Here is a 57,671-nt window from a genome sequence, read left to right on the forward strand (position 1 = left end):
GGTGACCCCGCCCCCCGCCGCGGAGCCCGCCCCGGCGGCCACGCCGGCCCCCGCCACGGAGCCGAGCGCCCCGGCGCCCGCCGCCGACGCCGCGAAGCCCGCCGCCGACGTCCCCACGCCGCTCACCAAGCCGGCCTCGACGCATCAGATCGGCGGCAAGAGCCTGAGCGAGATCGAGCAGCCGGATCTGCGCGAGGCGTTCAAGGCGAGCCCGTGGAAGACGGTCGACGGCACGAACACCTTCTTCGTCGAGGGCGTGTACGAGGCGCACTCGTTCGAGGTCGCGAACGGCAAGAAGAAGGCGCGCGTGCGTCTGGTGCGTCCCACCAAAAAGCCGGAGAAGTCGCCCCTCGCGAACCTCACGCCCCGCTCGCTCATCGACGGCGACGCCGCGAAGGAGCACGGGATGGACGAGTTCAAGGGCGCCGCCATCGGCGTCGTCGTCGACGAGCCGGCCGACGTGATCCTCGCGATCGCGCTGGAGAAGGGGACCGAGGCGGAGGCCAAGGCGGCCCTCGCGACGGTGCTCCCGGCGGCCGGCAAGGCGAAGAAGTAGATCACGACATCCGTGGCGCGGGTGTCACGCTCTGTGCCGCGGCGATACGGTTCCTCGTCCGCGTGTCGCGGACCGCCCACACCCGGTCCGGGTTTGGCGGCGCATTCCTCCCCTTCCTCCTTTCACGAACGTGCCACGGGCGCCACACGACGCGCGCACGGCCGTGTCGCGCCCGACATCACGCGCGGTAGCTCGCTTCGCACCCTCCTCATGGCTCGCCACGCATGCTTCGCAGGCCGAGCAGGCACGTGAATTGCCAGGGCAATCCGAACGAGGAGCTTGCCATGAAAACGCGATTGTCGAAGACGTGCTTTGGGATCAGCGCTGCATTCCTGCTCTGTGCCGCGCCGGCCGCCGCGCAAGACACCGTGGAAGCGGACGCCGCGAAGGCGGGCACCGTGCCGCCCCGCGACGTCGCGGTGGGCGCCTACACGGGCATTTTTGATGCCTACAATCGCGGCGCCCTGGTCGGGATCCAGGCGCGGTATCGGCTGGGGGTGTTCGAGGCCGGTGGCTTCGGCGAAGTCGGCACCGAGGGCTTCACGTATTACACCGGTTTCGGGGCGACGGCGGGGCTCGCGTGGCGCACGTCCTTCGGCCTGCGCCTCGCCGCGAGCGGCGCGCTCGGGATCCACGCCTATGAAAACGTGGGGGCCCGCTTCTTGAGCGCTGATCCGGGGGCCGACGGAACCACGCCTTTCGCGGGCGCGCGTGTCGGCGCGAGCTACATCTTCGGCCGCCGCCAGAATCACGTCGAGCTCGGGATGATGGGGGTGTACGAGGGGGATCTCACGCGCTCGACGGTCACGACGTATTACCTGCAAGACGACTGGTTCGACGACTCGCCTCGGGCCATGACGTCCACCCACACCCTCGGGACCCACCGGTTCGGCGCGCTCGTCACGGTCGGCTGGACGCGCGACTTGCTTTGACCTCGGCGGGGCACTGTGCTGCGAGCGCGCGCGCGGCGTCGCTGCGATCGACCTCGGCCACGCGGGAAAGCGTATGGTCGGGCTCGCGCCAGTACAGGCGCTCGGGCCAATCGCTGGGCGGCGCGAGCTGCGCCACGTCGAAGCAATGGACGTGCACGCCGCCGTCGCCCACGCTCGCGAGGCCGGCGTTCACGACGACGCGGCCCTCGTCGAGCGTGGGCGGGTAGGGGACGAGCACCACGCCCGGCGGGTCGCGGACCGTCATCACGAGGGTATCGCCGACCGCGAAGAAACGCGCTTCGCGGTCGGCGCGGATCGAGGCGTATCCGATCATCGACGACGTCGTCGGGCTGCAGGCGCTGATTCCGAGGACGGCGAGGACGAGCGACGAGCGGAGGGCGCGGGTCATCCCCGGGAGCCTTACCTGCGATGGGCCCCGGACGCGAGGGGTTTGCGACGTCCGGGGCTCCATGCGCACGTCATGCGGCCGCGCGGGGCTTTCGGCGCCTCCTGCCCAGGGCCACGAGCGCGAGGACGATCGAGGCGCCGAGGCGCGACGAGGTCGATTCCCCCGCGGTTCGGCAGCTACAGTTGCCTGGATCGGACGGCGGGGCGCTTGGGCCGCTGCCGGTGCTCGTCGAGCTGCCCGTGCCCGTGTCGGCGCCGCCGTTGCCGCCGCCGCCGCCATTGCCGCCGTTGCCGCCGTTGCCACCACCGCTACCGCCGGCGCCACCGCTACCGCCGGCGCCACCGCTGCCGCCGCTGCCGCCGCTGCCGCCGCTGCCGCCGCTGCTGCCGCTGCTGCCGCCGCTGCCGCCATTGCCGCCGCTCCCGCTGCCCGCGTCGGGCTTGGGCGCGCACGCGCCGAACGTCGTGTCGCAAAAGTACCCGGTCGCGCACGATTCGTCGTCCGTGCAGCCCGTGGCGCATGCTCCTCCGACGCACTTGTATCCCTCGGTGCACGCCTCCGCGCTGCCTGCCACGCACGTCCCCTGACCGTCGCACAACGACGCGCTCGTCTGCGTCACGTCGCTGCACGACGCAGGCGCGCACGTGGTCCCGGCAGGCCACAACGCGCAGGCCCCGTTGCCATCACACGCGCCATTCTGCTTGCACGTGGACGGGACCTGCACCGCGCACTCGTTGTCGGGATCCTGGTTCAGGGACACCGGCCCGCAGCTCCCGTCCTGCCCTTGCCCTTTTTTCGCCGCCGCGCAGGCCTGGCACTTGCCCGTGCACGCAGAATCACAACAAACGCCGTCCACGCAGAAGCCCGACTGGCAATCGAGCGCCGTGGCGCACGCCTGCCCGAGCCCGCCCACGACGGCGCACACCCCGGCGTTGCAGGCGCTCCCCGGCAGGCAATCCGCGCTCGAGGCGCACGAGCTCTTGCAGGCCCCGTTCGCGCAGACATACGGCGCGCAGTCCTTGCCGGCGAGCTCGTTCGTGCACGCCCCTTGACCATTGCAGATCTGGCCCTTCACCACGTTGCCCTGGCACGAGGTCGGGCCACACGCGACGCCCTGGGGCCAGAGCTGGCACGCGCCTCCGCCATTGCAGAAGCCCGTGCTGCCGCAGCTCTCCTGCGTCTGCGTGGGACACTCGTCGTCCGGATCCACGCCCACCGCGACAGCGCCGCAAACGCCGTCCGCGCCGGAGCCCTTCTTCACCGCCGTGCAGGCGACGCAGAGGCCGGCGCACGCCGTATTGCAGCAGACCCCGTCCACGCAGCTCCCCGACTGGCATTCGGCTGCGACCGTGCAGGCCTCGCCGTCCGGCACGAGTAGCTTGCACGTGCCGCCAATGCAGGCCGAGCCCGCCGAGCAATCGAAGTTGGTGGTACAGGCATTCTTGCAAGCGCCGCCCGCGCAGGTGTACGGCGCGCAGCTCTGCGGGGCGCCCGAGAATACGCAGCCGCCGAGCCCGTCGCAGGCGCGGGCCTGCACGGCATCGCCGGAGCAGACCGGATCGCAGGTCGTCCCCGCCGGATGCAGCGCGCAGGCCCCGTTGCCGCTACACACGCCCGTGGTGCCGCAGGTCGACGGCGCCTGCACCGCGCATTCGTTGTCCGGATCGACGTCGACCGCGATGGGCCCGCACGTCCCGTTCGGGCCCGCGCCCTTCTTCGCCGTCGAGCAGGCCATACACGACCCGTCACAGGTGGTATCGCAGCAGACGCCATCCACGCAGAAGCCCGTGAGGCATTGCGAGCTCTTGATGCACGCCGTGCCTGCCAGATCCAGCGTGTCCACGATCCGGGCCCTGGCGCGGAATGCCCATACACCAGGGCTCGTGTCGGCGACGACGTACGTCACGAGGACCTTGCCCATCGGCCCCGCCGCGATGGCGGGCGTCCGCTCCAACAGAATGCCGCCCGTGATGAGCAGCCCAGCGGGATCCACGACGACGCCGTCCGGGGAGATGCGGGCCGCATAGATGTCATCCTGGCCCACGCCGTTGCGCTCGTCCTCCCATACCGCCACGTACTGGCTGCCGTCCCAGGCCACTCTGGCCTTGTCCTGAGCGTTCGTCGCGTTCGAGATAGTAAAGAAGGAGCCGAGGCTGGTGCCATCGGCCGCGACGCGCCTGCCCCTCACCTCACCGTCGCGATCGACCACGAGCCAATCGGTACCATTCGAGGCGATCGTCGGGTTGAAAGCGGACGTCGTCACCGTGCCGAGGACCACGCCCGCGGGGCTCACGCGTCGGGCCCCTCCAGCCACCCAGGTTCCAGGCGGCCAGGCGACGAGATAGTCGGTCCCATTGTACGCGATGGAAGGCACACTGTATTCGGGGTCGATGTCGAAGCCCAGCGGATCGATCACGGCACCGGTCTGCGAGACGCGCGTGCCCCGGATGCCGTCGTTGCTGTCCCTCCAGACCACCATGTAATCCGTACCTGCCGGGGCGATGGCGGGGTACGCTTGCTGATAATTGTGCTTGCCGATGGCCAGGCCGGCAGGATCCAGCACCGTGCCGCTGGCCGAGACGCGGGTGCCGTAGACGTCGAAGGCGAGGGACGAGTTTCTCGCATCGGTCCAGGCCACCAGCCAGTCCGTGCCGTTGGAGGCGACGCTCGGCGCGCTCTGGGCCTGCGCATGGGTCGTGATCGCGATCCCGTTCGGATCGAGGACCGTGCCGCTCGTGTTGATCCGCGCGCCGTAGATGTCGGACTGCGGGCCGGTGCGGTAATCGGTCCAGGTGACGAGCCAGCTCGACCCATTGTAGGCCACCACCGGGTTGGCCTCCGTGTTCTTGCCCAGCGAGAGCGCGATGGGCGCAGCGCCGATCAGCGCGAGCGAGCTGTCGAGCCGGAGGGCGACGATCTCGTTCCCGCGGCTCATGGTCAAGAGGAGGTTCGTGCCGTCGTTGCTCGCGGCCATCGCGTTTTCGTTGTTGTAGTCGAGCGGGCCCGTGTAGACATAGGCGGACGCCTTCACCACGCCCATGGTGTCGATTTTCGTGGCGCCGATGGTGAAAGTCGAACCTTGTACTTCGGCCCAGAAAACGTAGTGGTGGCCATTGAAGGAGGTCGCGGCGAAGTTCTCGAAGGCATAGTTCGCGGCGCTGCCCGTCAACGCCTGCCCGGTGCCGTTGCCCGGGAGCGTCAACCAATAAACCTTGACCTTGTTGAGCGCGCTATCGTCACGCGCCCAGAAAAGGGCCCCTGTCGTCCCATCGGTGGTGACCTCGAGAGAGGTTGGCGTGGAGGCGCTCGGCACGAGGATGGGTTCCGGGTCGAGCTGCGCGCCTGCCGGCGTGAGCCTCACGTAGTGGGGCGACGACCCCTGTTTAAAGAAAACACGCACCTCCCCACCGTACATCACGATCCTCGGTGAGGAATACTCCACGGGGTATGTATTGGCGAGGGTCGTGGTGGCCCCCACCGTGCCATTCGAGCTTACCAGCGTCACCCGGACCCCGTTCACGCGATAGGCCACGATGAACGTCGAGCCGGTCCACACGATGTCCGTCCCCTCAGCGCTAGGAGAAGGGTCGACGACAAATCCATTCGGATCCTGAACCACGCCGGCGGCGCTCACGCGCGTGCCGAAGATGCCTGTGTCGTTCGGGCGGCGGTCGTTCCACACGACCATCCACTGGGTTCCATCCCATGCAAGCGTGGGCTCGATCTGCTCTCCCGCCGCCGCCGAGATCACGATCCCATTCGGATCGAGGACCACGCCCGCGGACGAGACACGCGTCCCGAAGATGTCGCTGGAGCCTACACGCTGGTCCTCCCAGACGACGAGGTAGTTCCCGTTTCCATAAACGACGTCGGGTTGTTCCATGGGCCCATACGCCTGTCCACTCACGGGCACATCGATGGCGATCTCGGGCCCGACCACCGGGTCGAGCACGGCCGGATACGCGCTCGCCTCGACCGCGGCGGCAGGCACGGTGATCACGATCGCGCCGTCCTGATAGGTCACGGACACGTCCGTCTTCGTCCCGCGGGCGTCGATCCACGTGGCCTTGCCATAACGCACGCTCGCGCCGGTCGCCTCGTCCTTGAAATGCAAGCCCCCCTCGGTCGCCCCCGCGTACGCCAGGCCCGAGACATCGAGCCGCGCCACGAGGTCGCCCTTTCCCGCAGGCTTGTCCGCAAAGGAAAAGCTCTGCTCCACGCCCTCTTCGGTATTCTCCAGGTGCTCGATCGCGGCGCCGCGCGTGACCTCGAGCTGCCCCTCCTCGTCAATCCACGCGCGCGGGGCGGGCCCGAGCAACGATGCGCCCCCGCGCGTCATGTCGGCGAGCTTCACGACGAGTGACGTGTCCGAAAGCTCGCCGCCCTTCTCGCCGGAAAGCACGGGCGCGACGCGCAGCTCGCTTGCATTCGCCGTCACCGCGTACGTGGTATGCCCCCCGGAGAAGCGCTCGCCTTCGGGCCGGAAGGCGAAGTGCGCGCGCCGCATGACGCCGTCCAGATCGATGTCGGGAGCTTTCGCGTGGTCGTCCGCGCCGGCCGCAGGTGCGGCGGGCGCCGGATCGCTCGGTGGTTCCCCCTCGGAATGCTCACACCCTGGCACGGAGAGCGCGGCTCCGCCGAGCAAGAGCAAGGCCGTCGTGATGAACTGTCGGAATCCGGTGCGCACCCTCGGGTGGCCCGATGTCCACTTTTGCACTGGGTTCATGGCAACCCTGGCACGTGGCACGGAGGCAGATCCGCCGCAAGAACAATTACACGTCTTGCGAACGAATCAGGAAAACAGAAGACGCCGGCGGGGAGGGGACGAAAGGCTCCGCGGAGCGAGCTACTTGGCCTGATGGAGCCCGAGAAGCTGCCACTCCCAGGCGGTCACGACGCCGGTCGCGCCGCCATGGACGCCCAGCAGATCGGCCATGCCCGCCACCGTCTTCTCGCGGGCCCAGTCGCGCTGCCATTCTCCGCCCACGGCCATCCACGTGATCGGCACGGCCCCCGCCTGGACCATACGCCGCACGGCCATATCGTGCGCCTCGGCGGTCACGCCGCCCGACGCGTCGGTCACGATGTAAACGTCGTAGCCCTCGCCGAGCGCGTGGATGACCGGCATGGCGAGACAAATCTCGGTCCAGAGGGCAGCGATGATGAGCTTCTTTCGGCCCGTCTTCTCCACGGCCTCGACGACGCGGCGGTCTTCCCAGGTGTTGATGAACGTCCGGTTGATCGGCTTTTGCTCCGGGAACACGTCCTGCAGCCCCTTGATCAGGTAGCCGCCCCGCTCTTCGAGCACCGTCGTCAGGATGGTCGGGACGCCGAACGCCTTGGCGGTCTTGGCCAGGCCGATGACGTTGTTCACGATCATCGTCGGCTCGTGGCTGTGCAGATTGGCGAATTGATACGGCTGATGGTCAATCAGGAGGAGCACGGAGCTCTCCGGCGTCAGCAGCGCATCGAGCCCGACCTTGGCGTTCCTTGAACCGCTCATGAAATCTCCTTTTTGGCGCTCGTCTGGCCCCGCGCACGCACGCGGGATGCACGTCACGAGCGCCTCGTCGTCGAAGACGCGTGCGGACCATGCCGGTGTTCATGCCCTTGCACTAGGGGGGGATTCCGGGTAGGACCGTTCCACCTCCGGAACGACATGGACCTGAACCAGATCCTCGTTTTCGTGCGCGTCGTGCAGGCCGGCAGCTTCAGCGCGGCGGCGCGGCACCTGGGCATGCCGAAGTCGACGGTGAGCCGAAAGGTATCCGATCTGGAGGAACGGATGGGCGCGCGGCTCTTGCAACGCACGACCCGCAAGCTCAGCCTCACGGATGCAGGACGTATCTATTACGAGCGCACCGCGTCCCTCCTCGCCGAAATCGAGGAGGCCGAGCAGGCGGTCGGTCGCCTGCAAGCGACCCCCCGCGGCCTCTTGCGCGTGACCGTACCCCTCGGATTCGACATGCTGGGGCCCATCGTCGCCGAATACCTGGAGCGGCATGCGGACGTGCAGATCGAAATGGTCTGCACCGACCGCAAGGTCGACCTCGTCGAAGAGCGCTTCGACATGGCCATCCGGGCCGGACCGCTCCAGGACTCGATGCTGGTCGCGCGCCACCTCGGCACGGCGAAGACCGCTCTCGTGGCGGCGTCGAGTTATTGCAAACGACACGGCACTCCGCAGACCCCGGCCGATCTTCAGAAGCACACCTGCGTCGCCTTTGGTGTCAACGCGACGCCGAACGTCTGGGTCTTCGAATCCGGCGGCAAGCGGAGCGAGGTTCGTATCACGCCGCGGCTGACCGCGAACGACCAGGAGCTCATTCGCGAGGCCGTCCTCGCGGGTGTCGGCATCGCCTGGCTCCCCGAGCACCTCTATATGGACGGCCTTCGCAAAGGCCATTTGCGCCGTCTGCTCCCCGAGTGGGGCACACCCACCCCTGTGCCCGTGCACGCGCTCTACCCGACGACACGCCAGCTCTCGCCGAAGGTGGTCGCCTTCATCGATCTCGTCGCCAAGCGAATCCGAATTCACGGCTGACGGCCACGCTTCGTTCCCTGCTCCGCGCCTCCGCGTCCGCTCCGCCGTCGCTCCCTCGACCCTCCTTCGAGTCTCCTCGGCGCATGCACGCGCCTCCTCTAGGCTGCGCCGCATGAATGCTTGGAAAAACGTGTCCGACGTCGGCATCGACGCGATCGCTTTGAGCGTGCCCCGCGGGTATGTCGACCTCACCGAGCTCGCCGAAGCGCGCGGGGTCCCGCCGTCGAAGTATCTCCATGGGCTCGGCACACGCCAGATGGCGATCGCCGCGCCCGACGAGGACCCCGTCACCCTCGCCGTCAACGCGGCCCGCCGCCTCTTCGAGCGATCCGGCGCGAGCCCTGCGGAGATTGGCCTCTGCATCGTCGGCACCGAGACGGCCGTCGACCACTCGAAGCCCGTCGCCGCGTTCGTCCACGGCCTGCTCGGGCTGCCGAGCGCGTGCCGGATGTTCGAGGCCAAGCATGCTTGTTTTGGCGGCACCGCCGGCCTCCTCAGCGCCGTCGATTGGATCGCCTCCGGCTCGGCCCGCGGGCGCGCCGCGCTCGTCGTCTGCACGGACATTGCACGATATCCCCTTCGATCGGCCGGCGAGCCGACGCAGGGCGCCGGCGCCGTCGCCCTGCTCGTCCGGGAAAAGCCCCGGCTGCTCTCGCTCGAAGTGGGCCAGACCGGCACCTTTGCGCGCGACGTGCACGATTTCTGGCGCCCGCTCCACCACAAGGAGGCCCTCGTCGACGGGCATTATTCGGTGCAATGTTATCTCGACGCCCTGGAAGGCGCCTACGATGCGTGGCGCCGCCTCGACGGCGCCACCGACGAGCCGCTCGTGCGGACCTGTTATCACGTCCCTTATGGGAAAATGGCCCGCAAGGCCCACCGGCACCGCCGCATGCTGGAGGGCGCGACCGAGCAGGCCGCCGACGCGTCCTTCATGGTGGAGGTAGAGCCCTCCCTCGACCTGCCGTCCCGGATCGGCAATGTCTACACGGGCTCGCTCTACCTCGCGCTCGCGTCCCTCCTCCACACGCAAGCGCGGGACATCGCCGGGCAACGGATCGGGCTCTTCAGTTATGGTTCCGGCTGCTGCGCGGAGTTTTTCGCGGGCCGAACGGCGCCGGAGGCCGCCGCGCTCGTGGATCGATTGGACATCGACGGGCCGCTCCGCGACAGCCGGCAGATGACGGTCGCCGACTACGAGCGCCTGCGCGCGGAGGACGCCGACGCCGACCGCCGCACGGCGCCGGAGAGCGCGCGGCCACGAGGCAAGGCAAACGAATTCGATCGCGCGGTGTATCTCGGGGTCGATTCGAACGAACGGCGGGTGTACGCGTACGCGTGACGTGATCTGGTAAGCCCCAAAGGCCCCACGCCGGCCTACCCGCCACCGGGGAGTCCTCCCGTCGTGCACCTCGCCCGGCGAGGACACCCCTCGAAACGTTCCCCCCGTCCTCTCCGCTCGCCTAGGACCCGCCGGGAGCGCCAGGACCCTCCTCCCAGCCCGCCTGGGACGCAGCCCGGAACGTTCCCCCCATCCTCCCAGCTCGCCTAAGACCCCGCCGGCAACGCCAGGATCGTCCTCCCAGCTCGCCTAGGACCCCGCCGGGAGCGCCAGGACCCTCCTCCCAGCTCGCCTAGGACCCCGCCTGGAGCGCCAGGACCCTCCTCCTCGCCACGCTAGGACGTCGGGGGAACGTTCCCCCCTCGCTCCTAGCTTCGCCCGGACGCACCCCGGAACACGTCCCGGCTCCTCCCAGCGCGACGAGGACGCCGCCAGGAACGTTTCCCCCTCGTGCGCGTCGCATCCATGCGCTTCTTGCCTTCGAAAGGGAAGGCCTGCTACGTTCGCCGGCAGACTTGGGGGGGAAACACGAGGACCCATGGGCGCCAGCTTGGAGCAGATCCCGCGCGCGGAGAAGCGCGACATCGTCAGGAAGATCAAGGAAAACCTCGAGGTGCGCGCCGCCAACGGCCCTCCGGAGCCGGGGCTCGACATCTACGTCGGCGAATGCGCGGACGTCACCCACGCGCTCGACGCGCACGTGACGGGGAACGTGCTCGCCCACGCCGAGCGCGCCGCGCGGCTCGCCCAGCTCGAAGCCGCCGACGACGAGGTCGATACCAGCTATCGCCACATCGAGGGGTACATCGGCGTCGAGTCGCGGCGCCGCGTGAGCCCGAACCTCCTCGGCGCCCTCGCCCTGCACCAGGCCGCCTTTCCCAATGGCCTCGCGCACGTCGACGACCCGATCGCCGACGAGAACCGTGTCTGCCGCGAGGCCCTGCTCGTGCTCCGCGCGCCCGAGCACGCGGCCACGCTGGCGGCCATCGAGCTGCCGATCGTTTGGCTGGATCGGTGGGAGGCGGCCATTGCCAAGAGTGATGCCTTGCTCGCCGAGGTCGAGCGGGCGCGCACGGAGAAGCGCGCGCACATCGACGCAGGCCGGGATGCCGAGACGGAATGGGTGGAGCTGATGGTGCGGCTGCGGCGCTACGTGTCGAGCCGGGCCAAGCGATCCGATGCGGCGCGAATCCAGGAAGGGAAGACGCTGCTCGCCCCGCTGCTCGATGCGATGGCGAAGCTGCGCGCAGGGGCAGCCGCGCGCGCGACGCGGAAGGAGAACGGCAAGCAGGAGACGCCGGCGGCGGGGGACACGACGGGCTGAGGAAGGCCGCGTCGGCGCGCGCCGGGCGGAGGCGCGCACCTCCACCCCTGGAGGCTCGGACCTCCATTCTCGATCCCTTCACGGCGACCCTCCCCCAAAACCCCCGCGCTTTGCGCCCCACGCGCGCTGGCGCGGCGCTTGCTGTTCGTCCGGGGACCCGCAAGGAGACCCCGGATGAAGACGCCGCAGACCACCGCCGTCCACGAAGCCATCGATTCCGCCTACGAGCGCCTCGTCGCCACGCTCCCCGAGCACCTCGCGACGGTCGCCCGCGAATTGCCGTATCGATTCGGGCTCACGCCGAACCCGGGGACGCCGTGGAGCCGGGTCTTCAACAATGCGGCGGTGCTCGGGCTGCCCGCGCTGCTCCTCGGCGCGGAGCGGGCCCCGCGGAAGATCCGCGAGCGCGCGGTCGAGGCGCATCTGTTCGCGATCATCGCCGCCTTCGGGATGGATCGAATCGAGGATGGGCAGATCATCGCCGGCGCGGCCGAGCGCGTGCTCATCCACATCGTGCGGCGCGCGCGGGATCAAGCGCTCGCACCGCTCTTCGCGCGCGCGCCGGAGGGGGCGTATTCCTTCGCTTGGGGAGAGCAGGTCACCGCCGATTCCGTGGAGGAGGAGCGGGCCGTCTTCGCGGGGCGCGCGCCGGCGACCCTCGATCGGTATCGAGCGATCTCGCTGAAGAAGCAGGGGTTGGCCTTCCCGGCGAGCATGACCGCGGCGGCGGCGGCCGGGTGGAGCGCGGAGGAGCGAGGGCACGTGGAGGCGCTGATCGCCGGCGCGGCGCTGGGGCTCCAGTACCGGGACGACGTGGTCGATTGGATCGATGATTTCGAGCTCGGCGCTTCGTGGCCGGTCGTTTTGCTGGAGCGCCGGCCGGCGGAGGCGACGGTGGAGGCTTTCGAAGAGAGGCTCCACGCCGAGGGCTGGTTGGTCCGATTTCTCGACATGTCGAGCGAGGCCTTCCACCAGGCCGGGAGGGCTGCCGAGGCCTTGGGCGCGGCAGCCCTCGGCGCCTGGGCCCACGGCCAGGCCGAGCAGACGGCCGTTCTCGCGGAGCGCGAGGCGCAAAACCCAGGCTCCGCCGTGCGCTGGGAGCGCGCGCGCCGCGCGCAGCGCGAGCAGCAGCAGGCCATGCTCGCCGAGACATCCGTCGCACGCGCGGCGGGATGACCCGACACCGCTCCGCAATCCCGCCTTCGCCACGTAGGACCAAAGTCCTATAGCGCGAGGTCCAGGCTCCTCATACCCTGGCGTCACCCAAGCCAAACGCTGGGCATCGATGGGGAGGACGGGGGCGTTTTCTCTCGAAGCAGGCCGTCGTCGCGCCGGCTCGGAGGGGACCCTTCCGCCCGAACCAGGAAACACGTCAACAGAGGAGCAGGATCGTGGCAGCTTATTTCCGGTTTACCGACACCAACGGCCAATCACGCTTCGTGATCGAGCTGAACGACGACGCAAAGATCGCGCACGCGCGTCGGATCCTCAGCGGGGAGGAGACGAGGCAGATTCACGTGCATGGTAGAATCCTCAAGAGGCCGGTGCCGTACAACCCGGGTTGGAATTACCACCTGGATCCGATCACCATCAGCTTCTTCGAGGTGGCGATCGAGGTCTGCGACGCCAGCTTCCAGTACGTCGAAGATCACCTCGACGAGGCCTGTGGGGCCTTCCTCCCTGGCTGCCACTTCTGTCCGTGGTCCTCGCGGCTCGTGGACGAAGTAAAGCCGGGCTGACGCCGACGTCGCCCGCGGACATGCGAGCCGGTCACGCTTCGCGCCCGGCTCGCGCGCCCGGCATCGCCGATCCAAGGCGGCCCGAGGTCTGCTACAAAGCCCCCCGTGGCAAACGAGTATCTGGCCGCGACCGACCTCATCGACGTGCAGCACCCCGAAATCGCTGCCCTGGCGACGACGCTCGCGCGAGGGGCGTCCGGGCCGATCGAGATCGCCCGTCGTTGTTTTGCCTGGGTGCGCGACGAGGTCGGCCATACCCTCGACATGCAGGCCGGACCGCTCACCTGCACCGCCTCCGAGGTGCTGCGCCACCGCACCGGCTTCTGTTATGCGAAGAGCCACCTGCTCGCCGCCTTGTTGCGCGCGAATGGGCTGCCGGCCGGCTTTTGTTATCAGCGGCTCGCGCATGGTTCGGGGTATTGCCTCCACGGATTCAACGCCGTCGAGCTTCCCGGCATCGGCTGGTATCGCATCGACGCGCGTGGCAACAAGCCCGGCATCGACGCCGCCTTCGACCCGCCCAACGAACGGCTGGCGTATGCCACGACCGAGCCCGGCGAGGTCGACGCGAAGACCGTGTACGCCCATCCGCTGCCGATCGTCGTGGCCAAGCTGCGCGCGCACGCCGACTGGCGAAGCTTCGCGGCAGACCTGCCCGACGACGTCTTGGCGCGCGGGTAGGCCACGCGTAAGCACTCGCAGTACGGAGGGAAGGTGCCCCGAACAGCACGGGTGTGTCCGCGCTTGATCTCCCCAAAAGCGCGCCTTTAGACTCCTGGATTCATCTGCAGTCCGTGAAGAGCGGCGCAGGGGGATGCGCAGGGGGCGTGGACGTCGTGGAGACGAATGCGCCGGAGAGGGGAGCGATGTCGCTGTTCTTGGCCACCGAGGAAACGACGGCCGATGTCAAGGGGTTTGAGATCACCTCCAAGATCGGCGAGGGCGTCAGGTATGTGACGTACCGCGGCCGCCGATTGGGCGACGGAGAGGACGTGGCCGTCAAGGTGATGGCAGCCGATTCCAGCCGACTCGCGGACATCGCGCGCCTCAAGCATACCTACGGCATTCTGCAGCGGATCGATTCGGACAAGATCGTCAAGGTCCACGGCGTCGAGGAGCAAAGGGATGGCCTGGCGGTCATCACGGAGTATTTCCCCGGCACCTCGCTCGCCAGCGCCCTCGAACGGAGAGGGCCGCTCGACATCGACGAATTCCTGGGCCTCGGCATTTCCCTGACCGAAGCCCTGGCCGATCTCCATCGCCGTGGCCTCGTCCACGGCGACACGAGGCCCGAAAACATCCTGCTCGGGGAGGGGAACCAAATCAAGCTCACCGGCTTCGGCGTCGATGGTGTCGTGACGCGGGAGAAGGAGGAGATCTACAGCCGCCGTGTCCTCGCGGAGCTGCTCCCCTATAGCTCGCCCGAGCAGACCCACCGCATGAACCGGAGCGTCGACCACCGGACGGACATGTATTCGCTGGGGGTCGTCTTTTACGAGATGCTCGTGGGGCGGAGGCCCTTCGAGGCCGAGGACCCGCTCGAGCTGATCCACGCCCACCTCGCCGCGACGCCCCCATCGCCCTCGGAGGCGAGGCCCGAGGTGCCCGAGGCGCTCTCCGCCGTCGTCCTGAAGCTGCTCAACAAGGGCGCCGAAGATCGCTACAGCAGCGCCGAAGGGCTGCGGGCGGACCTCGTGGCGTGCCAGCGGCAATGGGAAGCGACGGGCAAGATCGAGCCGTTCGCCCTCGGCCAGCACGACAGGAGTGATCTGCTCCAGATTCATCAGGGGCTGTATGGGCGCGAAAAAGACATCCGTAAGCTCATCGAGTCGTTCGACGACGTGCTCCGGGGCCGGCGCGCGATCATCCTGGTGTCGGGTTATTCGGGCATCGGAAAGTCCTCGCTCGTCCAGGAGATCCTGAAGCCGCTGGCGCGGGAGAAAGGGTATTACATCAGCGGCAAGTACGATCAGTACATCCGCGATACCCCCTACAGCGCCGTGATCCAGGCGTTCGAGGCGCTGCTCAAGCAGCTCCTCTGCGAGAGCGAGGAGCGGCTCGCGGCATGGCGGGAGGCGCTCCTCGGCGCCCTCGGCGGCAATGGGCAGGTGCTCTGCGACCTCTTGCCCTCGCTCGAGCACATCCTCGGCAAGCAGCCGCCCGTCCCCGCGCTCGGGCCCGTCGAGGCACAAAACCGCGTCAACCTCTATTTCCGGAAGTTCGTGTCGGTGTTCGCCCGGCCGGCCCACCCGCTGGCGATCTTCCTCGACGACCTGCAATGGGTGGATTCGGCGAGCTTGAGCCTGATCAAGGCCATCCTCGCGGACGAAGACCGATCGGCGCTCTTCTTTTGCGGGGCCTACCGGGACAACGAGGTGAGCCCGACCCACGCGTTCATGGTCGCGCTGGAGGAGCTCGAGCAGGGCGGCGTCGAGGTCGCCGACATCGTCCTCGAGCCCCTCGAAATCGCCCACGTGCGCGCGCTCATCAACGACAGCCTCGGCGTCACCGACGGGGACGCGCTCGCCGCGGTCGTGCTGCGAAAGACCGGCGGCAATCCCTTTTTCGTGAAGCGGTTTTTGCGGCACCTGTACGAGGCGAAGGTGCTCTTCCGGGATCCCACGGCGGGGTGGCGCTGGGATCTGTCGGCCATCGAGCGATTGGACTCTTCCGACAACGTCCTCGGCCTGATGGCGGAGACGCTCCTCGGCCTGCCGCCGCGCACGCAAGACGTCCTCCGCCAGGCCTCGGCAATCGGCAACATCATCGATCTGGAGGTCCTCTACGCCATCAGCCAGGCCCCTCCGGACGAGACGTATGCGAGCCTGGAGGAAGCCATCCGCGAGGGCTTGATCGTGAACGCGGGCGAACAGCTCCGCTTTGCGCACGACAAGATTCAGGAGGCGGCCTATTCCTTGATCCCGGCGGCGGACCGCGCGGCGTACCATTACCGCATCGGACAGATCCTCCTCCTCAAGCTCGATCCCAACAAGGGACAAGACCTGTTCGACATCGTCAATCACCTGAACAACGCGGGGGACTTGATCACGGCGCCGGACGCGCGGCTCGAATCCGCGTGGCTCAATTTGAAGGTCGCGGAGCGCGCCGAGGAGTCGGGGGCCTTCGCCGCGGCCCTCAAGTACATGGAGTATGGCGCGGCCCTGCTGCCCTGCGATGCGTGGAGCGCGGAGTACGATCTTTCGTTTGCGTATCACACGAAAAGGGGCGTGCTGGAATCGCTCTGCGAGCGGCACGACGACGCGCTCACGACGCTCGCCGCTTGCTTCGGGGAAGCCAAGGGGCGCGTGCACCAGACGGCGGTCCGGCGCCTGATCATGAATGTGCAGATCTTGAAGAATGATCTGCTCGCCGCGCTCGACGAGGGGCTCGCCGCGCTGCGCGCGTTCGGCATCGATTTGCCGCCTTTCCCGGACGCGGACGCGCTCGCCGCCGAGCGCGCGCGGACGTTCGCCATGATCGGGGATCGGCCCGTGGCTTCGCTCATCGACCTGCCCCCGCAGAACGACCCGGAGATCGCCGCGCTGCAGGACCTCCTGCAGGAGATGTTCACGCCCTGCTACCAGCTCGGCACGAACAACCTGGCGATCACGATCATGAAGATGCTGCAAAACACGCTGACCTACGGCATCTCCCGAAACTCGATCTTCGCGTACATGAACTTCGGGACCGTGCTCTGCGCGAGCATGGATATCGAAAAAGGGTACGAGTTCGGCCGCGCGGCGGTGCGCCTGAACGAGCTTCACCCGGACAAGAAGTCCGAGGCGATGCTCGCCAACATGTGGGCGGCGTGGGTCCAGCACTGGAAAGAAGGCTATACGACCTACAAGGCGACGCTCCGCCGGGGCATGCACACCGGCGTCGAGACGGGTCAATACATCTGGGCCTTTTACAACACGGCGAACGCGAGCACGAACAGCCTGCTCCAGGGGCGGCACCTCCAGGAGATCCTCGAAGAAGCGCGGCAATACCAGCCGCTCTGCAAGCTCGACAAGTTCAACGCCATGACCTGGATGGTCAGCGCCATCGCCGAGGTGTGCGAGGATCTGAGCAGGCCTGCGGACGCGGACGTGTCGTCGCGCGTGGCCTGGGTCGACATCGACGTCATCAAGGCGGATGCCCGGAAAATCAACAACACGGCCTCGCTTTATTTCGCGAACGTGTACGACGTCATCGGAGGCGTCTTCAAAGGCACCTACGACGAGGTCGCGGCGATGTGGGGCGCGACGGATCCCGCGAGCGACGTCATGCTCCCGGCCTGGCACGCGACCCCCTGCTTCTATTTCTATGGCGGCGTGGCCTTCGCGCGGGCTGTCACGACCGCGCCGCCGGATCTGCGCGAGGTCTACCTCGCGAGGTTTCACGATTGCGCGCGCAAGATGGCCGTCTGGTCCGAGCTCAACCCGGAGAGCCTGCGCCACCGCCACCTCTTGCTCCAGGCCGAGTTCGCGCGTATCGAGCCTTCCGAACGCGCGGGGAACCTCTACGACGAAGCAATCACCGCCGCCCACGAAGGGGGATTCGCCCATGACGAGGCGCTCGCGAACGAGCTATGCGCCCGTCATTACCTCGACCGTGGCAGGTCCTTCCTCGCGCGGGCCTACCTCGCCGAGGCACATCGGGCCTATGCGCGGTGGGGCGCCGTCCGCGTGATGGAGCGCCTCGAAAAAGAGTTTTCGCACCTGCTCCGGCCGGAGGCGGGGCTTGGCCGCGCCTCGCGCGTGGCGGACGGGGATCCCGCCGCGCACAAGCTCGACCTCGGCGCCGTCGTCAAGGCCTCGCAGGCGATCTCGGGCGAGATCCTGATCCCGCGGCTCCTGCAAAAGCTGATGCACGTCCTGCTCGAAAGCGCGGGCGCACGAAAAGGGTTCGTGATCCTCCGGGAGAACGAGCGGCTCATGATCCGGGCCGAGGGCCATATCGATCAGGCCGAGATCCGCGTGCTCCCGTCTTCACCCCTGGAGTCGCGCCGGGACCTCGCCACCAGCGTCGTGAAATACGTGGCGAGGACGGCGGAGAGCGTCGTCCTCCACGAAGGCGCGAAGAACAGCCCCTTCGCAGACGACGCCTACATCGAGCAGAGCCAGCTCCGATCGCTCCTGGTGACGCCCATCCTCCGGCAGGGGCGGCTCGTCGGGGTCCTGTACCTGGAGAACGAGCTCGCCGGCGGGGTGTTCACGCCGGACCGCATGGAGATGCTGCGGCTCCTTTCCGCGCAGGTCGCCATTTCCATCGAAAACGCGGTCCTCTATTCGAGCCTCGAAGAGAACGTGCGCGCGAGGACGCTGGAGATCGAGCAAGCCAACGCGCGGATCCTGTCCCTCAACGCCGAGCAGCAGCGCCGGCAGGAGATGGAGCTCTCGCAAAAGCAGGCCCTCATCGCGCAGCAAAAAGAGCTCATCCGTGTCCTGTCCACGCCGATCCTCGAGGTGTGGGACGGCGTGCTCACCATTCCGATCGTCGGCGTCATCGACGAGGATCGCTCGTCCGTCATCACGCAAAACCTGCTCACGCGTATCGTCGAGACCCAATCGAAGTTCGCCATCGTCGATTTGACGGGCGTCGACGAGATGGATCCCGGGACGGCCGAGCACATCGTGCGCATCATCGGCGCCGTGCGGCTCCTCGGGGCGAAGAGCATCATCACGGGCATCCAGCCCGCCGTGGCCCGCGCGATGATCTCCATCGGCGTCGATCTGAGTAGCATCCAGACGCGCGCCAATCTCCGCGACGGCCTGCGGACGTGCCTGAACCTCGCGCGGGGCAAGGCTTCTTAGCGCACCGGCGCATCACCGCAGCGGTAGCGACACATAGGACGGGTCCACCGGCGGCGAGAGGAACGTCAGCTCGGTGGATCGATTCTCCATATCGACGTAAAGCGGGTCGACGGTGTCGACGACGAGCGTGAGGCGATGGCCCTCCGGCACGTCGTAGGCCGTCACGAAAAAGTCCGTGTCCACCGGATAGGCCTGGCCGGCCACCGCATCGGGGATCGTGAAGGGGATATGCGTCACGAGGCGCCCCATCCCCAGCTTGTCCGTATCGTAGAGGTAGGCGATCACCGTCGTGGACGCGGAGGTCCCCGGCGCGATCGTCACGTGCAGGTGCGCCGCCCCGCGCAGGCGCAGTGCGCCCTCCAGAACGTCCGACTGCCAGACGCCCGCGTTCGTGCGGTTCACGGCGGCGATCGACACCGGCTGCGCCTCGCCCATGAACACCTCGCTCGCGACGGTGTCCACGCCCGTGACGATCGAAAAGCGCCAGTCCGTCCACGCACGCGTGACCAGCGCGCCCTCGTCGCTCGGCCGCTGCACCTCGCCCAGGTAATACTGCGCGGATCCCGTCGCCATTGCGCGCCACGAGGGATACGCCTCATACCCGCGCTGGTTCCGGGGCTGAATCTGGACCGGCTCCTCCGTGGTGATGCCGGTGTTCATGCCCCGCAAGAAATGGTCGAACCAGCGGTGCACATTGCGCCAGAGGTCCTCGGGCTGGCCGAGCAAGCCGGGCGTCTCCGCCGTGCCGTGCCCGCCTGGGCGCAGCTCGAGCCGCTTGGGTCCCCGCAGCTCGGTGAAGAAGTCGGCGATCGGGTTCGGCGCGAACACGCGGTCATCATACGCATTCGCCATGAAAATCGCGGGGCGGTTCGTGTTGATGCGATCGAGGTACCTCGCGGGGCTGCGCGCCTCCGTGAAAGCGATGACCGCGGGGATGTCCGTGTTGTCGAAGAAATGGCGGAGCATTTCCTGCATCTCTGGCGACGGCCGCCCCGTGAGCGCGGCCGTGAGCGCGAGCAGCCCCCCGCGCACGTGGCGGGTCTGGTTTCCGAGCATCGCGGAGGGGAGGTCGGCCCAGCCGCTCATGCTGGCGACCGCGCGAATCCGCGCGTCGAACGCCGCGCCGAGCAGGCTGAGGCCCGCGCCGTACGAGATGCCCCCCACGCCAATCCGCGCCGGGTCGGTGGGGGTGTTCGCGAGCAGCCAGTCGATGACGTCGCTCACGTCGCCGATGTCCTTGGGCCCGCCCATGTCGATCGTGCCCCCCGATCCGTAAAAACCGCGCGGCGTATACAGGAGCACCACGTACCCGGCCTCGGTGAACTCCTTGGCTTGCAGCAAATACTCGATGTTGGGAAATGCCCAGCTCGTGATGAAAATGACCCCCGGCAAGGGTCCCGGCGTATCCGGGACGAAGAGATTCGCGACCAGGGCCGCTCCGTCACGCGCCTTGATGTCGACGCCGCGCAACGTCGTTTCAGCCTGTGCAGCAAAAGCCCCCAAGCCGAGCGAGGAGATCGTGGCAACGACAGCGATTGCACGCAGCCAGGACGACGACATGGGTTCGGGTTGAACATGCGGAGCCTACCCGGCTGCGCCAAGTCACCTTGCGCCGATGCTTCCACCACGTCCCCATCGTCCTGCCCGGCGACATTCCCGTGGAGACACCCCGACTCGATATTTCCTGCGACGACGGCACCATTGCCGCGGGATTCGTGCTCATGGTTCGCTCGCCCTCCTCCATGCCTCGCAAGCGTGGTAGGGGCGGAATAATGAGCCATCTTCATTTTTCCCCGCACCATAGACATTTCTCATACCTCGTGTTGCCCGTCGCCCTCCTTTCGGGTTGTGCCGAGGCTCCCCCGGAAGCCCCCGCCGCGACGCAAACGTCCGCATCCGCCGCGCATGTCTCTGCGCCCTTCGACGTGGAAGGCGCCATGCGCGCGTCCCGGATCGCGCTCCGGCCCGAGGGCGGACGCTGGCTCGGCGCAGGGCGGGCCCATCGGCTCGCGGCCACGGCGGACGGGATCGAAATCGTGCCCCTCGCGAAGGCGACCTCGGCGGCGCCATCGCCCCGCGAGGGCGCGCCCTTCCGGATCAAAGCCGCCCGCCTCGCGCGGGGCGAGCGCGTGATCCACGGCGGGGCGCCCGAGGCGCGCGTCGAGAAGGGGAGCCACCTCGTGATCGAGAAGCGCGATTTTGCGCAGCACATCGACAATCGCGAGGAGGGGGTCGAGATCTCCTATTCCTTCGCGCAACCGCCGGCGGGCGAGGGCGACCTGCGCGTCGTGCTCGACGTGGAAGGGGAGGCCTTCGTCGGCCGCACGGGCGAGGGGCTGCATTTCGCCGACCCCACGACCGGGATCGGCGTCCGCTTCGGGCGAGCCACCTGGATCGACGCCCGCGGCAAGCGCAGCCCGGTCCGCGTGCGTGTCGAGGGCTCGCACATCGAGCTGCGCGTCAAGGAGGCCGTGCTCGCGTCCTCCGCGTATCCGGCCGTGCTCGATCCGCTCATCTCGCCCGAATTCGGCATGGACGAGCCCACGCTCGCCCTCGGGTCGAGGCGACGGCATGAACCGGTCGTGGCGTGGAACGGCAGCTCGTACCTCGTCGCCTGGCGGGACAACGATCAGCGCCTCCACGGAACGCGCTTCGCCTCGAATGGCACCCTGATCGACGCCGTCGACCACGCGCTGACCACGGACACCGTCAGCGATTACGCGCTCGCGAGCGACGGCTCCGGTTTTTTCCTGACCTACAAGAGCTCGACGCCTGGCCTCTACGGCCAGCCCTACGACGGCAATGGTCAGCCCGTCGGGATGCCGATCCCCCTCAGCACGCAGACCGCCTACAACAGCAAGAGCGTGGTCTTCGACGGGACGAACTACGTGGCCGTGTGGCTCGAAGGCGGCTCGGCCCGCCGCGCGCGCATCACGACGGCGGGGCAGGTCCTCGATCCCGGCGGCGCGATCATCGCTTCGGCCTCCAGCGTGGATATCGCCTCGAACGGCGCGGGGTCGTTCGTCACGTGGACCGGGGCGAATGGGCTCGTCGGCTCGAACCTGGATGCGCAGGGCGTTCTCCTCCAGCCCGCGGGGGTCGCCCTGACGGCGCCTGGCCTCGACCTATGGGATTCGGGCGTCACATGGACCGGGCAACATTACTTCGTCGCGTACGGGCGATATGATGCCGAGGACGCTGCCTACATGGCCGGGACGCGTATCGACCCGACGCAAGGCACGCCCCTCGATCTCGCGGGCATCACCGTGGGCGTCGCTCCCAGCTATTACGAGGACATCAAGCGGCCGGACATCGGGAGCGACGGCGTGAATGCCGTGGTGTCATGGTTCACCTTCAAGGATTCCGAGGCAATTCCGCTCCACCGCGCGCGTGTCAGCCCAGAGGGCGTGGCGCTGGAGGCAAACCCGGCCGGCGCTCAGGTGACGGACCGGGGGATCGCCACGAGCTCGGCGACGAACGGCACGGAGACCTTCATGGTCTGGGAGGAGTCGCTCTACAACGGATTCTATTCGGAGGCCTATTCGGTCCGGGTGCAGCGCTTCGGCCAGGACGGGGTGGCCCTCCATGCGAGCCCGCCGATCGTCGCGACGGCCACGAACACCCAGCACACGCCCTCGGCGGCGTTTGATGGGCAAAACTTCCTGGTCGTCTGGGACGACGATCGGAACTACATGAACGTCGCGGGGACCGACGTGTTCGGCGTGCGCGTGAGCCCGGCGGGCGCGGTCCTCGATCCGGACGGGATCCAGATCGCCGGCGGCAGCCCTGCGACCCATGGGGCGCATGTGGTGTTCGACGGAACGAACTACGCCGTCGCCTGGACCGCGTATCAATCCCAGGACGATCCGACGTACAACATGGCCGGCGCCGCGCACGTGAGCCCGGAGGGCGCCGTGCTGAACAACTTCACGCTCGTCCCGGAACTGTATGAATATGGCGGGCAGAGTGTCCTCTCCGCGGGCAATAACGGCAATAAGCTCTTCGCCACCTTCGACTACGAGGGCGTGCTCTCGAGGCCCTTCAATGGATCCGGGCCGACGTCCCAGCCCAAGCTCGTCGACCAGAATCCGGATGGTTTCTCGATGAGCTCCGGATCCTTCGATGGAACGAACCATCTGCTCGCATGGTATTCGTCCGCGAGCGGCCTGGTCGCGGAGCTGGTCGATGAGCAGGGTTATTATTTGGGCGACGTAGGGCTGATCCCGATTGCGAACAGCACCTTCCGGGGCGTCTCCGCCGTCTTCGATGGGACGAACCATGTCGTCTTCTGGGGCGACGCGGACAAGATCCTCGCCGTGCGGGTAAGCCCGGCCGGCGTGGTGCTCGACGCGACGCCCCTGGTCCTCGTGACCTCGCCGATGTGCGACGTGAACCTCACGCCGCGGAGCGCGGTGATCACGGGGAACCGAATCGTGGTGGGGTATCGAGGCTGCGATGCGGCAGGTACGGCCGATCTCCTCGCCACCGTGCTCGACACGAACCTCTCCGTGCTCACGTCGTTCGCCGTCACGGGTGACGCCACCGAGGAGAGCGCGCCGTCGCTCGCCGCGGGGAGCGAAGGGGAAGTCCTGTTCGCTTATTCGCACCACGACCCCAGCTTGCCGTGGGGCGGCGGGGGAAATCGCGTCTTCGCGCGCATCCTCGATCTCGATGAGGGCAATGGTGGTGCCGGTGGCGCAGGTGGCGCGGGCGGCGCAGGTGGTGCCGGCGGCGCAGGTGGTGCCGGCGGCACGGGTGGCAATGGCGGCAATGGTGGAACGGGCGGGCTCGGCGGTGCGGGCGGTGCCGGCCCTGCCAGTGGGTCCGCCGGTCCCACCGGATCGGGCGGGCAGGGTGGGGGAGCGCCCCCCGACGATGGCGGCTGCACGTACAGCGCGCAGAGCGCTCCCCAAAGCCCGCATGCGCCTCTCGTCATGGCCGCGGCAGCCATGCTCTTCGCCTTCCGCCGAGGCAGGAGCGTGGCGCGAGCGCGCCGAGCCGCGCCACGATGAAAGCTCCTCACGCGCCTACAAGAGCTCGGCGCATTCAATCCCGCGGATCGTCAGTCCCCAGTCGTCGCCGATGTTCCAGACGCGCAGCTCGGCGTCGATGATACGAAGCGCCTCGTTGGCATAACGGAAGTCGTGGATGCTGCTCGACATGTTCCACTGGTCGAGCGGCGCTCTCGCGTCAGCGCAGGCCCCGAGCCCCAGGGTATCGGCGTTCATCTCCCCGAGCGCCTTTTTCATCGCCCCGAGCACCGACATCCCGATCGCCATGAAGTGCACCTTCGGGCACGCGACCGGGTCGGCGTCGTGGGTGTCGCATGCATTCGGATCACGATGGCTGTAATCGATCCGGCGCGTCCCGTGGCCGTGCACGCGGATGTAATACTGCGGGGCGTCCGGATACGGACCTCTGCAGGTCTTCGGCGGCTCGAACGAGACCCCTTCGGCGCTCGGGACAAGCGTGATCTGCGAAGGCTGCCCCTTCACGATGGCGACCGGGCAGTCCTCTGCGGCCAAGGCCCGCGGGGGAGGCCCGCAGCCGACGAACGTGGCGCACGCCACGAGGGCGAGGAGGTGAAGCCGCATCGTCATGAGCGCTTCGCGCCCGAGGGCTCGTTGTCTGGGCATTCCGTGTCTTCTCCGGCAGACGTTTCGATGAAACCGTGCACGCGCCGCCCAAGCAGCCCTCGTGCCAGCCGGAGGCTCCCCGATCCACCGCCCTCCAACGCCACCGCCGACCCAGATCTGTCGACGGGGCGTTCACGCCCCGCTTCGGTTGTGGACGCATCGTCGACAGGCCGCCGACGCCCGAGACGGATACGTCATGGGCCCCGGCCGCGAGATCCGTTGGGGATTGCATGGCCGAGCCGCCCCGCGCGGCCATACTGCGAAGGAGAGAGGTACCCGATGCGCATCTCCGCCGCGCAGATCACCGATTTCGATCGGCACGCCCTCCGCGACTATGCGGTCTCCATGGTCGAGCACCTGCGGGAGCAACTCCCGAAAAAGACGGCCCGGTTCACCGACGACGAGCTCGCGGCGCTCGTCCTCTCCGGCGCCGAGCGGGCGCGCGGTTATGGCCTCGTCCTCGGAGCGGAGGTCGCGCAGTTCCTCTACTTGATGCTGGTCCTCGGCCCCGATTTCGACGAAGCCCCGCGGTATGCCGCAATCCGTCGGGCGCTCGTGCGCTCCGACATCAACAATGGGACCAAGCTCAACCACATCTTCACGCTCCTCTTGACGTGATTGGCCCGACGAGACCGCCCGCCGCGGCGAAGGAGGACCGATGCCTGGGTCGCAGAATGAAACCATGGCAGCGCTCGATGCAATGGATCCGGAGCGCCGCCCCCTGCTGCCGCCCGTGGACACCCGCGCTCCGCAAGCCCCGGAGCAGGCGTCCCCGAGCGACGCCACGTCCGGCTGCTGTGGCTGTTTCGTGGGGGTGTGGCGAATCTTCTTCGGCCGGGACCCGGAGCCGCAGAGCGTGCCCTCGCATGCCGAGCCCACCGAAGCCAGCGTCCTCGCCGAGGACGTGGCGACGGCCGCGGAGAGCAGCCCGCGGGCCCGGTCCCCGATCACCGCCGCGACCCCCTGCCTCGCGACGGAGCCCGTGACCGACGCCGTGCAGGCGATCGAGGCGCCGCCGCCACCGCCGCCACCGCAGGACAACGGGGAGGGGAGCCGCAGCTCGGCGCCGAGGGCCGAGCTCACCCCGGCGCAGAAAGAAGCCTTCAAAGCACAGTTCGAGGAGCACGCGGCGCAGCGGAAGACCAACGGCCAAGACCGGATGGGCAGGAGCCAATACATCCTCCTCAGCGATCTCATGAGCGGCGACTCTCGCCTCGTGGGCCTCTACGCGTCGTACTTCAATTATCCCATCCTGTACCTCCAGAGCCGCGAGAATGCCTCGAAGCGCGATTTCACGCACGAGTACCTCCAGGAGCTCGGCGTGACCGTCTTCAAGCACGAGGTGGACGAAGCGCAAAAAGTCTACAACGAGAGCGACCTGGCAAGTTACCCAGGGCTCGGGATCAAGGCGGCCCATATCACGGAGAAGGTGGCAGACATCCTCGGGGACAAAAACAAAAACCCCTTGGTCTCCCGGGACGCGTTCCTCGGGCACGTGAAATCCAAGCTCCATCGCGAGGACACGCCGGCCGGCCTTCACGGGCTCCTTTCGGAGCAACGCCCTGTCCTCGTCCTCTGGACCAAGGCCAAGGTGACGAACCTGTACACCGGCAAGCCGGAGCACCTGCTCGGGAACACCGGCACCCAGCAGATCCTGGAGCTTGCGCGGGCGAACGGGTTCGCCACGGCGATTGCGGGCGATCTCAAGCTCAAGCAGGGTCACCGGGACCTCATGGACCACGACCTGCGCTTCGTCGAGGAGGGGAAGCTCAAGGGCCTCTCCCTCAAGGATCAATACGCGGCCTTGCAGCGGATCAGCAGGTCCACGACGCTCGTCCATCTCGGCATGCGGAGCGGGCAACTCGAGCCGCTGCCGCTTTTGTGCATGCACACCATTTACCTGGAGGAGGTCAACAACGGTCAGGCCGTGCGCATGCAGAAGCTCGCCAGCGTCACCGATCTCTACGAGCGCCGTCAGTTCGCGATCCCGCCGACGGCGAAGGGGCGCTTCAACCAAGCGTTCACCTATTTCTGGGAGAAGCGCTACCAGCGCGACGCACGGGAGAGGGAGACCCCGGAGGGGGACAAGGCCGTGAAGGCCATGCACCAAGCCGTGATGCAGACGCGCAAGGACGCCGGAGAACGGATGCGCGATGTGGGACAGGGCAATGCCGCGCAGGTCTTCGAGGACTTCAAAAAGACCCCTGCGGCATCGGGTGTGATCACGGCGTTTCCGCGGGGTTTCCTCCCGGAGGATCGCGAAAAAATCGACCATTTGCTGAAGGGGGTGAAGCTCAAGATCGCGCTTCACGAGGCGGCGGGGAACGTCCGCGCCCTCAAGGCGGCCCTCCCGAGCGTCTACCCCCCGTAACAGCCCCCGGGCTCCGCTCCCGCGCCCTCACGCTCCCAGAAGGAGCCGCGCGAGCTCCTCCGCCGCGCGTGCGCCCTGGGAAGCAGCGCCCTCCATGTGCCCCTGGAAATCGAGCGACGTGTGCTCGCCGCAGAAGAGCACGCCGCCCTGGCGCGCTGCCTCGTGGCCGCCGAACAGGACCCGCTGCCCCACGCGGTAATACGAATACGACGCCTCATAAAGCGGGTTCAGGTGCGGCATCGATTGCGTCGCGCGCCCGTTCCAGCTCGTGGTGCCTCCGGGCAAGACCTTCTCCAGCCAGCCGAGCCCCGCCCGCGCGTCCGCGAGGACGCCCGCGTCCTTGACCGTGGCAAAAGGCGTTCGTGTCGACATCGCGTCCGTCACGGCCCCGCCGGTGTACAGGACGAGCAGCCCGGGCTCGCCCGCCTGGGCGCGGCTCACCTCCCACGTATTCTGGTAGCCGGTATCGGCATAGGTGGACCCATCACTCCGGCCCGGCCAGGGGCCCTCCTCGCGCCAGTAGCGGCGCGAAAACTGGAGGTGGAGCTTGCCATTGTGCGCCCGGCCGAGCTGCTCGATGGCGAGGCGCTTGCGCGCGTCGAAACTGGCGTCCCTCAGATCCAAGGTGCGGAGCACGGCAAACGGGAGGGCGAGGACGACCCAATCCGCCACGACGTCGATCCCGCCCGGCCCTCGCTCAAAGGTGAGGATCTGCCGCCCCGCCGGGCTCTCGCGCAGCCGGAGGAGCCGGTGCCCGCGCTGGATCACGTCCGGGCCGAGCGCCTTTGCAATGGCGAGGGGGATCTGCTGGTTGCCGCCCTTGAGGTGATGTGCCTCGTCGGATTCGCCGAACATGGAGAAATGGTCGGGATCGGGCTGGCGGCCGAGCAGGTAGACGAGGTTCAGGGCGGACTGATCCCGCGTATCGGCGCCCCATTCGATGACATAGGCCACGTCGAGGAGCTTCCCGAGCGGCGACGCGTGCCCGCCCGGGACCCGGGAGGCGATCCAGTCGAATACGCTCATCTGATCGAGCGCGCGCCCCGCGGGGGTCGCGTGATCGTAGGTCGTGGTCTCGCCCGCGGCGCGCAGATCCGAAAGGAGCGCGGGGTACACCTGCGCGAAATCGCGCTCGGCGTCGGCGGCGGGGTAATAACGACCGTCGAAGAAATACGTATTCTCCAGGCCGGACGGCGTTTCGCCCTCCAGGCTGTCCATCGTCAGGCCGAATCGCGCCGCGAGGGCGAACAGGGTGCGGTGGTTGCTATCGATGAGCTCCCCGCACCACTCGCTGACTTGCCCCGCGTCCCAGGAGGTGGTGTTGGAGAACATGCGCCCGCCGATGCGGCCGGAGGCCTCATACACCGTGGCCGCAAAGCCACGATCGCGCAGCGCGAGGGCGCACGTCAGGCCGGCGATACCGGCGCCGACGATGGCGATGGTCGGCGGGTCTGCGGCGCGGAGCGCGCGCGGCAACACGAGGGTCAAGGCCCCCGCGGCCGTGGCGCCGAGGAAACGGCGGCGATCGAGGGAAATTCCCCGGCGGGCCTCCTTTTCGCGAACAGCCCTGCGCGCCTCGCGCAGCGCGGCGGGGGTGAGCCCTCGCGCGCGCGCCGCGTGGTGCTCCGAGGCCAGCTTCTCCAGCGATCGCAAGAGTGGTGTCCGTGCCATGCGCGCCCTCCCAGCGGCATAGCTGGCGTCCGGGCGGGGCCATGTCACGGGCTTGCGCGCGAGGGCGTGGCGGCTTTAGGCGTCAGGCCCCTCGGAGGACACGCCGGACGAGCCCTCGACGCGCCCCCCGCGCCGCCGGCGCCGCCATTCCCGCCCGCGCCTCCGCTTCCGCCTCCGCTTCCGCTTCCGCTTCCGCTTCCGCTTCCGCTTCCGCTTCCGCTTCCGCTTCCCGGTCGGTTTGCTTTGGGGCCTCCCCAAACTCCCTGCGGGCCGCCGGGTAGTGTCCCAGCAAGGACACTCGCGCCCGATGCTAGGACACTCGGATCCATCCGATCGCGGCGACCGTCTCCCATCCCCTCGCACCTGAACGCGCGCACGCTGACGGCGATTGTCCGATCGTGAAACGCCGCTCTTGACCTTCGTTTTGGCTCGATTCTGCGTCACCACGTACCGCGACGAACCATGGCCGGTAGGACAGAGCGTGTCCTAGCTCCGCGGTAAAACCCGGGAAACCGCGGCGATTCGTGGTAGTTTGGTCTCATCACTTGATGCCCCGATGGGTCGCGCCGACGCGACGCCGGGGCGGGATGAGGGGACCATGGGAGCGCCTCTTGCGCCCGAGAAGCGGCTTGCCGTTCTCGCGGCCCTTTGTGACGGGAACAGCATTCGCGCGGTCGAGCGCATGACGGGCGTGCACCGCGACACGATCATGCGTCTCGGCCTCGCCTGGGGAGAGGGCGCGCAGAATCTCCACAACCGCGTTGCCCGTGACCTTTCGTGCTCCCTGATCCAGGTGGACGAGGTGTGGAGCTTCGTTCAGAAGAAGCAGGCGCGCGTGACCGAGGAGGACGGGCCCGACGTCGGCGAGGCGTACACGTTCACGGCCCTGGACGCGACAAGCCGCTTCGTGATCGGCTGGTACGTGGGGAAGCGCAACGAAGAGAGCGCCCGCGCCTTCATGAACGACGTCCGCGCGCGGCTCGTCGTCATGCCCGCCATGACGTCGGACGGGTTCGCGCCGTACGTGGGTGCGATCGGCTCCGCGTTCGGTCCGGGCATCGACTACGCCATGACGGTGAAGAACTACGGGAACAAGCGCGGGCGGCGCGATGACGACCACCGCTACGAGCCGCCGCGCGACCCGTTCATCACCAAGAAGACCATCTTCGGGGCCCCGAACCTAGAGGCGGCGAGCACGGCCTACATCGAGCGGCAGAACGGGACGATGCGGCATCACGTCGGCCGCATGCGTCGGCTCTGCCAGGCGTTCAGCAAGCGCCTCCAGAGCCATCGTGCTGCCGTCGCCCTGGGGTACGTGCACTACAACTTCTGCCACGTCGTGAAGACGCTCCGCGTGACTCCCGCGATGCAGCTTGGGATCGCGGATTCCGTGTGGAGTCTGGCAGAGCTTGACGCCGTGCTCATGACGTCCGGGCAGTGCGAGGCGCCCGCGAAGCAACCCCTTGCGCCGCGCGTGCCTGAGACCACGGCGCGGGAGTTGCCGAACGGGCGTGGTTTCCTGCGGGTCGTGAGCGGGGGCAAGAGCGCCCCGTCGGCGCCTACGCCCGTGGCTCCCCCGCCCGCTCCGGTTGCGGCGGGCATTGCGGCGGAAACCGCGGAACCTCTATTCGATAAGAACGGGCAGGGAAACCTGCTCGCTTGGCGCCCGAAGGGTCAACCATCGTTCTCAGAGCCGACATCATAGACCGCGCCGCGTGACGACTAGCGCGCGCCCACAAACGCTTGTTCAGGTTGACTTATGATAGGTCGGGTGGTAACAAAAGGGGGCCAGAACTGGCAACTAGGTTTTGGAAGCCTAGTCCCATCTTCTGCTGTGACCTACTCTCGCGTCCCTCTGGTTTGGACCCAGACTTCCGCGGGTGTAGGGTGGCCCTCAGCAGTCGACGGTTGCCAGTCCCGGCCCGGCGCGCCACCCTCGGTTTCCCGATGGGTGGCGCCGTAGTTTTACTCCTCTTCGTCGGTCTCCGGCTCCTCGTCCTCGTCGGCTTCTTCCTCGTCGTCCTGTTGGACGAAGGCCGCGAAACGGTAGGTACGATCACCCCGCGGGCCAGTGGCGACGAATTCACCACCCCTCGTCAGTCGGTAGAGTGTCGGGTGAAGTTCGTTCGCGTCCAACGGCCGACCGAAGCTTGTCGCCTTCTCGTTGATCTGCGCTGCCGTGAGCCCATTGGGATAGCGCCGCAGGATCGTGCGGATCAGCTGCGGCACAGGTTTCTTCACGAGGTCGGCGGCAAAAGAATCGGAATCCGGACCCTCACTCGACGCTGACGCATCCTCGTCTTCGGCGTCATCCGTCCTGGGAAAGCCAAGAGCGGCTAGCGCCTCATCGATCTGCTCCAAACGTTTCTCTACCCGTTCCCGTTCCTCTTGCAGCGCGTCACGGATGTCCTCTCGTTGACGCAGGTAGGCATGGGCTCGGGCAACTACGTCCCCGTCGTCCGCCGTCTGTCCAGCCGAGGTCCTCACAGCCCCGATGTCTAGTCGAGGGCCTGTCGCCACGCAAGAGAAAAAATCACTGCCGAGTGATGTCCAGGGCGTATGTAGTTTTGCCTACTGTGCATCGGACGAGAACGTTTCTAACGTTTGAAACGTTTGCACAGTCTGCTGGATGTTGACTGCGAGGCTCGCGCGGGGGCAGTCGGTCTTGGGCCCGCGGGTGGGACGACGGTTTACTCGGCGGGCGCGGCGGCGTCGATCCTGGCCTCTAGCTCGCGGATCCCCTTCAAGATCTCGCGGCGCAGGAAGGCACGGGCGTGCACGCGCTTGCTGGGCTCCGCGGTCGCATCTTCGACGAGCGTCCGGAGGCTCGTGACGACGGGCCGCAGCGCGCCCGCGTAGGCCGCCAGCGCGGCCGGATCGGTGGTCTGAACGGCGGCGCGGATGCGCTCGCGCCCCCTCACGCGCGACCGGCTCATGCTGCCCTCCCGATGACGGGCGTCGTCACGACGAGCTTACCGCCGAGAAGGACCTCGACCGCGACGCCCGCAACGGCGGCGAGGCGGATGGCGAACGTGCCCGTCGGGGGCGTGCCCTTCGGATTCGCGATCCGCCGAACGGTGTTCGCGGGCATGTCGAGCCGCGCGGCAAGCGCGTTGAAGCTACCGAACGCGCGGCGCAGCTTGCGCACCGCGACGCGCACGTGGCGCGCTTCGTCCTCGGAGAGCATGAGCGCGCCCGACTTGCGGCGGCGCCTCTCCTCGGGCGCGACGGGGGGATCGGGCGGGCAGGGCGGATCGTTCTCTTGGCCGTACGAGCCGGGCCAGTCTAGATCATGCATGGGCGTGTCCTCGTGCAAGCGGGGTTGCGTCAAGTCGCCCCGGGGGTTTGCAGACCTTCCGGGGCGGCGCCTTTTCAGGCCCGACAACCCTAGCCGCGAAATCAACCCGCCGATCGCCGTTAGGACACTTTCGCCCCCATTAGGACACTACCGGCCGCCGACCGTTCCCTTTGGGGCCTCCCCATGACGCATCCCGGCCGCCCGGTAGTGTCCTAATTAGGGGGAAACTGTCCTAATTCGACGCGGAATCGATCGTGATGTCGTAGGTTTGCCGGGCCTGAAAAGGCGCCGCCCCGAAGGGTCTGGAAACCCGGCGGGGCGACTTGACGCAACCACGCTACCGCGAGGTCACGCCCATGCACGATCTAGACTGGCCCGGCTCGTACGGCCAAGAGAACGATCCGCCCTGTCCGCCCGATCCCTCCGAGACGCCGCGCCGTCGTAAGTCGGGCGCGCTCATGCTCTCCGACGATGAAGCCAAGGCCGTGCGCATCGCGGTGCGCAAGCTCCGCCGCGCGTTCGGCAGCTTCAACGCTCTCGCCGCGAGGCTCAACATGCCCGCGAACACCGTCCGCCGCATCGCGAACCCGAAGGGCACCCCGCCCACGGGGACCTTCGCCATCCGCCTCGCCGCCGTTGCGGGCGTCCCCGTCGAGGTCCTTCTCGGCGGCAAGCTCGTCGTGACGACGCCCGTCATCGGGAGGGCGGCGTGAGCCGGTCGCGTGTTCGGGATCGGGCTCGCCTTCAGGCGCCCGTCGAGACCACCGACCCGGCCGCACTGGCGGCCTACGCGGGCGCGCTTCGGCCGCTCGTGACCGCTCTCCGCGCCGGCATCGAGGATGCGACCGCGCGCCCGTCGCAGCGCCAGCGCGCTCGCCTCGCTCTCCGCAAGGACATGCTGCGGCAGATTCGCACGCTGGAAGCTCGACTCGACGTCGCCGACCCGCCCGCCCCGTAGCTCCCCCCATCCCGCCCCACAGGAGCAGGCGACCGCGGCGGTGGAGCATGGACGATTATTGTCCTACCAGCGCCGCTTTCTCGTCCTTTGCCCGGGCGGATGAGCTATTCTTGGAAGCGAGAGCGATGACTTCCCACGAAGGTCACTCTCCTGTAGCCTGCGCCCCTCATTTGTTGGAGGTGGACGCAATGGCAGACGGGAATAAGCTCGCGGAGGTGGTAGCCATGATCGTCGAAAGGGACGCGGATTTCAGACCGCTCCAAGAGGCGTCGACGCCGTACGGTGACGAGCCCGTTTGGCCGCTCTCTCGCCTGAAGGACTGCCTCGGGTACGCCCCCACCGAGAAGATCGACCCAGCCGTCAACCGCGCCAAGATCAGTGCCGAGAAGGCCGGCCTTCCGGTCAAGGAACACTTCGTCGCGGGCGATCTTTTCGACGCGCCTGGCGAGGTCTTCATGACCAAGTACGCATGCCTCCTCGTGACGATCAACGCGGATCCGTCGAAGGTGAAGGTCGCGGTCGCGCAGTCCTACTTCGCGCTCCAGACCGACAAGCAACGGCTCGAGAACGAGAAGCGCCTGCGCACGCGGTTCGACGTCACGAACGAGAACCGCATCCTCAACGGCGTCGCCCAAGACCGCGGTGTGGAGGACTTCGAGAGGTTCAACGGCGTCGGCCTTGCCGCGCTCTACGGCGGCCGGAATCAGGCGACGGTGAAGGCGATGAAGGGCCTCCCGCCGAAGGCAGTGCTCCTCGATCACGCGGGCAGCGAGGAACTCGCCGCGAATCTTTTCCGCATCACGCAGACCGCGGCCGCTCTCAGGCGCCAGATCGGCAAGAGCGAGACGGCCGCGACGGAAACGCACCGGCGCGTTGGCGCAAGCGTTCGAAGCGTGATCAAGGAAGCCGGGAACACACCGCCGGAGCTGCTCCCGGCCGCGCAGATCAAGATCGATCAGGTCGCGACGCAGGTGAAGAAGCAGATCAAGGCGCCAAAGGGCTAGAGCGCGCAGCCGTATCCTCCGCAACATCCGGGAGCTAGAGGCCCGGATCGATGCCGCGCCCGTGCCGTAGTTTCTGCCCGTCCGTTCAGATCCCCCGCCTACGCCGTGAAAACCGGCGCGTCCCGCACCTGTCAGCACGTCACGCGTGAACGCACGCGCCCGGCGCATACGCTCCGGATTGCGCGGTACGGAGAACGCTCTGTAGCTTGCGTCGCATGTCGAGCGACGTGATCACCCCGTACGAAATGACCGCAATCAGGGTAAAGTTAGCAACAGCGTTGAACCTACCGGCGTTCGCTGGCGAATTCGCACTTGAGAAGTGGATCGAGTTGGTCGGTGGGATCGTCGCGCAGTCACGATGGCCGCGTGATCAGTGGGGCATCGTCAAAATAACGCACTCGCCGAGTGCTAGTAATAGCAAGGGCGTTCGTGCAGACGTGCAATTCTCTTGCGAGAATCTCGACGTGGTGACGAGCATCGCCGTGATACCCGAATATCAAGGTGGATTTCGTGCTGTGTTGATGTACAGCAACGATGTCGTCGTGGAGACTTCACATCCGTCGAAGGATACGCCGCTTCTCGATGTCATCGAGAAGATGGGCCATGAAATCCGCAAATGCCTCGTAACCGCGGCGTTGAAGCGCGGCAATTCGTAGAAGCGTGAAACGCTTAACCATTGTACCTCGTTGGTTACGGCAGATTCGTATCGTCGTCAGGATCGTCGAAGAGCGCTAATTGCCGCTCTTTCTTCCGCCAAAGAAGCAGATCCATCTGCTCCCATCGTTCCTCGTAGTTCTCCACGTGCGGCGTAGGATACCGCACGGGAACGGGAGGCGGCGGGGGAGGCTTCGCCGCCTCGCTCGGCTTGGCCTTGCCGCCCTCCACGACCCGCAAAAAGCCCTTCCCGGCGGGAAGTTCGCGGTGCGTCGTCGCAGGCACGCGCGGGGCAAGGTCCTGCTTCGCCGGGGGCTCGCACGGGCCCGCCGTCAGAAGAGCCGCCTCTAGCTCTGCAAGGCTCCACACATGGTCTGCCAACCCAGCGGCCATGGCGGGCGTAACCCGCAGCGTGGAGACCACGTGGCAGAAGTTGTAATGAAAGTATGCCAGGGCGACGGCCGCCCGGTGGTTCGCGAGCTTCTTCGAGAACGCGTAGCAGAGCCGCCGCATGCGCCCGACGTGGTGCCGCATCGTGGCGTTGTTCCGCTCCACGTACGCCGTGCTCGCCTTGTCGAGGTCGGGCGCGCCGTAGACCGCGCGCTTCGTGATGAACGGGTCACGGGGCGGCTCGTAGCGATGATCCGCCGGTCCCTCGCGCCGCCCGCGCTTCGTGTAGTTTTTGACCGTCTGCGCGAAGTCCACGCCCGGACCGAAGGACGCGCCCACCGCGGTGATGTACGGCGCGAACCCGTCCGAGGTCATCGCGGGCATCACGACGAGCCGGGCGCGGAGATCGGCCATGAAGACGTTGGTCGATGCCTGGTCGCGCTTCCCCACATGCCAGGCGATGACGAACCGGCTCGACGCGTCCATGGCCGTGAACGTGTACGCCTCGCCCACGTCAGGAGAATCGTCAACAGTTACGCGGGCTTGCTTTTTCTGTACGAAACTCCACACTTCGTCCATCTGTACGAGAGAACACGAAAGCCCGCGGGCGAGGCGGTTGTGGAGGTTCTGCGCGCCTTCCCCGTAGGACAGGCCGAGACGCATGATCGTGTCGCGGTGGACGTCGGTCATCCGCTCGACCGCGCGGATGCTGTTCCCATCGCAAAGCGCCGCAAGCACGCGAAGACGCTTCTCTTCGGCCAGGAAGTTCGCCACGGTCCCCTCGCTCGCGCTCCGGCGTCGGACCGCTTTCGCGGCGCTCGACCCTTCGGAGCGATCCAAGTGATGGGACCAAACTACCACGAAACGCCGTGGTTTCCTGGGTTTTCCCGCGGAGCTAGGACAGGGAATGACCGTTTGTCGTGGTACGTCGTGTGTCGGGATTGGCTTGAAACGAAGGTCAAGCGCTCCGTTCGGCGGGGGGACGAATCTTGTCCGCGGCGTTCGTTCAGTGGCGCTCGATCGTAGGTTTGTCCCGGGTGCCCTACGAGGGGGATCCGAGTGTCCTAGTTTGGGCGCCGTCTGTCCTAATTAGGACACCACCGGCCGCCCGGACCTCGTGATGGGGCCTCCCCATGACGCATCCCGGCCGCCTGGACCTGGCTTTGGGGCCTCCCCAAAGACCCTCCCGGCCGCCCGGACCTCGTGATGGGGCCTCCCCAAAGACCCTCCCGGCCGCCCGGACCTGGCTTTGGGGCCTCCCCAAAGACCTTCCCGGCCGACCGGACCTCGTGATGGGGCCTCCCCAGGACCGATCCCGACCGACCGGACCTGTCTTTGGGGCCTCCCCAGGACCGATCCCGGCCGACCGGACCTGTCTTTGGGGCGTTCCCGCTCCATTTTGGAGCAGCCAGTGCTCCATTTTGGAGCACCTCGCCGCTTCGTGTCAGCGCACCGGGCTCATTTGGGGGCGCGGAGGAGCTGGTTCTTGTCGTTGTCGAACCAGACGACGTCCTTCTCTCCGACGGCGATGGCTGCCGCGTTGGCGCCGGCGACGACCGTGGCCGGCGTGCCTCCGGAGGTCGCGACCTTGACGATCCCCGCGCCGGTCTTGGCATAGACTTCAGCTCCATTCACGGTGAAGAAGCCGAGCTTGCTGTCATCCAGGACAAGGCTCGTGCTCGAGCCATCGACCTTGGCGGCCAGAAGGTCGCCGGAATTCGTCTGGACATAGAGCTGCTCTCCGTCGGTGCGAATGCGGGAGCCGACGAGGGCCGGATGCTCGTCGGGCCGCGCGTTCAGCGTCAATGGACGAGCAAGAGCCAACGGGATACGCTGGGGAGGGGAGCCCCCTCTTCCCCCGACTCGGCCTGCCGCAGAAACTTCGGCTCCGCCGCCGTCCGCCGCAGCGAACGCAGGAGCTTCTCCACGAATGCATATCCAACGAGCCCCCGCAGCCCCCACGGTAGCGAGCACACCCATTGCCGGATCGGCCGCATGACGAACCGCGGGAACGGGCCGATGGCCTCCACTCGCTCACGAAAGGATGGCCAGTGCTCGGCCACGACGCGGTAGAGGACGGTCTCCTCCGGCCCGTGACGCTCATAACGATGACCTTCGTGAGAGGAGTGCGCGGCGCCGGCGGGTCCCACGCTCCGCACCTTTGCCGGCGCCGTGCCATGCGAAACAGCAGCCCCCCATCGCTCATTGCATCGAGGTACGGCTGCAACGGCCGGGGACTGCCGCGAGCGCGGCTTTCAGCCGCCGCCGGTTCGTGGTAGATCCGCCTCTCATGTACGCCGCCCCCGCACCGATCCTCCCTCGGGCAGCCTACGACGCTCGCGCGGAGAGCCCGGCGTGAACACGCAAGCCCGGCACGCCACGGTCCGCGTGCTCGCGCGGGGCCCCTTCGACGTGGGCTCGCGTCTTTGGCGCGACGAGCGAGGTTCGCTCGTCGTCACCGTCATCGCGAAGGCCACCTACACGTTCGCGCCGGGAGATGCCGCGCCGCTCGATGTCCCCCTGCCGCTCCAGGCAGAAGATGGGCATTGGGACGACGATCCCGCCCGGAGCGTCCACGCGCCGAGCGACTTCGCCCCGTTCAAGCCGAGGGCCGAGGTCCTCCTCGTCGGCTCCGCCTACGCCCCCGAGGGGCGGCCAGCGCGCTCGATCGCGGCGCGTATCGTGGTCGGCTCGGTCGACAAGACCGTCGAAGCCTGGGGCCCGCGCCGCTTTCGCGCCGACGGGAGCGTGGAGGATGCGCCCCTCCAGACCCGCTTCTCCCTCCGCTACGAATACGCCGCCGGCGGCCCCGGCACGGACAACCCCGCCGGGATCGACCTCTCGCGCAGCGCGCTCCTCGGCCCCGTCCCGGTGCCCCAGCTCTTGCCTCACCTCCACGAGATCACCTCGCTGCACGAATACATCCCGCGCGCCGGCTTCGGCCCCATCGCGGCCGTGTGGCCCGTGCGCGCGGGGCTCCTCGGCGAGCGCGAGCGCACCTGGCTCGGCCGCTCGGACGCGTTCGCGTTGCCCAAGACCTTGCCGAGGCAGTATTTCCTGGTGGCGCCGGAGGATCAGCGGCTCGACCGCCCCCTCGAACCGAACGAGACGATCCTCGCGGAGAACCTGCACGCGAAGCACCCGCGCCTGCGCATGACCCTGTCCGGCCTCACGCCCTACGCGGTCGTCGCGGGCAGCCGCGGCGAACCCATCCGGCTCCAGGGAGACCTGCTCTGCATCGACACCGATCGCGGCCTCTGCACGCTCACCTTCCGCGCGCAGATCCCGCTCCCCGCGGGGGGCGACGTCCAGGTGACCGTCGTCGGCGCGCCGATGGGCGCGCGGGTCTCGCCGGACGAGGCGCCCGTCGCCCCGCAGGCGCGGCCGGAGCCGCCCGAGGACAGGCGCATCGACGAGGAGGAGCACACGATGCCGTTTACGGTGCCCGCCCGGCGGCACGACGGGCTGCCCTTCCGGGGCACGACCCCGGCGCAGCCGCCACGCCCGAGCCACCGCGACGGCGTCATGCCCTTTCGCGAGGCCGATGCGCCCTCGGGCGCGCCGAGCTCCCGCGGCTCGTACCCTCCGCTTTCGCAGAGCTTGCCCCAGCCGCCGCCTCCGTCCCGACCCGAGGGGATGCCACAGGCCTTGCCCTTCACCCCCGTCGCCCCGCCCGCGTCCGTTCCGCCCTCGCGTATCGCCGCGGTCCCCGCGCCGCCGCCGCTGCCGGGAATGCCGGCGCCGCCGCTGCCGGGAATGCCGGCGCCGCCCGCGCCGCTGCCGCTCTCGCCCGCGCCGATGCCGTTGTCTCCCGCGCCGTCGCCGTCGCCCGGCCGCTCCCCCCCGAAAAACGCCCCGACGACCTTCGAGAGCGCCTTCAGCGGGGCGAAGCCTGACGCGCGGAGCCTCGAAGCCCCGGAGGCCCCGAAGACCGACGCGGCCCAGGCCGAGAGCACGAGCGCCGCTTCCCTCGGGTTCATGAGCGTGAAGGCCGCCTCCGACGCGGCCGCGCGGGAAGAGCGTCGCGGGGACGCATCGAGATCGGGGGCGCGCGTGATCCGCCCGGCGAGCGCCCCGGTGCAGAGGCTCGCCGTCGTCGACGTCCTCGACTTCGATCCGAAGGTCTTGCCCCGGCTCCGCCTGCAGAAGCGCTTCGCGCCGATCTTCGCGGGCCCGCGCCCCGTGCAGCCCGCCGATGTGTCGCACGGCAAGCTCTCGCAGGAAGAGCAGGAGCGCGCCGACGTGGCCCGGGTCCTCTCGTGCACACGCTCGGCGGACGCAGCCGAGATCCGGCGCGCGCTCGCCGAGAGCCTCGAGGACCAGAGCAACTGGCACCCGCCGCTCCTCGCCGTCGCGGGCGACCTCAAGCCCGTCTTCGACGAGCTCGAGGCGCTGCGCGCGGCGGTCAGCGTCGCGCAGACGGTCGCGGGGGGAGACAAGCGCGTGCTCGCGGCGATCGCCGTCGCGCAGGAGGCGATCGCCGCGCCCGTCCCGCCGCGGCCCGACACCGTGCTCGCCCTCGGCCGGCAGATCGAGGCCGCGTCCACGTCGCTCTCGCTCCCGTCGCGCTACGTGGCCTCCGAGGTGGAGCGGATCCTGCTCGAAGGACGCAAATACAAGCGCCGCATGCTCCTCGGCGCGACGCGGATCCGCGCCGATCTCACGCTCGCGCGCGGCGGCGACGTGATGCTCGTGTATCTCTCCGACGCGGTCGCGACGTCCTTGCCGCTCCTGCCTTCGTATCCGGTGGTGGTGCTCGCCGAGGCGAGGCTCCGCGAGGACGTCGCGGAGACGCAACCCGAGGCCCTCGTCGCCCTGGCGCTCGGTCGCGTGCTGCACGGTCGCGTGGAGGGGTAGGGCAGGGGCTTCCTCCCCCGGGTTCCTGGGGCTCGCGGGTGGGCAGCACAGATCCCTCCGCGGGTCAACGGAGTTCGTGTACGACCGCGGCTCGAGCCGCGCCCGCGACGGGATGAGGAGGACACCCGGCGGGGCCGCACGCAAAGGCTTCCTCCATCGACCGCAGTTCTCTACTCTGGCCGCGACGGATGGGGCCAGAGCCGTCTGCGGAGGTAGGAGTGCGATGAGAATCGCCAGCGTGGCGTGGAAGGGTTTCGCGGGGCTTGCGGACGGCTCGCTGGATTTCGCGCGCGACGGCGGCGTTCCGGCCGATCTGATCGTCGTGACGGGGCCGCCGGGCGGCGGCAAGACGCGTCTGCTCGAGATGATCATCGCAGGCAAGGAGCGCGTGGCGGCGTACGGGCCGCGGCCGCGGCTCGATGATGTGCTCGGGCCGGCGGGCACGGCCGCGAAGATCTCGATGCAGTGGTGGATGTCGGAGGACGAGCAGAAGTTCGTCGGCGTCACGAAGCCGCTCCTTTCGACCGAGTCCATCTACGCGCGCTCGGGCACGGTCGAGCTCGCGCCCGATCCGGCGATCGGCGTGCTGCTCGAGCGATACGACCACGATCGGCAGCACGGCAAGATGGACTATATCCCCGCGGATCGCGGGCTTCCGTCGTATGCGACGACGGTGGGCGATCCGGTGGGCGACCAGCGCCGCAAGCGGCTCACGCGGGGGCCGGACAAATACGCGGGGCTCATGAAGCTCGCCGAGGGCATGATCCTCAGGCGCGCGGACGCCGCGCGGACCGATACGCTCGGGGCGCTGTTCGCAGAGCTCTGCCCGCACCTCCGGCTTTCAGGGGTGGGAAGCGCGGGAGACCTCGAGGTGGTGAGCGCGGGGGGCGGCTCGCCGAGGCCGCTGTCGCGGCTGTCGATGTCGGAGAAACAGGCGTTCATGATCGCGGCGTCGATGGCGCTCGTGGGGGTGCACCACTCGGTGGTGCTCTTTGATACGCCGGAGCTCTACCTCAGCGGGGCGGAGGCGCGTCGGCAGCTCGAGATCCTCCAGTCGTTCGCGCCGACGAACCAGTGGATCGTTTCGACGTGCGCCGAGGAGATCGTGGCCATGGCAGCACACCGGAACCTCGTGCGGCTCGGAGCTCCGCAATGAACACGACGACCTATTACATGGATGACGTCGAGGTGGCCGTGCCCGCGGGCTACATCGACAGGACGATCCACACGCTCGAATGGCAGACCGAGGACGGCAGCCGCGTCGGGCTCGTCGTGCAGCGCGATCTCAGCCCAGATCGCCCGACGGTCGACAAGCTCTTCGAGATCGCGATGTCCGAGTATCAGAAGCGCTTGCCCATGCTCCACGTGGACGAGCCGCCCGTGCTCGAGCTGCCCGTGCGCCATCACGTGGCGGCCATCCGCTGGAAGAAGGACCAGGAGGTCATCTTCCAGGTGCAGCTCTTCATCGAGCTCGCCGATCGCACCCTGGTCGCGACGTTCTCGGGGCGGCCCTCGTTCCGCGAGCACATCGAGGCGTTCGCCGGCGAGTTCTGCCGATCGCTGATGGTCCGGCGTTCGTCGTAGGAGGGTTTGTCATGTCTGTCGAGCAAGCCGCGCGCGTCACGTCCTCCGTCGACCACAAGAGCTTCAACATCCAGATCGCTTACACGGCCGGAGGGATCGCCCTCGGGGCGCTCATCGTGTTCACGGGAGGCGCGTCGCTCGCCGTCTTCGCGGTGGCCGCGACCGTCGCGGGCACCACGCAGTCCGTCGGCAACTTGATCGACAAGTACGTCAACCCGAGGGACGCGTCCGAGAAGATCGTCAAAGGCGTCGAGCACGTCTTCCTCGAAGAGGCGAAGAACCGCGCCGCCAACGTAAGCCCCCAGACGCGCACCGATGAGCACGACGAGTCGCCGGTGACGGGCAGCAACTGCGTCTTCATCGAGAGCATGCCCGCGAGCCGCAGGACCGACTTCACGAAGTGCAACGGCCTCATCATCGACGGCGCGCCGCACATCTTCTACGGCGGCGAGCCCACCAATCAGAGCAAGCGCCCCGAGGAGAAAGCGCCCATCGCGCTTCAGGTCGTGCAGAAGACGGTCGACGCCGCGGGCCTGGTCGCAGGCGCGCCGACGAACCGGGTCGAGGCCCTCCTCTGGGGGATCGATGCGGCCGACTTCGTGGGCGCGATCCCCGAAGGCCACTTCCAGGACTGGCACTTCGTCAAAGACCTGCCGAGCCTCGCGCCGTAGCGCCGGGGGTTCACCCCCGGCGCCGCGCGCCGCTTCTCTCAATCGAGCTTGTAATCGCCCGACTGGATGCCGTTGTAGATCCGGTCGCCGTTGCCATTCCCGAGGTAGCCGCCCTGCGACTGGTAGTGCGTCTGCCAGCGCCGCTTCATGTACTCGGCCGTTCGTTCTTCGCTCATGCGCTCGCGGTGGGACTCAGGCATTTTCTTGTAGTCGTTGTTCATCCTTTCCCACGCGGTGCGCGCCCGCTCTTTTTCGAGGGCGGCGTCCTTCGCTTTCTGCTCGCGCGCCTCTTTCTCCTCGGGTTTCTCCGGGCGCTCGCCGTTCGCGGCCTTCTGCGTCTCTTCCGCGCCGGGGTTGATGAACACGTCATCCGCCTGGATCACGATGAAATTCGGCTGCATCACGATCGTCGAGCTGCCGACCTGGAGGATGATTTTTTCCTCGCTGATGAGGTGGTGGACTTTGGCGGCGGACGCGAAGGTGTTGGTGGTGTCGTAGACCCGATCCTTCTGCCCGCAGTCGATGATGTCGCCCGTGACGTCGTGGGTCTGGGTTCCCACCACGCTCATATAACGATCGCCGCCGACGCTCGTCGTCTGGTTGTTGCCGATGACGTTGAGCTGCTTGTGATTCACCCCGAGCACGTCGTCGGTGCCGACCCGGGTGCTCCGCGCATTGCTGACCACGGCCGTCTGGGTGTTCTTGACGACGACGTTCATGTCGCGCTCGGCCTGGAGGTACATCTGCTGCTTGCCGGGCTGGTCGAAGAGGCTGACCTCGTTCCCGGCGAAGGAGTGCGTCTGCTGGTCGGGTGATTTCGCCTGGAAGAAGGGGTGGTTGAGGGTCTCGGCGATGCCCCCGCTGCCGAGCGTCGAAGCCTGCCCGCCGAGGAGACCTCCCATCGATGACAGGCCGGTGCTGCTGCCGTCGGCCGCGCCGGTGACCAGGCGCGGGCTCGACTCCGAGCGCAGGCCGCTCACCTTTTTGAAGTCGGGCAGCTTGTACGGCGGCGGCTGCGTCTCGGTGAAGACGCGGCCCACGACGACGGGGCGATCCGGATCGCCGCCCAAAAACTCCACGAGCACCTCCTGGCCAATCCGCGGGAGGTTCACGCCGCCGAACCCGGCGCCGGCCCAGGGCTGGCTCGTGGGGACCCAGCACGAGCTCGTCTCGTCGCGCTTGCCCTCACGATCCCAGTGGAACTGCAGGCGGACGCGGCCGTACTCGTCCGTGTGGATCTCCTCGCCGGAGGGGCCCACGACGGACGCGCTCTCGAGGCCGGTGACCTTCGGCCGCGCGGTCTTGGTGTCCGGCTTGTAGGGGATGTCGGTCGGGACGACCTCGGCGTGCACGCGCCAATCGCCGTCGTGATCGCCCTCGATCAGGGCCTCGGTGACGAGGAGTGAACGGTCCGCGCCGAGCGTGCGGTGGGGGTGGTTGCTGACGCTGGCGATGACGCCGGGGACGAGGTCGAGGGCGTTCGATTCGAAGCTGATGCGCTTGGCCGAGCCCCGCTTGCCGTGCAGGCGATTCTGCGTCTTGACGTTGCCGAGCTGCTCGTCGGTGCGCGAGCTGCCGCGATCATCGGCCGTCGGCGTGCTGCCGCCGCCGCCGCTCTGCTTGAAGAGGAAGGCGCCCGGCTCGTAGTGGAACTGCTCGAGCGCTTGCTCCTGGGGGAGGCCGCCGGTGGCGGCGAGGCTGGGCTGGTTGGTGCTCGGCTTGCGATAATCGAGGTCGCCGATGGTCACCTTGCCCGGCCGCACGCGCTGGCGGATGGCGACGCGCGTGACGAACGCCTCGTCGAGCGTGGTGTTGGGCTCGTCATGGAAGCGCAGCCCGGGCTTTTGGAGCTCGCGCGCGTGCGGGGCGTCATCGAGGATGAGGACGGTCTTGTCGTCTCTTTGCTCGAAGTAGTAGGAGGCGCCGGCGTCCTCGAGCATGCGGCTGAGGAAGGCGAAGTCGGTCTCGGCGTACTGGCAGCGGTACTTGCGCGGCTTGTAGTTGGCCGGGTCGAGGCGCTCCTCGAACTCGATGCCCCATTCGCCGAGCATCTTCTTCACGATGTCGAGCTCGGTCTCGAACTGGAAGATGCGGTAGTTCTTGCGCTGGGTCATGAGCCAGGCGCGCGGCTGGAGCGTGAGCGTGTAGGTGGCGAGCCCCTGGGCATCCGCGCGCACCTGCTCGATCTGCGAGCAGATGCTCTGCCAGGTGGGCGAGGCCTGGGAGGTGCGCAGGCGGAAGCTCGCGGGCTTGCCGATGACCTCGTCGAAGTCGATGTCGAGGCTCCTCGAGACGGCGCGGACGTCGATGTGGAAGAGCTGGTTGATGCCCTGCTTGATGGCGAAGGTGCGGACGTCGAGGAAGTCGCCGCTCGCGATCTCGATGGTGGCGTGATTCGTGGTGCTCATCGGTGTCTCCAGCTCAAGCTACGGACAGGTTGGGTTTTACAACCTCGCCCGCCTCGAGGATCCACGTCCTCATGACGAGCGCGGCCTCGGCGTCACGGCGCCGGTGGAGCCCGCGGGCGACTTCCGGCGTCGCCGCGGTGTGGAAAGCCTTCATCTCGCGAATGCCATCGGCGACGCCGCGGATGCGGTTTCCGGCGATGGCCGCGCGGATGGAGTCGTAGGCCTTTTTCTTGAGGGGTTTGTCTTTCGTCTTCGTGCCGCAGTTGTAGACGAGGGACGTGAGCGCGCCCCAGGCGTGGGGCCCCAGGGTATCGACGCCCGGGAAGGCGCTCTTGGCGAGGTCGATGTACGACGGCAGGCGCCGGATGCGGAAAACGATCATGGCATCGTCCCAGGGGATCGAGATGTCGCGCGTGGCCCTCTCCGCGGCCCTGGACCCGCCCACGCCGAGATAGGCGCGGAGGCGATCGTACGCATCGGGCACCGGCAGGGCGGAGAGCCGCATCTTCCAGTCGCCTTCGAAGTTGTTCGTCTGGTGGCGGAGATCGTAGCCGATGCCGATCGTGAGGCCCGAGGCTTCGTTTCCCGGCCAGTGCGGGTGCGTGTACCTGCGGTCGTACAGGGACCGCGCGAGCTCGCGCTCGCCTCCTGCCACTTCCCAGGCGATAATGAGGTCGATCGCCTCCTGGCTGATGTCCATGGGCGCAGCCTACATCAGCCGGGCGCCGCATTCAGCAGGGTCGGCGAGGTAGGTGACGGAGAGACGAGGTAGGAGCGATGTGGACGAGCTTCGACGCGCCGTGGATGCACGGCGGTCTGCGTTTGACGCGCGCGGTCATGCGGGCCCTCGAAGCGGACGCGCGCGCTCGATATGGCAAGGACGAGGAGGCCTGTGGATATCTGGTGGGGCCGGCGAGTGACGCGCTGCTTTGTGACGAAATCGTGGCCCTGCCGAATTTGGCAGCGAGGCTGCATCAGATCGACCCGGAGACGTTCTTCCGGACGGCGCGCACGTTCTTCGCCTTCGAGGAGAAGAAGCTCAACGATGCGGTGCATCGCGGGCGCGGGGCCGGGCGCCCGGTGAAGGTGATTTACCACTCGCACCTCGATGCCGGTGCGTACTTCAGCGCGACCGACGCTGCGGTCATGTCGGGGGGAGATCCGCCGGCGCGTGAAGGGGGATCGGCGCGGCTCGGTCCGGGGCCGCTGTGGCCGCTCGCGTTCCTGGTGACGAGCGTGCGCGCGGGCGCCGAGGGGCCCGTGGTCGACGAGCACAAGCTGTTCGTCTGGAGGGACCGGAGCTTCGTGGAGGCGCCGTTCGAGATCGTGGACTGACACGGATGACCTCGAACGGTCACGGATCGGTCCGAGCGCACGCGCCCCCGCGCCCGCCCCCGCTCCCGCTTCCGCCCCCGCCCGCTTGGGTGTAGCGTCGCCCTCCGCGATGAACGACGACCAGACCCCGGCCCCAAAAGCAGCCTCGCCCGCCGCTTCCGAGCCGCCCCTTGCCATGGCCGACGAACCCAGCATCGTCGGCGCCTTCCAGGTCCACGCCGAAGCTGCTGCCATGGCCGCCGCCGACGCCGCCGCCGACGCCGCCGCCGCAACCGCGGCCCCCGGCGCAGCCGCCCCCGGCGCCCACCCCGACGGACACGCCCCCGGCGGCCACGGCCACGGCCATGCCCACGCCCCCGGCGCGCTCCCGGGCCTCGTCCTCGCGGCCCTCGGCGTCGTCTTTGGCGACATTGGCACGAGCCCCCTCTACGCCGTCAAGGAGTGCGTCACCGCGCCCCATGGGGTCCAGGCCAGCCCGGAGAACGTCCTCGGCCTCCTCTCCCTCATGTTCTGGTCCCTCTCCATGGTCGTCGCCGTGAAATACCTCACCTTCGTCCTCCGAGCGGACAACGAAGGCGAAGGCGGCACCATGGCGCTCCTCGCGCTCGTGCCCGAGAACCTCCGGCCGAAGAACAAGACGCACATCGGCTGGATCGCCGCCCTCGTCCTCTTCGGCGCCTCGCTCCTCTACGGCGACGGCGTCATCACCCCGGCCATCAGCGTCCTCAGCGCCGTCGAGGGCCTCGCCGTCGGTGCGAGCTCCCTCAAGCCGGCGGTCTTGCCGATCTCCGTCGTCATCTTGCTCGGCCTCTTCTGGGTCCAGAAGCGCGGGACCGCCGGGATCGGCAGGGTCTTCGGGCCGATCATGATCCTCTGGTTCCTCACGCTCGGGGGCCTCGGGGCGTATTACGTCGTCAAGAACCCCGCCGTCCTCGCCGCCATGAACCCGGCGTACGCGGTCACGTTTTTCCTCACCAACAAGTGGCACGCGTTCGTCATCCTCGGCTCCGTCGTCCTCTGCGTGACCGGCGGCGAGGCGCTCTACGCGGACATGGGGCACTTCGGCCGCAAGCCGATCACGTATGCCTGGTACGGCATGGTCATGCCGTCCTTGGCCTTGAACTACTTCGGCCAGGGCGCGCTCCTCCTCCAGCACCCCGAGGCCGCCGCGAACCCGTTTTTCTCCCTCGTCCCCAAGGGCCCGGCCACGTACGCGCTCGTCGCCCTCGCCACGGCGGCCGCCGTCATCGCCTCGCAGGCCATGATCTCCGGCGCTTACTCCCTCACGCGGCAGGGCGTGCAGCTCGGCTTCCTCCCGCGCGTCCAGGTCAAGCACACCTCCTCGGAGACCGAGGGCCAGATCTACATCCCCGAGGTGAACTGGGCCCTGTTCGCCGCGTGTATGGTGCTCGTCCTCTCCTTCCGGGAGTCGTCGAAGCTCGCCTCGGCCTACGGCCTCGCCGTCACCGGCTCCATGACCATCACGTCGATCGTCTTCTTCGTCGTCGTGCGGGAGCGCTGGCACTGGTCGCTCGCGAAGGCGCTGCCCCTGCTCCTGCTCTTCCTCACGTTCGACCTCGCGTTCCTGGGGGCGAACCTGCTCAAGTTCTTCGACGGCGGGTACGTGCCGTTCCTCATCGCCTCGATGATCTTCGTCTGCATGGCGATCTGGCGGAAGGGCCGCACGCTGCTCGGCCAGGAGTTCAAGAAGCGCACCCGGCCGCTCGTCGAGGTGCTGGAGGAGCTGCGCACCGGCAAGACGGCCGCCCGCGTGGACGGCGCCGCGGTCTTCCTCACGTCGAGCGCCGAGGAGGCGCCGCCCGTCCTGCTCCACCACGTCAGCCGCAGCAAGGCGCTCCAGAAGGTCGTCCTGCTCGTGACCGTGATTCCCGAGCGCATCCCGCGCGTGCCGCCGGAGCAGCGGGTCGAGGCCTCGCTCATCGCCGACGACTTCTACCGGATCATCTTCCGCTCCGGCTTCATGGAGGACACGAACGTCCCCGTGCTGCTCGCTGTGGCCAAGGCCAAGCTCGGCCTGCGGATCGAGCCCGACGAGACGACCTACTACCTCGGCCGCGAGACCCTGCTCGCCACGGGCAACGGGAAGATGGACAAGGTGTCGGAGACGGTGTTTGGTTTCCTGTCGCGCAACGCGACCGGGGCGACGAACTTCTTCAACCTGCCGCCCGAGCGCGTCGTCGAGCTCGGCATGCAGCTCGATCTTTGATGCGCGCGCTTCCCCTGGGGTAACCTCGGGGGGCATGACCAGCCGCGAATCCCTCGCCGAACGGATCCTGTCGCGCCCGCTGCGCTCCATCCACGACGTGCTCGCCGTGATGGAGATGATCAGCGGCGCCCTGCCGAGCGCCGACGGCGTCCACGCCTTCAACGAGCTGTACTCCTTCGTGACGGACCGCATCCGCCAGGAGCTCGATCGGGGGCGGTTCTCGACGCCCGTGCTGATCGAGGAGCTCGACGTGGTGTTCGCGGCCCTCTACTTCGACGCGTTCGTCGCCGAACTGCGCGCCCCGGGCTCCTCGCCGCGCGCCTGGCAGCCGCTCTTCGAGGCCCGGCACGATCGCTCGATCGCCCGGCTCCAGCACGCCCTCTGCGGCATGAACGCGCACATCAACCACGACCTCGCGATCGCGGTCGTGGAGACGTGCACCCGCAAGAGCATCGAGCCGCGGCGCGGGACGGGGTTTTTTGATGATTACCTCCTCATCAACGAGATCCTCGAGGACGCGGAGAAGGTCGCCACGAAGAAGCTCGCGACGGGGTTTTTGCGGGACGTCGAGGAGGCCCTCGGCTGCGTGGACAACATGATGGCGGTCTGGAGCGTGCGGAAGGCGCGGGATGCCGCCTGGGCGAACGCCGAGGTGCTCTGGACCCTCCGCGGCAACGATCTGCTCTACGACGCCTTCCTCCAGACGATCGACCGCATGACGGGGTTTGCCGGTCGGGGGCTCTTGCTTCCGCGGGGCCTCGGGGGAGAACCGGGGACGTGAACACCGAAGGCATGGGGACACGCGGGGGCAGGGCGCGCGGCAGCCGGCGGGAGGCGGCCGAGACCACCTGGTCGCATCCGCTGAACGCCGAGGCCGGGATGATGCCGATGCCGACGGATCCGCGCGAGATCGACGCGGCGCTCCGGGCCGGCAAGATTTCCCTGCGGCTCACGCCCTATTACGGGCTCCGGTACGGCGAGCGGGGCGTCCGGTTCACGCGCAGCGACAGCGCGTTCCTCGCGACCTTGCCCGAGCACGCCGAGGCCACGATCAAGCGGCAGGTCGAGTGGCTCGCCGGGGTGCTCTCGAACCGCGGGATGCCGAGCCTCCTGCTCGAACAGCACCTCCGGGTCCTCGGCCGCGAGCTCACGCGGGCCGTGCCGGAGAAGCGTGATTTTTATCGCGCGCTCTTCGTCGCGGCGGACGGGCTGCGCGCGCGGCGAAGAGGCCTCTTGCCGGAGCACGCGGGCAGGCCCATCGCCGAGGCGTTCCCGGCGGCCGCGGGGCTGCCGAACACGCGGCTCGCGCGGGGGACGGGGCACCTGCTCGTCGCGGCGGTGGCCGACGAGCGGGCGGGCATGCCGAACGCGGTGCCGAGCCTCGAGGCGTTTTTCCTCGACCCGGCGACGTTCCCGCCGCGCTTCGTCGCGGCCGCTCGGGAGACAATCACGCGGGCGCGGGGCGCTTGACGAGCGAGCGCGTCCTCGAATGGGCCGTATGTCCCCTTTCGATCGCCGGCGCGGCGCGCCACGTTTCGGGGCGAGGGGGAGCCCATGCCGAGGACGAATCTCCGCGCTTCACTCGACCTCCCGTACGACGACGCACTGGCGAAAATCCCCCAGTTCCTGAAGGACGTCGGATTCGGCGTCCTCACGCGGATCGACGTCGACGAGACGCTGCGCGCCCGGCTCGGCGTGCCTTTCCGGCGGTACACGATCTTCGGCGCGTGTAACCCCGTCCTCGCGCACCGGGCGCTGATCGCCGATCCGGACGTGGGCATTCTCCTGCCTTGCAATCTCGCCGTGTACGAGGACGACGATGGCCGGACGATCGTGGTCATCATGGATCCGCTCGAAGCGCTCGCCGACGACGAGGAGGCGGCGCTGCGCGAGGTCGCGGCCGAGGCGCGTACCAAGCTCAACCACTTCCTTTATTGCCTCGCGAAGGTGAGCCGCCGCGCGGCTTGACCGGAGCTCTTTTCGGCCGGTACCTTCGGCGCCGAAAGGAGCTTTCTTTCATGACGAGCAGGACCTGGACCGCGGACGCCCTCCGAGATCACCTCCAGAAGGCCGTGTACCTGGAGCTCTGGACCATCCCGATCTACCTCACGGCCGCGTACTCCTTGCAGGTGCCGGGAACGAGCGCGTCGAACCCGCCGACGCTCACGCCCGTGCGCAGCCCCAAGAACCCGAACCGGAGCCGCGAGCAGCTCGCGTTCAACGACATCTATTCGGTCGTGGTGCAGGAGATGTTGCACCTCGAGATCGCCGCGAACCTCTACAATGCGCTCTTCGCCGGGAAGGGGGATTCGCCGAAGCTCACGGGCGCGTGGGCGCCGCGGTACGACCAGGGGTTCCCGCCCTGGATCGGGGGGAAGGTGCCGGTGCAGCTCGGGCCGGTGAACGAGGCGCAGCTCCGCTTGATGACGGCGATCGAGACCCCGGAGCCCAAAGTGGACGGGCCCGCGAAGGGGCCGCAAGACGTCTACGATTCCATCGGCCAGTTCTACAAGGCCATCGAGCAGGGCGTGGATCAGCTCTGGAGCAGCCTCTACGATCCGAACGCCGATCACCGGCAAAAGAGCGAGTTCGCCGATCCGAAATACCCGGGCGACGATTACACGGGCTTCTCCGCGACGATCGGCGGCGACAGCCAGACGGCGCGGGCCCAGGCGGACAAGGCCATCAAGGCGATCGTCGATCAGGGGGAGGGGAGCGTCGGTCCCTTCGTCGAGCCGGACCTTCGGCCCGAGGACGGCTCCGACGTCCAGGACCGCTTCAGCCATTTCGGCCGCTTTCGCATGACGGAGGTCATGCTGAAGCTCGGCGGCGCGTTCAAGACGTACCCGACCGGCGGCAGCGCGGACCTCGACGCCGCGCAGAAGGCGCTGAACGAGACCTACACGGCCCTCTTGGATGCGCTGGAAAAGGGCTTCGCGGGAAGCGCCGACCTCGACCTCGGCCCGATGTGGGACCTGCCCGGCAAGATCGTCGCCGTCTGGGCCGCCGGGGGCGTGCCCGCGTTCCAGCCCCTCGACAGCTCCGGCGCCACGCGCTGACGGATCACGCCGGCCCTGGCAAACGGGCTCCGCACGTTCTCGTCCACACGAACCATTGACGTCGCTCACCAATTCGGATACTTCGTACGCGAAACTTTCTCGCGCGAGGGATCCAGCTCATGGCGAACGAGCTTCGTTTCGATGGAAAAGTAGCGATCGTCACTGGTGCGGGCAACGGGCTCGGGCGTGCGCATGCGCTCCTGCTCGCGAGCCGCGGGGCCAAGGTCGTGGTCAACGATCTCGGCGGGGGCCGGCATGGCGGGGGCACGAGCTCCGAGGCGGCGGACAAGGTCGTCGCCGAGATCAAGGCGGCCGGCGGCGAGGCCGTCGCGAACTACGATTCGGTGGAGAACGGCGGCAAGATCGTGCAGAGCGCGATCGACGCGTTCGGCCGCATCGACATCGTGATCAACAACGCCGGCATCCTGCGGGACGTCACGTTCCACAAGATGACCGAGGAGGACTGGGAGCTCATCTACCGCGTGCACGTGCTCGGCAGCTTCCGCGTCGCGCACGCGGCGTGGCCGCACATGCGCGACCAGGGCTACGGCCGCATCATCTTCACGTCGTCGGCGGCCGGCATTTACGGCAACTTCGGGCAGGCGAACTACGCGATGGCCAAGCTCGGCCTCGTGGGCCTCTCGAACACGCTGGCCCTCGAAGGCAAAAAGAAGAACGTCCTCGTCAACACGATCGCGCCGCTCGCGGGCTCGCGCCTGACGGAGACCGTGCTGCCGAAGGAGCTCATCGACGCGCTCAAGCCCGAGTACGTGAGCCCGCTCGTGGCCTACCTGTGTCATGAGAGCTCGACGGAGACAGGCGGGCTCTTCGAGGTCGGCGGCGGCTTCTTCGCGAAGCTCCGCTGGGAGCGCGCCGAGGGCAAGACGGTGCGGCTCGGGCGCGAGATCAAGCTCGAGGACATCCAGAAGGGCTGGGGCGCGATCGCCGGCTTCGACAAGGCCACGCACCCGGCCGAGATCAACCAGTCGATGGGCCCGGTCATGGCGAACGTGCAGGCCGGCCCGGCCAAGGGCGGCAATGACCTCATCGACGTCGATCAGGCGCTTGGCTACGAGTATCCGGCGGTTTCTTCGAGCTACGACGAGCGGGATCTCTCGATTTACGCGCTCGGCGTCGGCGCGGCGGAGAACCCGCTCGACGACAAGGAGCTGCGTTACGTCTACGAGCTGCACGGGCAGGGCTTCGCCCCGCTGCCGACGTTCGGCGTCGTGCCGGCGCTCTCTGCGCTGATGGATCTCGCGAAGGCGGGCAAGACCGCGCCCGGCATGAACTACGGGCTCGATCGGCTCCTGCACGGCGAGCAATACCTCGAGCTCATGCGGCCGCTGCCGCCGCACGGAAAACTCACGCACAAGGCCAAGGTCAAGGAGATCTGGGACAAGGGCAAGAACGCGCTGGTCGTCACGGAGATCCGCAGCACGGACGAGTCGGGCGAGGAGCTCCTGCGCAATGAGAGCACGGCCGTCATCCGCGGCGCGGGCGGCTGGGGCGGCGAGCGCGGGCCTTCGTCGGACATCAACGTCCCGCCGGAGCGCGCGCCGGACGCCACGATCGAGCAGAAGATCCCCGAGAACCAGGCGCTTTTGTATCGCCTCTCGGGCGACTGGAACCCGCTCCACGCCGACCCGAGCTTCGCCACGGCGTTCGGCTTCTCGAAGCCGATCCTGCACGGGCTCTGCACGTTCGGTTATGCCGCGCGGCACGTGATCCACGCGTTCGCGGGCGGCGACGCGCGCAAGTTCAAGAGCATCAAGGTGCGCTTCGCGGACAGCGTGTTCCCGGGCGAGACCGTGGTGACCGAGATGTGGAAGGAGAACGACGAGCGCATCGTGTTCCGCTGCAAGGTCAAGGAGCGCGACAAGGTCGTCATCTCGAACGCGGCGATCACGTTGTGGAAGGAAATCCCCCAGCCGAAGGCAAAGCCCGCGGCGGCGGCGGCGGCGGCGCCCGCGAAGGCGGCCGAGGATCCGGCCGGCGACGTGTTCATCGGGATCCGCGATTACGTCGAGAAAAACCCGGCCGTCGTCGAGAAGGTGAAGACCATCTTCCAGTTCGAGCTGAAGGGCCCGGACGCGACGTGGACGATCGATCTGAAGAACGGCAAGGGCGCGGTCTTCCCGGGCGCGGGCGCGGACAAGGCCGATACGGTCCTGGAGATTGCGTCGTCTGATTGGCTCGCGATGGCCACGGGCCAGGCCGATCCGCAGAAGCTCTACTTCGAGGGCAAGCTCAAGATCTCGGGCAACGTCATGGCCTCGCAGAAGCTCGGCTTCATGAAGAAGATCGATCCCGAGCAGGCCAAGGCCGCCATCGCCGCGCACAAGGCGAAGTCGGCCGGCGGCGCGGTGGCGGCTCCGGCGGCGGCGGCGCCCGCGAAGGCGGCCGAGGATCCGGCCGGCGACGTGTTCATCGGGATCCGCGATTACGTCGAGAAAAACCCGGCCGTCGTCGAGAAGGTGAAGACCATCTTCCAGTTCGAGCTGAAGGGCCCGGACGCGACGTGGACGATCGATCTGAAGAATGGCAAGGGCGCGGTCTTCCCGGGCGCGGGCGCGGACAAGGCCGATACGGTCCTGGAGATCGCGTCGTCCGATTGGCTCGCGATGGCCACGGGCCAGGCCGATCCGCAGAAGCTCTACTTCGAGGGCAAGCTCAAGATCTCGGGCAACGTCATGGCCTCGCAGAAGCTCGGCTTCATGAAGAAGATCGATCCCGAGCAGGCCAAGGCCGCCATCGCCGCGCACAAGGCGAAGGCCGCGAGCGGCGAGGTGAAGGTCGAGGCGGCTCCGCAGGCGGCTGCGGCGCCGAAGGGGCCGGGCGCAGCGGCGGTCTTTGATGCGCTCAAGGAGCGGCTGGTGAAGTCGCCCGAGCTCGCGAAGGAGGTCGACGCCGTGATCGAATTCCGCCTGACGGAGGGCGACTGGCACGTCGACTTCACGGGCGGCAAGACGACGGTGGCGGTCGGTCGGGCGACGAAGCCGGCGGCGGTGCTCACGCTCTCGACGGAGGACTTCGTCGCGTTCGTGGCAGGCAAGGAGCAGGACGCGCGGCTCTTCCAGACGGGCCGCCTGCGGGTCGACGGCGACGTGCGGATCGCCTCGAACCGGCTGCATTTCTTGAAGGGGCTCTTGGGTTAATCGCGACGCGTTCGCAGAAGGAGGCTCAAATGGGCAGGCGAGTCAACGTCATCGGCGTCGGAATGGTGAAGTTCCAGAAGCCCGGCGCCAGCGAAGAATACAACGTGATGGCCGCGAAGGCGGCGCGCACGGCCCTCGCGGACGCGGGCGTCGATTACAAAGACGTCGAGCAGGCGTACGCGGGGTACGTCTTCGGCGACAGCACGTGCGGGCAGCGGGCGGTCTACGAGGTCGGCCTGACGGGCATCCCCGTCATCAACGTGAACAACAACTGCTCGACGGGCTCGACGGCGCTCTACCTCGGCCGCCAGGCCATCGAGGGCGGCCTCGCCGAGTGTGTGCTCGTCGTCGGCTTCGAGCAGATGGAGAAGGGCGCGCTCGGCTCGAAGTGGGGCGATCGGACGAGCCCGATGGACAAGCACGCGGACGTGATGAACCGCGTGCAGGGCTTCAACCAGTCGCCGCCGACGGCGCAGATGTTCGGCGGCGCGGGGCGCGAATACCGCTGGAAGTACGGCGCGAAGCGCGAGACGTTCGGCAAGGTGGCGGAGAAGGCCCGCAAGCACGCGAGCAAGAACCCGTTTGCCCTGTTCAACGAGGTGCTCTCGCTCGAGCAGATCATGGCCTCGCCCGAGGTCTTTGATCCGCTCACGCGCTTCCAGTGCTGCCCGCCCACGTGCGGCGCGGCCGCGGCGATCCTCTGCTCGGAGGACTTTGCCCGGAAGAAGGGCATCTCCGGCTCGATCTACATCGCGGCGCAGTCGATGACGACGGATTATGCGTCGAGCTTCGGCGACAGCATGATCAAGATGATCGGCTACGACATGGCGAAGGCGGCCGCCGACCAGGTCTACGCGAAATCGGGACTCGGGCCCGAGGACGTGCAGGTGGTGGAGCTGCACGACTGCTTCACGGCGAACGAGGTCGTGACGTACGAGGCGCTCGGCCTCTGCAAAGAGGGTGAGGCGGAGAAGTTCATCGAGGAAGGGAACAACACGTACGGCGGCAAGTACGTGACGAACCCGTCGGGCGGGCTGCTCTCGAAGGGCCATCCGCTCGGGGCGACCGGACTTGCGCAATGCACCGAGCTCGTCTGGCAGCTCCGCGGCACGGCCGAGGCGCGCCAGGTCGAGGGGGCGAAGGTCGCGCTCCAGCACAACCTGGGCCTCGGCGGGGCCTGCGTCGTGACGATGTACCGCAAGGACTGACCGCCCCGAAACCATCCGGGACGAACGAGGCCGCGCTCGAAAGGGCGCGGCCTTCGTCGTTTCGAAAGCCCGGCGCGCCCCCTGTGGCGAGGCGACGACACCGGATACGAGCGCCCCTGTCGAGAAACGACGACACCACGACAGACGCGCCGTGGCACGTGCGCGACACCCAAGAAGGGCCCCGCGTCGGCGCGCGGACGGCGAGGTGCACGATTCCAGGGGAATTGCGCAGCTTCAGCCCTCCGGCATCCGTCTTGCTCTGCATGAAGGTCGAGATGAACGGAACGACAACCCCCATGGTATCGATGATGGAAACGCTCACCCACTGGCATTTCCGCCGCATCGAGGAATGCTCGACGCTGCTCCAATGGCTGGATCCGCGGCCCGGGGAGCGGGTCCTCGACATCGGCTGTGGCGACGGATATTACGACGCCCGCATCGCAGCGCGAGGCGCGCACGTGGTGGGCGTGGACATCCACGAAAAGCGCCTCGCCAAGGCGCAACGCAAGCACCAGAGCGAGCGGACGGACTACCATTTCATGGACGCCGAGGAGCTCGGCTTCGAGCGCGACTCGTTCGACAAGGTGATCTCGTTCTGCGTCATCGAGCATTTCCGGAACGAGGACCGCGTGCTCGAACACGTCAGCCGCGTGCTCCGGCCCGGCGGCAGGCTTTTTCTTTCAGCCGACAGCCTATCAAACCCCGAGGTCACGGACGCGGAGCGCGACGCGCATCGGCGGAGGTACGCGGTGAACAATTTTTATACCGTGGACCACCTGCGCGAAAAACTCCGGCGGGCCGGGCTCGAGCTCGAGCGATACCACTACATCCTCACGACGCCCATCACGCTCGCGCTGGCGCGGCTCTCCTGGAAGCTCGACGATCTGCCGCCCTTCCTCATGCCCCTGCACGGAATCGGGTATGCCGTGCTGGGGACGGTGGGCAAGGTAATCTCGGATTTCGCCGAGGATCACGCGCGGCGGCCAGACAGCGGGCTGACGCTGCTGGCCGAGGCGCGGAGGAGATGACGGAGCCGTCGCGCCGGGGCGCTGCCCCGGACCCCGCGGGGGGCTGTCCGCCCCCTCGACCCCGGACCAGGCACGGCCTGGACCGAAGGGGAAGAACTGCGCAACGCGCAGTTCTTCCCACGGGCCGGTGGCAAGACCATGGACGTGCGTCTCAGACTGGCGACGGCCACCCCGCCAGTGGAACCGTCAACGCTGCGGTCTTGGCTGGCAGGCCCGTCGCCGGTCTTGACCCTGGCTGTTCGATGAACTGCGCACCGCGCAGTTCATCGACCTGGGTCCAGCGCCTCGCTGGTCCGGGTCCCGGGGCGGACAGCCCCGGGTGGGGCCTGGGGCAAAGCCCCAGCGCAACGCCTCCCATGCTCCGGCTCTACCGGACGAGGCCATCGAGCACCGCGGCGAACCTGTCGGCCGCCGTCTCCGAGGAAAACTCGCTCGGCGCCGGGACAGGCGAGGGCAGGGCGCGCGTCGCGCGGAACTGCGCGAGGTGCGCCGAGAGGGACGCGACGAGCGCGTCGACGTCGCCGGGGCGGATGCGCGCGTTGTCTGGGCGGTGCGCGAGCAATTCGTCGACTTCGGGGTTTTCCGTGATGGAGAGGATGGGCATGCCCGAGGCGATGTAATCGTACGTCTTCGCCGCGATTCGCAAGACGACGCGTGGATCCACCATGGAAAGCAGCACGTGCGCGCGGCGGAGCTCGCCGAGCAGGGCGCGCTGCGGGATGGGCGGGGTGAAGTCGACGAAGGCCGAAAGCCCCATGCGCTCCACCTCGGCGCGCTCGAATGCCGTTGCGCGGCCGATCTGCCGGAGCACGAGATCCGCGGGCGTGAGCTTGTCCCGGTCGATGATGCGGCGGAGCGCCTGGCCGATGTCGTCGACGCGTGTCTCTGCGCGCAGGGTGCCCGTGTGCAGGATCGTGAACCGCGAGGGCGGCTCGGGCGACGCAGGGGCGGGGTCGTAGAGCGACGCGTCGAAATGATTGCGGACGAAGGACGATTTGCCGGCGAGGAAGGGATAACGCTCCTGGTAGGCGGCGAGGGCGCGGCGCGTGTTCAGGACGACGTGGTCGGCGCGTGTGAGGATGTGGTGTTCGAGCGTGGCGACCACGTGATGGCGACCTCGCTCGGCGGCGCCTTGGGGCGGCGCGGCGCCGGACTCGTGCAGGCCCCAGGGGTCGCGGAAATCCAGGACGAGCGGCAAGCCGAGGCGGCGGGCCGCATGCACGCCCACGGGCAAGCAGGAGAAGGGGCCGGCGCTGACCACGACGGCGCGCGCCCCCTCGCGGCGGCCGAGCGCGACGGCCTCGCGGGCGGCGTGCGGGCCGTGGAGCAAGCAGCGGTCGCCGAGGTCGCGGAAGGGGTTCAGGCCCTCGATGGGGCGCGCCGGGCCCTTCTTGTCGGGCGCGGGGCCCCGCAGGCGTTTTTCGAGGGCCGTGAGGCCATCACGCGCGGCGAGGATCCGGCGGTCGAGGTAGGCGTCGTGCGTCACGACCTCGGGCGGCAGGGCGCGGAGCAG

45 protein-coding genes (1 of these 45 running past the window's edge) are annotated in these 57,671 nt (G+C 68.1%); 30 read left to right on the plus strand and 15 right to left on the minus strand.

The window, feature by feature from the left end; all coding sequences use genetic code 11:
- Positions 1–556: hypothetical protein (locus tag QHF89_RS38370; protein ID WP_284721465.1), on the plus strand; the 556-nt coding region annotated here is incomplete at its 5' end.
- 284 nt (positions 557–840) lie between these two features.
- Positions 841–1,488, plus strand: a complete 648-nt coding sequence (locus QHF89_RS38375) for a hypothetical protein (protein WP_136972275.1) — start codon at positions 841–843, stop codon at positions 1,486–1,488.
- Here QHF89_RS38375 and QHF89_RS38380 read toward each other — a convergent pair.
- From QHF89_RS38380 to QHF89_RS38390, 3 genes are all read right to left on the minus strand, one after another.
- Positions 1,457–1,897 carry a hypothetical protein gene (locus QHF89_RS38380; protein WP_136972274.1) on the minus strand — a complete coding sequence of 147 codons (441 nt, stop codon included), beginning with the start codon at positions 1,895–1,897 and terminating at the stop codon, positions 1,457–1,459. The genes QHF89_RS38375 and QHF89_RS38380 overlap by 32 nt on opposite strands.
- A gap of 70 nt (positions 1,898–1,967) precedes the next feature.
- The gene (locus tag QHF89_RS38385) at positions 1,968–6,623 is read right to left on the minus strand and encodes an MYXO-CTERM sorting domain-containing protein (RefSeq protein ID WP_136972273.1); all 4,656 of its coding nucleotides are present in this window, start codon (positions 6,621–6,623) and stop codon (positions 1,968–1,970) included.
- Positions 6,624–6,743: 120 nt separating this feature from the next.
- Positions 6,744–7,400: a hydrolase gene (locus tag QHF89_RS38390; RefSeq protein ID WP_136972272.1), complete on the minus strand. Its 657-nt coding sequence runs from the start codon at positions 7,398–7,400 to the stop codon at positions 6,744–6,746.
- A gap of 156 nt (positions 7,401–7,556) precedes the next feature.
- Between QHF89_RS38390 and QHF89_RS38395 the strand changes: the two genes are divergently transcribed.
- From QHF89_RS38395 to QHF89_RS38425, 7 genes are all read left to right on the plus strand, one after another.
- Entirely contained in the window at positions 7,557–8,441 is an 885-nt protein-coding gene (locus tag QHF89_RS38395; protein ID WP_136972271.1) for a LysR family transcriptional regulator, read from the plus strand.
- Positions 8,442–8,553: 112 nt separating this feature from the next.
- Positions 8,554–9,783 (plus strand): hydroxymethylglutaryl-CoA synthase family protein, encoded by a 1,230-nt coding sequence (locus tag QHF89_RS38400; RefSeq protein ID WP_136972270.1) that lies wholly within the window; start codon positions 8,554–8,556, stop codon positions 9,781–9,783.
- Between the two features lie 538 nt (positions 9,784–10,321).
- The gene (locus QHF89_RS38405) at positions 10,322–11,107 is read left to right on the plus strand and encodes a hypothetical protein (protein WP_136972269.1); all 786 of its coding nucleotides are present in this window, start codon (positions 10,322–10,324) and stop codon (positions 11,105–11,107) included.
- Between the two features lie 174 nt (positions 11,108–11,281).
- Entirely contained in the window at positions 11,282–12,283 is a 1,002-nt protein-coding gene (locus tag QHF89_RS38410; RefSeq protein WP_136972268.1) for a hypothetical protein, read from the plus strand.
- A gap of 212 nt (positions 12,284–12,495) precedes the next feature.
- Positions 12,496–12,846 carry a BP74-related protein gene (locus tag QHF89_RS38415; protein ID WP_425440852.1) on the plus strand — a complete coding sequence of 117 codons (351 nt, stop codon included), beginning with the start codon at positions 12,496–12,498 and terminating at the stop codon, positions 12,844–12,846.
- Between the two features lie 105 nt (positions 12,847–12,951).
- Positions 12,952–13,527: a transglutaminase-like domain-containing protein gene (locus QHF89_RS38420; RefSeq protein WP_136972266.1), complete on the plus strand. Its 576-nt coding sequence runs from the start codon at positions 12,952–12,954 to the stop codon at positions 13,525–13,527.
- Positions 13,528–13,712: 185 nt separating this feature from the next.
- Positions 13,713–18,641: an AAA family ATPase gene (locus QHF89_RS38425; protein WP_136972265.1), complete on the plus strand. Its 4,929-nt coding sequence runs from the start codon at positions 13,713–13,715 to the stop codon at positions 18,639–18,641.
- 12 nt (positions 18,642–18,653) lie between these two features.
- Here QHF89_RS38425 and QHF89_RS38430 read toward each other — a convergent pair whose 3' ends face one another.
- Positions 18,654–20,111 carry a CocE/NonD family hydrolase gene (locus QHF89_RS38430; RefSeq protein ID WP_284721466.1) on the minus strand — a complete coding sequence of 486 codons (1,458 nt, stop codon included), beginning with the start codon at positions 20,109–20,111 and terminating at the stop codon, positions 18,654–18,656.
- Between the two features lie 467 nt (positions 20,112–20,578).
- Here QHF89_RS38430 and QHF89_RS38435 point away from each other — a divergent pair, with 467 nt between their 5' ends.
- Entirely contained in the window at positions 20,579–23,653 is a 3,075-nt protein-coding gene (locus tag QHF89_RS38435; protein ID WP_284721467.1) for a hypothetical protein, read from the plus strand.
- A 15-nt stretch (positions 23,654–23,668) separates the two neighbouring features.
- Here QHF89_RS38435 and QHF89_RS38440 read toward each other — a convergent pair whose 3' ends face one another.
- Entirely contained in the window at positions 23,669–24,277 is a 609-nt protein-coding gene (locus QHF89_RS38440) for a hypothetical protein (RefSeq protein WP_136972263.1), read from the minus strand.
- 279 nt (positions 24,278–24,556) lie between these two features.
- On the opposite strand from QHF89_RS38440, the gene QHF89_RS38445 reads away from it, so the two are divergent.
- Both QHF89_RS38445 and QHF89_RS38450 read left to right on the plus strand, forming a co-directional pair.
- Positions 24,557–24,895, plus strand: coding sequence for a hypothetical protein (locus tag QHF89_RS38445; RefSeq protein ID WP_136972262.1), 339 nt, complete (start codon positions 24,557–24,559; stop codon positions 24,893–24,895).
- Positions 24,896–24,959: 64 nt separating this feature from the next.
- On the plus strand, positions 24,960–26,648 hold the full coding sequence (locus QHF89_RS38450; protein WP_284721468.1) for a hypothetical protein: 1,689 nt from the start codon (positions 24,960–24,962) through the stop codon (positions 26,646–26,648).
- Between the two features lie 27 nt (positions 26,649–26,675).
- Here QHF89_RS38450 and QHF89_RS38455 read toward each other — a convergent pair whose 3' ends face one another.
- Positions 26,676–28,319, minus strand: coding sequence for a flavin monoamine oxidase family protein (locus tag QHF89_RS38455; protein ID WP_136972260.1), 1,644 nt, complete (start codon positions 28,317–28,319; stop codon positions 26,676–26,678).
- Positions 28,320–28,917: 598 nt separating this feature from the next.
- Here QHF89_RS38455 and QHF89_RS38460 point away from each other — a divergent pair.
- Positions 28,918–30,024 carry a transposase family protein gene (locus tag QHF89_RS38460; RefSeq protein WP_136972259.1) on the plus strand — a complete coding sequence of 369 codons (1,107 nt, stop codon included), beginning with the start codon at positions 28,918–28,920 and terminating at the stop codon, positions 30,022–30,024.
- 260 nt (positions 30,025–30,284) lie between these two features.
- Here QHF89_RS38460 and QHF89_RS38465 read toward each other — a convergent pair whose 3' ends face one another.
- The 3 genes from QHF89_RS38465 to QHF89_RS38475 all read right to left on the minus strand — a co-directional run bounded on the left by QHF89_RS38465 (position 30,285) and on the right by QHF89_RS38475 (position 31,617).
- Complete coding sequence (locus tag QHF89_RS38465; protein WP_136972258.1) at positions 30,285–30,680, minus strand: hypothetical protein; 396 nt, start codon at positions 30,678–30,680, stop codon at positions 30,285–30,287.
- A 329-nt stretch (positions 30,681–31,009) separates the two neighbouring features.
- The gene (locus QHF89_RS38470; RefSeq protein ID WP_136972257.1) at positions 31,010–31,255 is read right to left on the minus strand and encodes a hypothetical protein; all 246 of its coding nucleotides are present in this window, start codon (positions 31,253–31,255) and stop codon (positions 31,010–31,012) included.
- On the minus strand, positions 31,252–31,617 hold the full coding sequence (locus tag QHF89_RS38475) for a hypothetical protein (protein ID WP_136972256.1): 366 nt from the start codon (positions 31,615–31,617) through the stop codon (positions 31,252–31,254). Before QHF89_RS38475 ends, QHF89_RS38470 begins: the two co-directional genes overlap by 4 nt.
- 356 nt (positions 31,618–31,973) lie before the next feature.
- Between QHF89_RS38475 and QHF89_RS38480 the strand changes: the two genes are divergently transcribed.
- From QHF89_RS38480 to QHF89_RS38495, 4 genes are all read left to right on the plus strand, one after another.
- Entirely contained in the window at positions 31,974–32,330 is a 357-nt protein-coding gene (locus QHF89_RS38480; protein WP_136972255.1) for a helix-turn-helix domain-containing protein, read from the plus strand.
- The gene (locus QHF89_RS38485) at positions 32,327–32,575 is read left to right on the plus strand and encodes a hypothetical protein (RefSeq protein ID WP_136972254.1); all 249 of its coding nucleotides are present in this window, start codon (positions 32,327–32,329) and stop codon (positions 32,573–32,575) included. The genes QHF89_RS38480 and QHF89_RS38485 overlap by 4 nt, the downstream gene beginning before the upstream one ends.
- Before the next feature lie 110 nt (positions 32,576–32,685).
- On the plus strand, positions 32,686–33,579 hold the full coding sequence (gene dinD, locus QHF89_RS38490; protein ID WP_136972253.1) for a DNA damage-inducible protein D: 894 nt from the start codon (positions 32,686–32,688) through the stop codon (positions 33,577–33,579).
- Positions 33,580–33,794: 215 nt separating this feature from the next.
- Positions 33,795–34,235 carry a hypothetical protein gene (locus QHF89_RS38495; RefSeq protein WP_136972252.1) on the plus strand — a complete coding sequence of 147 codons (441 nt, stop codon included), beginning with the start codon at positions 33,795–33,797 and terminating at the stop codon, positions 34,233–34,235.
- A gap of 34 nt (positions 34,236–34,269) precedes the next feature.
- On the opposite strand, the gene QHF89_RS38500 is transcribed toward QHF89_RS38495, so the two are convergent.
- The 3 genes from QHF89_RS38500 to QHF89_RS38510 all read right to left on the minus strand — a co-directional run bounded on the left by QHF89_RS38500 (position 34,270) and on the right by QHF89_RS38510 (position 36,773).
- Positions 34,270–35,397, minus strand: coding sequence for a transposase family protein (locus tag QHF89_RS38500; protein WP_136972251.1), 1,128 nt, complete (start codon positions 35,395–35,397; stop codon positions 34,270–34,272).
- A 684-nt stretch (positions 35,398–36,081) separates the two neighbouring features.
- Complete coding sequence (locus tag QHF89_RS38505; RefSeq protein ID WP_136972250.1) at positions 36,082–36,429, minus strand: hypothetical protein; 348 nt, start codon at positions 36,427–36,429, stop codon at positions 36,082–36,084.
- Positions 36,426–36,773, minus strand: coding sequence for a hypothetical protein (locus QHF89_RS38510; RefSeq protein ID WP_136972249.1), 348 nt, complete (start codon positions 36,771–36,773; stop codon positions 36,426–36,428). Before QHF89_RS38510 ends, QHF89_RS38505 begins: the two co-directional genes overlap by 4 nt.
- A 205-nt stretch (positions 36,774–36,978) precedes the next feature.
- Between QHF89_RS38510 and QHF89_RS38515 the strand changes: the two genes are divergently transcribed.
- From QHF89_RS38515 to QHF89_RS38530, 4 genes are all read left to right on the plus strand, one after another.
- Positions 36,979–39,480 (plus strand): DUF2169 family type VI secretion system accessory protein, encoded by a 2,502-nt coding sequence (locus tag QHF89_RS38515; protein WP_284721469.1) that lies wholly within the window; start codon positions 36,979–36,981, stop codon positions 39,478–39,480.
- A gap of 223 nt (positions 39,481–39,703) precedes the next feature.
- Positions 39,704–40,636, plus strand: coding sequence for a hypothetical protein (locus QHF89_RS38520; RefSeq protein ID WP_136972247.1), 933 nt, complete (start codon positions 39,704–39,706; stop codon positions 40,634–40,636).
- Positions 40,633–41,064 carry a DcrB-related protein gene (locus QHF89_RS38525; RefSeq protein WP_136933091.1) on the plus strand — a complete coding sequence of 144 codons (432 nt, stop codon included), beginning with the start codon at positions 40,633–40,635 and terminating at the stop codon, positions 41,062–41,064. Before QHF89_RS38520 ends, QHF89_RS38525 begins: the two co-directional genes overlap by 4 nt.
- 11 nt (positions 41,065–41,075) lie before the next feature.
- Positions 41,076–41,735: a hypothetical protein gene (locus QHF89_RS38530; RefSeq protein WP_136972246.1), complete on the plus strand. Its 660-nt coding sequence runs from the start codon at positions 41,076–41,078 to the stop codon at positions 41,733–41,735.
- Positions 41,736–41,773: 38 nt separating this feature from the next.
- On the opposite strand, the gene QHF89_RS38535 is transcribed toward QHF89_RS38530, so the two are convergent.
- Together QHF89_RS38535 and QHF89_RS38540 are read right to left on the minus strand one after the other, a co-directional pair.
- Complete coding sequence (locus QHF89_RS38535; protein ID WP_136972245.1) at positions 41,774–44,143, minus strand: type VI secretion system Vgr family protein; 2,370 nt, start codon at positions 44,141–44,143, stop codon at positions 41,774–41,776.
- A gap of 13 nt (positions 44,144–44,156) precedes the next feature.
- Positions 44,157–44,843: a lysozyme family protein gene (locus tag QHF89_RS38540; protein ID WP_136972244.1), complete on the minus strand. Its 687-nt coding sequence runs from the start codon at positions 44,841–44,843 to the stop codon at positions 44,157–44,159.
- Between the two features lie 77 nt (positions 44,844–44,920).
- On the opposite strand from QHF89_RS38540, the gene QHF89_RS38545 reads away from it, so the two are divergent.
- The 9 genes from QHF89_RS38545 (at position 44,921) to QHF89_RS38585 (ending at position 56,158) form a co-directional block, all read left to right on the plus strand.
- Positions 44,921–45,478: a M67 family metallopeptidase gene (locus QHF89_RS38545; RefSeq protein WP_136972243.1), complete on the plus strand. Its 558-nt coding sequence runs from the start codon at positions 44,921–44,923 to the stop codon at positions 45,476–45,478.
- Positions 45,479–45,710: 232 nt separating this feature from the next.
- On the plus strand, positions 45,711–47,705 hold the full coding sequence (locus tag QHF89_RS38550) for a KUP/HAK/KT family potassium transporter (protein ID WP_136972279.1): 1,995 nt from the start codon (positions 45,711–45,713) through the stop codon (positions 47,703–47,705).
- A gap of 34 nt (positions 47,706–47,739) precedes the next feature.
- Entirely contained in the window at positions 47,740–48,486 is a 747-nt protein-coding gene (locus QHF89_RS38555; protein ID WP_136972242.1) for a DUF5995 family protein, read from the plus strand.
- Complete coding sequence (locus tag QHF89_RS38560; protein WP_136972241.1) at positions 48,483–49,175, plus strand: hypothetical protein; 693 nt, start codon at positions 48,483–48,485, stop codon at positions 49,173–49,175. The genes QHF89_RS38555 and QHF89_RS38560 overlap by 4 nt, the downstream gene beginning before the upstream one ends.
- Positions 49,176–49,259: 84 nt before the next feature.
- Entirely contained in the window at positions 49,260–49,673 is a 414-nt protein-coding gene (locus tag QHF89_RS38565; RefSeq protein WP_136972240.1) for a DUF302 domain-containing protein, read from the plus strand.
- Positions 49,674–49,723: 50 nt separating this feature from the next.
- On the plus strand, positions 49,724–50,764 hold the full coding sequence (locus tag QHF89_RS38570; protein ID WP_136972239.1) for a ferritin-like domain-containing protein: 1,041 nt from the start codon (positions 49,724–49,726) through the stop codon (positions 50,762–50,764).
- Between the two features lie 119 nt (positions 50,765–50,883).
- Positions 50,884–53,922, plus strand: coding sequence for a peroxisomal multifunctional enzyme type 2 (locus QHF89_RS38575; RefSeq protein ID WP_136972238.1), 3,039 nt, complete (start codon positions 50,884–50,886; stop codon positions 53,920–53,922).
- A gap of 29 nt (positions 53,923–53,951) precedes the next feature.
- Positions 53,952–55,130: a lipid-transfer protein gene (locus QHF89_RS38580; RefSeq protein ID WP_136933081.1), complete on the plus strand. Its 1,179-nt coding sequence runs from the start codon at positions 53,952–53,954 to the stop codon at positions 55,128–55,130.
- A gap of 305 nt (positions 55,131–55,435) precedes the next feature.
- Positions 55,436–56,158, plus strand: coding sequence for a class I SAM-dependent methyltransferase (locus QHF89_RS38585; RefSeq protein ID WP_284721471.1), 723 nt, complete (start codon positions 55,436–55,438; stop codon positions 56,156–56,158).
- 367 nt (positions 56,159–56,525) lie between these two features.
- On the opposite strand, the gene QHF89_RS38590 is transcribed toward QHF89_RS38585, so the two are convergent.
- A protein-coding gene (locus tag QHF89_RS38590; RefSeq protein WP_136972236.1) for a glycosyltransferase family protein crosses the window boundary here: on the minus strand, positions 56,526–57,671 show its 3' portion. The gene runs 153 nt beyond the window's last position; 1,146 of the gene's 1,299 nt are visible here — the last part of the coding sequence; the start codon falls outside the window, past its right edge — the gene reads right to left on this strand; its stop codon occupies positions 56,526–56,528.

The sequence above is a fragment of the Polyangium sorediatum genome (assembly GCF_029946465.1).
GTDB classification, from domain to species: domain Bacteria; phylum Myxococcota_A; class Polyangia; order Polyangiales; family Polyangiaceae; genus Polyangium; species Polyangium fumosum.

Excerpts from the sequence above, each read along its gene's own strand:
- QHF89_RS38495 (WP_136972252.1), top strand. The coding sequence starts at position 33,795 with ATGTCGAGCGACGTGATCACCCCGTACGAAATGACCGCAATCAGGGTA.
- QHF89_RS38575 (WP_136972238.1), top strand. The coding sequence starts at position 50,884 with ATGGCGAACGAGCTTCGTTTCGATGGAAAAGTAGCGATCGTCACTGGT.
- QHF89_RS38520 (WP_136972247.1), top strand. The coding sequence starts at position 39,704 with ATGAGAATCGCCAGCGTGGCGTGGAAGGGTTTCGCGGGGCTTGCGGAC.
- QHF89_RS38395 (WP_136972271.1), top strand. The coding sequence starts at position 7,557 with ATGGACCTGAACCAGATCCTCGTTTTCGTGCGCGTCGTGCAGGCCGGC.
- QHF89_RS38470 (WP_136972257.1), bottom strand. The coding sequence starts at position 31,255 with ATGAGCCGGTCGCGCGTGAGGGGGCGCGAGCGCATCCGCGCCGCCGTT.
- QHF89_RS38380 (WP_136972274.1), bottom strand. The coding sequence starts at position 1,897 with ATGACCCGCGCCCTCCGCTCGTCGCTCGTCCTCGCCGTCCTCGGAATC.
- QHF89_RS38455 (WP_136972260.1), bottom strand. The coding sequence starts at position 28,319 with ATGGCACGGACACCACTCTTGCGATCGCTGGAGAAGCTGGCCTCGGAG.
- QHF89_RS38480 (WP_136972255.1), top strand. The coding sequence starts at position 31,974 with ATGCACGATCTAGACTGGCCCGGCTCGTACGGCCAAGAGAACGATCCG.
- QHF89_RS38555 (WP_136972242.1), top strand. The coding sequence starts at position 47,740 with ATGACCAGCCGCGAATCCCTCGCCGAACGGATCCTGTCGCGCCCGCTG.
- QHF89_RS38525 (WP_136933091.1), top strand. The coding sequence starts at position 40,633 with ATGAACACGACGACCTATTACATGGATGACGTCGAGGTGGCCGTGCCC.
- QHF89_RS38565 (WP_136972240.1), top strand. The coding sequence starts at position 49,260 with ATGCCGAGGACGAATCTCCGCGCTTCACTCGACCTCCCGTACGACGAC.
- QHF89_RS38410 (WP_136972268.1), top strand. The coding sequence starts at position 11,282 with ATGAAGACGCCGCAGACCACCGCCGTCCACGAAGCCATCGATTCCGCC.
- QHF89_RS38580 (WP_136933081.1), top strand. The coding sequence starts at position 53,952 with ATGGGCAGGCGAGTCAACGTCATCGGCGTCGGAATGGTGAAGTTCCAG.
- QHF89_RS38440 (WP_136972263.1), bottom strand. The coding sequence starts at position 24,277 with ATGCCCAGACAACGAGCCCTCGGGCGCGAAGCGCTCATGACGATGCGG.
- QHF89_RS38530 (WP_136972246.1), top strand. The coding sequence starts at position 41,076 with ATGTCTGTCGAGCAAGCCGCGCGCGTCACGTCCTCCGTCGACCACAAG.
- QHF89_RS38535 (WP_136972245.1), bottom strand. The coding sequence starts at position 44,143 with ATGAGCACCACGAATCACGCCACCATCGAGATCGCGAGCGGCGACTTC.
- QHF89_RS38400 (WP_136972270.1), top strand. The coding sequence starts at position 8,554 with ATGAATGCTTGGAAAAACGTGTCCGACGTCGGCATCGACGCGATCGCT.
- QHF89_RS38475 (WP_136972256.1), bottom strand. The coding sequence starts at position 31,617 with ATGCATGATCTAGACTGGCCCGGCTCGTACGGCCAAGAGAACGATCCG.
- QHF89_RS38460 (WP_136972259.1), top strand. The coding sequence starts at position 28,918 with ATGGGAGCGCCTCTTGCGCCCGAGAAGCGGCTTGCCGTTCTCGCGGCC.
- QHF89_RS38585 (WP_284721471.1), top strand. The coding sequence starts at position 55,436 with ATGATGGAAACGCTCACCCACTGGCATTTCCGCCGCATCGAGGAATGC.
- QHF89_RS38570 (WP_136972239.1), top strand. The coding sequence starts at position 49,724 with ATGACGAGCAGGACCTGGACCGCGGACGCCCTCCGAGATCACCTCCAG.
- QHF89_RS38375 (WP_136972275.1), top strand. The coding sequence starts at position 841 with ATGAAAACGCGATTGTCGAAGACGTGCTTTGGGATCAGCGCTGCATTC.
- QHF89_RS38450 (WP_284721468.1), top strand. The coding sequence starts at position 24,960 with ATGGCAGCGCTCGATGCAATGGATCCGGAGCGCCGCCCCCTGCTGCCG.
- QHF89_RS38445 (WP_136972262.1), top strand. The coding sequence starts at position 24,557 with ATGCGCATCTCCGCCGCGCAGATCACCGATTTCGATCGGCACGCCCTC.
- QHF89_RS38545 (WP_136972243.1), top strand. The coding sequence starts at position 44,921 with ATGTGGACGAGCTTCGACGCGCCGTGGATGCACGGCGGTCTGCGTTTG.
- QHF89_RS38435 (WP_284721467.1), top strand. The coding sequence starts at position 20,579 with ATGCGCGCGTCCCGGATCGCGCTCCGGCCCGAGGGCGGACGCTGGCTC.
- QHF89_RS38390 (WP_136972272.1), bottom strand. The coding sequence starts at position 7,400 with ATGAGCGGTTCAAGGAACGCCAAGGTCGGGCTCGATGCGCTGCTGACG.
- QHF89_RS38405 (WP_136972269.1), top strand. The coding sequence starts at position 10,322 with ATGGGCGCCAGCTTGGAGCAGATCCCGCGCGCGGAGAAGCGCGACATC.
- QHF89_RS38385 (WP_136972273.1), bottom strand. The coding sequence starts at position 6,623 with ATGAACCCAGTGCAAAAGTGGACATCGGGCCACCCGAGGGTGCGCACC.
- QHF89_RS38540 (WP_136972244.1), bottom strand. The coding sequence starts at position 44,843 with ATGGACATCAGCCAGGAGGCGATCGACCTCATTATCGCCTGGGAAGTG.
- QHF89_RS38550 (WP_136972279.1), top strand. The coding sequence starts at position 45,711 with ATGGCCGCCGCCGACGCCGCCGCCGACGCCGCCGCCGCAACCGCGGCC.
- QHF89_RS38425 (WP_136972265.1), top strand. The coding sequence starts at position 13,713 with ATGTCGCTGTTCTTGGCCACCGAGGAAACGACGGCCGATGTCAAGGGG.